The sequence below is a fragment of the Leyella stercorea genome (assembly GCF_019052365.1).
Classification (GTDB): Bacteria; Bacteroidota; Bacteroidia; order Bacteroidales; family Bacteroidaceae; genus Prevotella.
The window spans coordinates 57,672-115,342 of record NZ_JAHQUY010000001.1; the positions used below are offsets into that span (position 1 = coordinate 57,672).

The window sequence follows — 57,671 nt, forward strand, 5'->3', positions numbered from 1 at the left end:
ACAACAACCCTGCGTGCAGGCGAGAGCATTCTCGTTCCGGCTACAACAGAGACACTGAAGGTAGAGGGCAACGTCAAGTTCCTCGAAACATACGTGTAGTTGTTGGTAACAAGTATTATAAATCTTGATGTAAATCAGCATTTTTGGCTCATTCACTTGGGGGATATAAATTAAATGCGTAACTTTGCATCGTAATATGTTAGAAGAAACCGATTTTCAACTAACTTATAACTGCTTATTTAGTTACAACTACTACTACAAACAAACACAGACGTGCCCCGATGAGATGTCGGGGCACGTTTTATAAAAACATCAACACATAGCAGTTGTAATTGACAACAGCAGCTGAACCCCCAATCGAAACTTGAAAATTTAATCAACTAAATAAATATCGCTATGAGATTAATCATTGAAAAGGACTACGACCAGCTCTCAAAGTGGGCAGCTGAGCACGTTATCGAGCGTATCAACAAGTTCAACCCGACACCCGACCACAAGTTTGTTCTCGGTTTGCCTACAGGTTCTTCACCAATCGGTATGTACCACGCATTGGCTGAGGCTTGCAAGGAGGGTCGTGTTTCATTCAAGAACGTCCTCACTTTCAATATGGACGAGTATGTAGGTCTGCCTGAGTCACACCCGGAGAGCTACCACTCATTCATGGCAAAGAACTTCTTCGACCACGTTGACTGCCCGAAGGAGAACATCCACATCCTCAACGGCAACGCAGAGGATCTCGAGGCAGAGTGCGCTCACTACGAGAAGATGATTGAGGAAGCAGGTGGCATCGATCTCTTCATCGGTGGTATCGGTCCTGACGGTCACATCGCATTCAACGAGCCGGGTTCTTCACTCACATCACGCACACGCCAGAAGACTCTGACAACTGACACTATCGTTGCTAACTCTCGTTTCTTCGACAACGACGTTAACAAGGTTCCGACAACAGCCCTCACAGTAGGCGTTGGCACAGTAATGTCAGCTCGCGAGGTGATGATTCTCGTAAACGGTCACAACAAGACACGCGCTCTCCAGGCAGCTGTTGAGGGTCCGGTTACACAGATGTGGACAATCTCTGTTCTCCAGCTCCACCAGCACGGCATCATCGTAGCTGACGAGGCTGCTACAGACGATCTCAAGGTTAGCACATACCGTTACTTCAAGGATATCGAGAAGAACAACCTTTAAAAAGTAAAAAAGTAAAAGAGTAAAAAAGTAAAAGGTTTTCAAGCTATGAATGTAGCTATGTTTTCTTTTTACTTTTTTACTCTTTTTCTTTTACCTATACTTTCAAATACTTTTATGTTTTGAAACTAAAGAAAGTTCTTTTTACTTTTTTACTTTTTACTTTTTTACTTTTAAAATTATGGCAAATACATTAGAAATAAAGAAGATTTCGACCGCTTCAGTTAGTGCAGCAGATATATGCCGCGTGCTCGACGAGGCGAACATCGGCTTCGTGGCAGTAGACAACCACTGCTGGGCTGAGGCTTTCCCTTACCGCCCCACGATGGAGGTGCGCATGGCGCACAACGGCAAGCAGTTGCTCATCAACTACCGCGTCACTGAGGAGTGCGTGCGTGCAGTGGCTCCGCACGACGACGGCAACGTTTGGGAAGATTCGTGCTGCGAACTCTTCCTCTCGCCCGTAGCCGACGGCACCTACTACAACCTCGAGTGCAACGCAGCAGGCACGTTGCTCATCGGTTTCGGCGCAAAGCGCGAAGGTCGCGAGCGTGCTCCGCAGAGCGTGCTCGACAAGATCGACCGCTGGTCTTCGATGGGCCGCACACCGTTCAGCAACATCGCCGGCGAGCGCACATGGCAGCTCTGTCTTGCTGTGCCCGTTGAGGCTTACTACCGCCACTCGCTCCCGTCGTTCGACGGCCTTAAGGTGAAGGGCAACGTCTACAAGTGCGGCGACATGCTGCCTCATCCTCACTTCCTCTCGTTCTTCCCCATCGACCTTCCGAAGCCCGACTTCCATCGTCCCGACTTCTTCGGTAGTGTGGAGTTTGAGTAGAATACAATCATCTCAGTATAGTATCCGATAAAAATAGGTAAAGCTCTATTTTTATCGGATTTTTTATTCTCTTAGAGCTTCATTTTGTATTTATATAGATTGTTTTTATAAATATTATTTTGAGGATAAGAAAATGCTATGTATCTTTGCAATATACCTAATATGTTTAAATTGAATATATATGTCAAGGGAAGACCATAATACAGTTGGGTACACCATAGCTCTTGTCAGTGAGTTTGCTGCCAAGTTTGGTATTATGCCCAAGCAAGCATACAACTATCTGAAACGTTTCAAAGGATTGGATTACTTCTACAATCATTATGGCGTATTGCATACCTTCTCGTTCGAGGATTCAGTAGATGCTGTGTCTGAAGTTTGTAGACTAAACGGAGGAAAATTGCAATGAAGTTGTATCATGGTTCGAATATGAGGGTTGAAAAGCCCGACCTGCAGCGTTCAAAACCTTTTAAGGATTTTGGACAGGGATTCTATTTGTCTGACAATTACAAGCAGGCTGAAGATTTGGCTATTGTCAAAGTAGAACAGATGCGGCGTGGTGAGGCTATTGTTAATGAGTTCGATTTCGATGAGTCGGTGCTTTCCTCTGGTGAATTGTCTGTAAAGATATTTGATGATTATAGTGAGGAATGGGCAAATTTTGTCTTGACTAATCGAAATAACAAGATAAGTCAACCTTCTCACACTTATGATATAGTATATGGTCCGATTGCAGATGATGGCGTCAACTATCAGTTGCGCCGTTATCTTGGAGGTATCATTTCGCTTCAGCGACTTGTTGAAGAATTAAAATATGCAAAGGGTATAACATTCCAGTATTTTTTCGGAACAGAAAAAGCCCTTCAAAAACTCAAAGCTTTATGACACGATTAAATCCTGAACAGATCAAGATAATGAAGGACGAACTGACTGTGGAATTGGCTGATTGGCTGATGTCCACTTATGGTTATTCTCCGTCTGAAGCTCTTGACGTGCTTTATACCTCCGAGACCTTTGAACGATTGCAGGACACAGACACTGGTTTTTATTTTCAGAGTGTTGGCTATGTGTCTTCTTTTTTGAAGAATGAAGTAGAAAATGCAACCTTTTCTTAAGCTGACATTCACCCCCGACCCATACCAGCGCGAGGTTATCGACGCGCAGGGCGGGTTCCATCTCGTGCTTGCTTCGCCCGGCTGCGGCAAGACGCAGATACTTACAGAGCGCATACGCCGTGCCCATGACGTTGAGGGCGTGGAGTATGCCGACATGCTGTGCCTCACGTTCACCAACCGAGCCGCGCGCGGAATGCTCGAGCGCATTAATGCCAACATCGCCGACAGCGGTGTGGGCGACGTGTTCGTGGGCAACGTTCACCGCTTCTGCTCCAAGTTTCTGTTTGCCAACGGACTCGTAGCGGCTGAGTCGAGCGTCATCGACGAGGAGGACGCCGTGTCTATCCTTGCGCGATATACTGGCGAGGACGAATACTTCGTGCTTGGCGATTTCCGCCGTCGCCGCGAATACTCGCTCATATTTCATCTCGAAAGCATGATGCATCAAATAGCGATGGGGCATCCGAAGACGCTGCGTTCGCACACCGACTGCATCAACGGCGACGACGTGAAGGCGATGCAGCGCATCTGCAGCGTGTGTGGAAGGGCGTTCGACGCGGCGGCGATGGTCGACATATATAATAATGTGGAGACCTACCGCGATATGACCGCTGCCGACACAGCCGACTACGGCGACCGCATTATCATACAGCGACTGCTGCAGAAGATGCAGCTTGCGCAGCAGTATCATCAGTACAAGCAGCAGAACCATCTGCTCGACTTCCACGACTTACTTCTGTTCACCTACGACGCGCTGAACGCCGACCCCGAACAGACCCTCTACAAGCGCTACACATGGGTGCAGGTAGACGAGGTGCAAGACCTCAACCAGTTGCAGCTGGCTATAATCAAGCTGCTCACCGCGCGATCCTACCGCACGGTGATGTTCCTCGGCGACGAGCAGCAAGCCATATTCTCGTTCATGGGCGCAAAGATAGACACGCTCACGGCGCTCAAGCAGCAGGCGTCATGCCATCTGCACCATCTCTCGGTGAACCACCGCTCGCCGAAGTATCTGCTCGACATCTTCAACACCTTCGCCGCAGAAGAACTGCAGATAGACCCTGCGTTGCTGCCCGATGTGGGGCTGAAGACGCAGGAGAAGCCGCTCGGCAACGAGCTCGGACTGCTCTACAGCGAGACCTACGAACAGGAGGTGCGCGACTGTGTGCAGTTTGCCAGCCGACTGAGCACGATGTTCCCCGAGTCGACTACGGCGCTCGTCGTGAACGCTAACCGCGACGCCGAGGATATCAGCGGCGAACTCACGCGTCTCGGCATCGGACACTTCAAGGTGTCGGGTTCCGACCTCTTCTCGTCGCCCGAACTGAAGCTGCTGCTTGCCCACCTCAGCGTGCTCAACAACGAGTTCTGCTTCCTGGCGTGGGCGCGACTGGTGAAGGGTGTGGGCGTGTACGAGACCAATGCTGCGGCGCGCAACTTCGTGCGCTCGCTGTTCGACCACGCCATTCTGCCTACCGACCTGCTACGCAGCGACGAGCAGCGCGAGCGCCTCGGCGAGACCTACCTGCAGCGCTTCGTGCGCAGTTACGAGGCGGAGACCATCGTGGTGTTCGACACCGAGACGACGGGGCTGAACGTCTTCGAGGACGACATTCTGCAGATTGCTGCCGTGAAGATGCGCGGCGGCAAGGTGCTGCCCGACTCCGAATTTACGGTCTACGTGGAGACCGACCGCGAGATACCTGCCATGCTCGGCGACATAGTGAACCCGATAATCGAGGAGCGCAAGCTGCACACGCTACTCTCGCACCGCGAGGCGCTCACGCAGTTCATGCAGTACGCCGAAGGATGCCGTCTGCTCGGACACAACGCCGACTACGACTGGCATATTCTCGACCATAACCTGCGCCGTTATGCGCCCGAATACCGTCTCGAGCAGTCGCATCCCGACTATCTCGACTCGCTGCGCCTTGTGCGTCTGCTGCATCCCGAATTGCGCGAGCACAAACTGAAATATCTTCTCACGGTGCTCGGCTTGGAAGGCACCAACTCGCACCTTGCCGACGACGACGTGAACGCCACGCGTAGCGTCGTCGCGCATTGCTACGGCTTGGCGAAGGCGAGGGTGGAGCAACAACTCGCGTTCCTCGGTGACGCCCGTGTGCGCCAGCGTGCCGAACTGTTGCGCCGCAATTACGGCGAGTTGTATCGCGTGGCGATGGGCCGTATGTACGTAAGAGATGTGGTTACTTCTTGCTTTGATGGTGCGCTTGAGACAAGTGCACCCCCTAAGGCGGCGGATGCCGAGGATAAGAATGCGGCGGATGTGGAGGCTATGGAGAATAGGGTGGCGTTGGTGGCTGAGCTGAAGCGATTCTACAGCGCGCTTCTCGCCGACAACCGTATACAGCCCGTCGGCGGACTGCATTACGTGACGGTGTATCTTGCTTCCGACATGATTGATCCCACATCCGAGCCGTCGCTCTACGAGCAGCTCGCCAACCACACAATGGAGATAAGTACGCTGAAGGAGGCTGACCTCTGCGGCAGCAGCAGCGTGCGCGAGCGCATCTTCGTCACGACAATCCATAAGGCGAAGGGCTTGGAGTTCGACAACGTGATAGTGTTCGACGCCGTAGACGGACGCATGCCCAACTTCTACAGTCGCACCAACCCGCAGATGCTCGCCGAGGACGCGCGCAAGTTCTACGTAGCCCTTTCGCGAGCGCGCCGCCGTCTGTACGTGTCGCAGTGCATACGTAGGTATGATAACAGAAATATGCCGCACGACGTGTTCACGACACCATTCATGCGGCATATTGCAAAGTTCTTTAAAGAGGATATCTCGTTGAGTTAGCACCGTTCGCGTTCGCCGCCCGATCGGATTGCGTCCGCCGCCCGATCAGATTGCGTCCGCCGTCCGATCGGATTGCGTTCGCCGTCCAATCGAATTGCGTTCGCTGTCCGATGAGTTTTGCTTGCGCTTAATCCAATACAAGTTCGACAGGACAATGGTCGCTGCCGAACACCTCGTTATGAATTGCGGCGGCAGTGATGCGGTCGCGCAGGCGTTCAGACGTGATGAAATAGTCGATGCGCCAGCCTGCGTTCTTCTCGCGCGCCTTGAAGCGGTACGACCACCACGAATAGGTAGGGTCATCCGGGTGCAACGTGCGGAACGTGTCGATGAAGCCCTCGCCGAGGAAGGCGGTCATCTTAGCGCGCTCCTCGTCCGTGAAGCCCGCATTTTTGCGGTTAGACTTCGGGTTCTTCAGGTCGATCTCCTCGTGCGCCACGTTCAGGTCGCCGCACACTATCACAGGCTTCTTTGCGTCCAGACTCTTGATATAGGCAAGGAAGTCGTCCTCCCACTTCATTCGGTATTCAAGACGGCGCAGTCCGTCCTGCGAGTTAGGCGTGTAGCACGTCACGAGATAGAAGTCCTCCATCTCAAGCGTGATTACTCTGCCCTCGTGGTCGTGCTCGTCTACGCCGATGCCGTACGCTACGCTCAGCGGCGTGTGGCGCGTGTAGATAGCCGTGCCCGAGTAGCCCTTCTTCTCGGCGTAGTTCCAGTAAGAGGTGTAGCCCTCAAACTGCAAGTCGAGCTGCCCAGCCTGCATCTTCGTCTCCTGCAGGCAGAAAAAATCCGCGTCAAGCGTGCGGAAAGACTCTTCAAAGTCTTTCTGCACGCAAGCGCGGAGTCCGTTAACGTTCCATGAAATGAACTTCATATCTTACGTTTTATTTTGTTGTACTGGTGATGAGCACCTGACGGAAATACTGTGTAGGGATGAGGCCTTCGGCGCTGTATTTGTCGACGCAGATGCCAGAGAGTACCATGTTATACTCGAACACTCTGTCGGTGAAGTTGCTTGAGAGGAACTTGCCGCCGTATGTGCCCGACACGTCGAACATAAAGTAGACGTCGTGGCTCTTGCCGTTGTAGAAGAACGATTGCTTGATAGTCATCGGGAATACCGGGAAGCTGTAGCCGTATTCTACGAAGTACTTGTCGTTCGGAACGAAATATTTTGCAGTGAGCTTAGCCGTAGCGTTCGACTCGTGGATGGCTGTGCGCAGCGCTGCAAACTCTACTGCAGAGTCGCTGTGGTTGTCTTTGCTGATGATGATGGCAGAGTCGAGCTTGCACACCGGGAAGTTGCGCATGGTGATGGTAGAGTCGGCTGTCACATCCCAAGAGTAGTGCTTCAGCGAGTCGTACTTCACTACGTTGTTGAACGACGGGTAGAAGAAGCGCAGCGTTGAGCCGTATGTGCCAGCCATTGTTCTCTGATATCCTGCCTGCTCCTCTACGGTAGGCTTCTTTGTTTCGTTGTCGTCGCTGAGACATGATGAAAGTGCGAATGTTGCAACGAACAGTGTCGCAACAAACAACATCATTTTCTTTGTGGTCTTCATTTCTTCAAATTTTAATTGTTTTATCGAATGTTCTTGTTTGTTATTGGTCTTCTTTTGCTTCTAAGCCTTACTAAGCCTCTTTAGGCCTTCTTGAGCCTTCGCTTTCAACTAAGCCTTTCTAAGCCTTCTTAAGCCTCTTTAGGTATTCTAAGCCTTCCTAAGCCTCTTTAGGTCTTCTTGAGCTTTCTAAGCCCTCCCCGACGGGGAGGGTTGGGTGGGGCTTTAGAATTTGTGCGAGTTGGAGTTGATGAGGTTCATGAACTCCTGGCGGGTCTTCGCCTGCTCGAATGCGCCCGAGAAGTCGCTTGTCATTGTTATAGAGCTTTGCTTCTCTACGCCGCGCATCTGCATGCACATGTGCTTCGCCTCAATCACCACCATCACGCCGAGCGGATGCAGCGTTTCTTCGATGCACTCGCGAATCTGCTGCGTGAGGCGTTCCTGCACCTGCAGACGGTGAGAGAAGATGTCCACCACGCGCGCTATTTTGCTCAGTCCGGTGATATATCCGTTCGGTATGTACGCCACGTGCGCCTTGCCGTAGAACGGCAGCATGTGATGTTCGCAGAGTGAGAACACGTCGATGTCCTTCACCACCACCATCTGTTTGTAGTCTTCTTTGAACAATGCGTCGGTGAGCACCTTGTGTGGGTCTTGCGAGTAGCCGCGTGTGAGCACCTGCATAGCCTTCGCCACGCGCATCGGTGTCTTCTGCAAGCCTTCGCGCTCAACGTCTTCGCCAAGTAGGGTTATCACACTTTTATAATGTGAGGCAAGGTCTTCCAAGCCCTCTCTGAATTCTGGATTGTCCATTTATGAGTTTTGAGTTTTGAGTTTTGAGTTTTGAATTGTGCGCTTTGCGCATTTTGAGTTTTGAGTTTTGAATTTTGAGTTTTGAATTGTGCGCTTCGCGCATTTTGAATTATGAATTTTGAGTTTTGAATTATGAATTCTTAATTCAAAATTGAATAATTCCTAATCGGCGTAGCCGACAATTCAAAATTCAAAATTCAAAACTCCCGCAGGGTTAGTACGCAACGGAAATCTTTCCTTTTACGATACACGCCTGCTTATATCCTAATTTCTTCACCTGCTGCAGGATGGCGTTCGCCTCGTCGTATGTGCGGTAGTTGCCCATGCGGCATATCCAACGCGGTGAGTAGAAGTGTACGTATATCGGTTGGCTCGGGAATGCTGCCTTCACGGCGTTGCCAGCCTGCTGCGCCTTAATCTTGTCGTTGCGCGAGTTGCCGCCGGCGAAAACCTGCACTCTGTAGCCGTTAGTCTTGTACGAGCGGCGCATCACCTTCTTGCTCATGTCTACGACGGGAGCCTCCGCTTCTGCGGTCTCCGTGGCGGTGTTGTGATGCTGTGTCGATTCGTGTCGCTGCGTGCTCTCGTGTCGCTGCGTGCTCTCGTGTCGCTGCGTGCTCTCGTGATGCTGCGTGCTCTCGTGATGCTGGGTAGCTTCGTGTCGCGGCTCGGTTCCATGATGCGCAGCGTTGTTGTGAGTTGGGTTGCTATGAGCTACGTTCTCGTGGTTCTGGCTCTTGCTTGCCGCCGTCGGCGTGGTCTTTACAGCCGTAGAAGTCGGTTTCTCGACTGTAGCTGGCTTATGTGCAGGCTCCTGCTGTCTGGGGTTGACGTTAGCGGTGTTCACCAACTTGTCTATTTCCTCGCTCTGTGTCACAACCACGCTTCCCTTTCCGGCAGCCTTCTGCTGCAGGTGCTGGGTGTAGGTCTGTGCGTGTGCAATGGCAGTGATGCAGACGATGAGACATGAGAGAATAAAAAGACGTTTCATAGCTTTTAATGATTCGATTTAGATTTGAATAACTAAAAATGAAAAATTATGATAAGCGCCATGAGCCGCAGATGCTGCAGATGGAGAAATCATAATTTTTCATTTTCAGTCTTTAGATGCTATTCCGTAGAATTACTTCTGTTTAAGAATGCGTTCTGTAGAATTTACTTCTTCCAAGCGTCGATGATACCCTTGAAGTCAGCGCACTTCAGAGAAGCGCCACCGATCAAGCCACCGTCGATGTTCGGCTTAGAGAAGAGCTCAGGAGCGTTGCTTGCCTTGCAGCTGCCACCGTAGAGGATAGATGTGTCCTCAGCAGCCTCCTGACCGTACTTCTCAGCAACGATAGAGCGGATGTAAGCGAGCATTTCCTCAGCCTGGTCAGAAGTAGCTGTCATGCCAGTACCGATAGCCCAGATCGGCTCGTAAGCGATAACGATGTTCTTCCAAGCCTCTGCGTCGAGGTGGAATACAGAACCCTCAAGCTCTGCCTTTACTACCTCGTTCTGCTTCTCTGCCTTACGCTCCTCGAGAGTCTCGCCGCAGCAGAAGAGAATCTTCAGGCCGTTAGCAAGTGCCAAGTCTACCTTCTCCTTCAGAATCTCAGCTGTCTCGTGGTAGTACTGACGACGCTCTGAGTGGCCGAGGATAACGTACTGAGCACCTGTGCTCTTTACCATCTCTGCAGAAACCTCACCAGTGTAAGCACCCTTAACCTTGTCAGCGCAGTTCTCAGCTCCGAGAGCTACTACGTTCTGGTCGAGCACCTGAGCTACAGAAGCGAGGTGGATGAACGGAGTGCAGATGATAACTTCACAGTTAGGCTTTTCAGCTACAAGTGCCTCGTTGATTTCCTTAGCGAGAGCAACACCATCCTGCAGGTTGAGGTTCATTTTCCAGTTACCTGCTACAATTTTCTTTCTCATTTTCTTTCTTTTTTTAAAGAGATTAAATATTCTGTTATTATCTTGTTTGTTTCTAATCCATTTTGTCCATGCCCAGAGCCGGTCGGCTATTGTGAGAGCCATGAGCGGCACGAAGAATGTGAGCAGCACTATGAGCAGACGCTCGGGCATGCTGTCGTTCTGCGCTTTTCCGATGGGCAACTGTTCGAGCGGAGCGGTCAGGTCGTCGGTTTGTGGCAGTGCGTTGTGGCTCCACTTGCCTATTATCGTGCCGTCCTTCAGCAGAATCAGTCCGGGATTGCTGCGTATCATCGTCTTCAGCGTGGTCTCGTCGGCGTTGCAGAACGTATATTCGGCTCCCGTCAGCTCGCGCCAACGCTCTATGTCCTCATTTGTCGACGCCGTGAGGCAGAAGAAGTCGACACCGTTCTCCTCAGCGTATTCGTATATCTGGTCGATGTCGCCGAAGTTGCTGTCGTCAGCCACGGCAAGTCGGGGCGAAACGAGCAGGAAGGTGTAACCCTTCTTCGTGAGCACCTGCTCGGTGATGTCTTCGCCAGTGTCGTTCGTCGTAATGGCGAAGTCGTGTATAGGCGGTTCGTAGCCCTTCTTGGTCTGCACCGTCTTGGTGTCTACGTACTCCCATGTAGAGTCGGGGTAGTTGTCGAGCGTGAACTCGCGCGTTACGCCGTTCTTGCGCAGTATGAACGTGCTTTCGAACTCCGGCTGCTCGGCTCCTTCGGGTATCTCCATGCCCTGCTTTATGTTCATTCCGACGCGGTACGGGCGGAAGTCGAAGATTGGCAGCGTGTAGAGGCAGTAGACGCTTGTCACTACGATGTACGTAATGGTGTAATACCTCACAATCCATTGGTTGGTGCGCGATATGAAGCGCGCCATATCCACCGGTCGCCATGCCACAAGCGTCGCACATGCTATTAGCACGATGTTCTTCAGCAGCGTCTCGCCGTTGGTCAGCTTGAGCGCATCGCCGAAACATCCGCAGTCTTTCACGGGGTCGGCTATGTATATCCACACCGTCAGCGCGGTCATCACGCTCATAAGGGCGAGCGTAAGTTTAGACACCATGTGTCTGCGCACCGCGAAAAGCATGAATACGCCCAGCGAGTACTCAAGAGCTCCAAGCGCAATCGCCACAATCACAAGCGCCCAGTCAGGCAGAATGTCGTTCAGCGCCATCGCAGCCGCATAGTCCTTCAGCTTGTAGAGCGTGCCCAGTGGGTCGATAGCCTTCACGTATCCCGAGAAGATGAACGTGACAGCCAGTATGAAGCGGCAGATGTTCACAGCCGCGATTCTTATATTTCGCATTATTCAGCCATCTTTATAGCTCCGAAGCACGCATAGTTGATTATGTCCATGTAGTTGGAGTCGATACCTTCAGACACGAGCGTCTTTCCGTCCAGACCTTCTATCTCCTTTATGCGCTGTATCTTGGTGAGGATGAAGTCGGTGTAGCTACTTATGCGCATATCGCGCCATGCTTCGTTGTAGTCGTGGTTCTTGCGCAGCATCAGTTCGAGACACTCCTTGGCATGAGCGTCGTATAGCGCAAGCGCCTCTTCGGGCTTAGTGTCCACGGTGTCTACGTAGCCCTTCTCGAGCTGTATAAGTCCGATGATGCCATAGTTGATGAGTGCAATGAACTCAGGGCGAATACCCTCGCCAACAAGCGAAGTGCCCGTTATTTCGAGCGAGCGAATGCGCTTCGCCTTTATGAAAAGCTGGTCGGTGAGCGACGACGGGCGCAATATGCGCCACGAAGCTCCATAATCATGAAGCTTCTTCGCAAAGAGCGTGCGACACTCGTCCATCACTCTCTTAAACTGTTCCTCTGTCTTTGTAGTATCCATAAATCGGCACAAAAATACAAAAAACTTATGAATTGAGCAAACGTAGGCTCATTTTACTGCTTTTGCTCCTGCTTCTGACGCATTCGTATCATCTTCACCACGCCGCACATGGCATCGTAGCGTGCCTGCAGCGAGTCGCGTTTCACGCCGAGCATGTTTCGTTCGTAGCGGTCGGTTGTGCTTGCTATCTTCGCTATGGTCTGCTGCAGGAGGATGTCTGTTTGAGCCACGTCTGCCTGCGCCATCTTCAACGATGCGTTCTGCCATACCACAAGGGCCGCCTTGCGCGCTTCAATGGCGGCAGGGTAGCGGTCGCGAAGTACGGTGATGGAGTCGAGAGCAGCACGGTAGTTGCCGCTCTCGTATAGCGAGTTGATGCGTGTGAGCATCTTCTGAGCCATGTCGTCGTCGGTCTTGGCACACGAAGCGAGAGCCAAAGCGACAAGTGTTATAAGCGTAAATTTCTTCATTTCTCGGCAAAAGTACAACAATTCCGTGTATTGGCGACATTTACGCCACCTTATTTAATTAATATTTAGACATGCGAACATTATTAAAGACACACTTTTCTGTTGATTATAGCTTGAGGGCGTTGCACTTTTCTGTCGAAAGAGCACAAAAAAAGAGTGCGTGGCAGTCGCCACACACTCCTATAGAATGTCATGTATAGTCGTCAACCACGTATGTGAGCGGCGACTTATACTGAGTTTTTATGCTACTTTAGATGAAGATATACTTCATGATGAACAGCACGGCGAGAACGTAGAGCGTCGGGTTGAGCTTCTTCCAGTTCAGGCAGAGCATGTTGATAAGCACGTATGAGATGACACCGCAGAGGATGCCGTCAGAGATGCTGTATGTGAGCGGCATCATCACGATGGTGATGAACGCAGGGATAGACTCGGCATAGTTGTCGAGGTCGATGTCCTTCACCGGTGTGAGCATGAACAGACCCACGATGACGAGCACCGGAGTAGTGGCTGCTGCCGGGATAGAGAGGAACAGCGGTGCGAAGAACATAGCCACCACGAAGCACATTGCGGTAGAGAACGCCGTGAGGCCAGTGCGTCCGCCCTGAGCTACGCCCGCAGCACTCTCAACGTAAGTGGTAGTAGTACTTGCGCCGAGGCAAGCGCCTGTCATTGTAGCGATAGCGTCAGCCATGAACGCCTTGTTAAGTCCCGGAATGCGTCCGTCCTTCTGCATCATGCCCGCCTTTGTGCATACGCCAACGAGCGTGCCCATTGTGTCGAACATGTCGATGAAGAGGAAGGTGAACACTATCACCACCATGTCGATGGTGAAGATGTTGTGGAACTCGAACTGGCAGAACAGCGGAGCCACCGACGGCGGAGTGTCTACAACGCCCGAGAAGTTGGTGACGCCCATCGGAATGCCGATAAGCGCTGTAGCGAGGATGCCGATGAGCAGCGAGCCTGGTACGTTCTTTATGACGAGCACCGATGTGATAATGATGCCAATCACGCCGAGCAGCGCTGTGCCTTGGGTCATGTTGCCGATGGTTACGAATGTGGAAGTGTTCTCAACGATGATGCCCGCATTCTTCAGTCCGATGAAGGCGATGAAGAGTCCGATGCCGGCGCCGATAGCGCGCTTGATAGACGCCGGAATAGCGTCGACGATGAGCGTGCGGATGCTTGTGAGCGTGAGCACCACGAAGATGAAGCCCTCGATGAGGATAGCGGTGAGCGCAAACTGCCATGAGTAGCCCATGCCGAGGCAGACGGTGAACACGAAGAACGCGTTCAGGCCCATGCCCGGCGCCAGTCCGAACGGCTTCTTGGCGTAGATAGCCATAGCGAGTGTGCCGATGATGGCAGCGAGCGCCGTTGCTGTGAATACAGCGTTGGTGTCCATGCCCTTGTCGGCGAGGTTGCTGAAGATGCTCGGGTTGACGGCGAGGATGTACGCCATGGTGAGGAAGGTCGTGATGCCCGCCATCACCTCTGTCTTAATGTTGTGCTTCGAAGGGTCGAAGCCGAAAAGTTTTGAAAGCATGTTTTGATTGAGTTTAGGCCTTTCTAAGCCTCTTTAGGCCTTTCTAAGCCTTGGGTATTTTTTAGTTTGAGAGCCCTCCCCGACGGGGAGGGTTGGGAGGGGCTTTTTACTTTTAGAAGTCCCACTTCACGCCGAGGCACGGGCGACACTTGAAACCGCCGGTAGATCCGAAGTTATTAGAAAGCTCGATCTCTGTACCGAGGCTGAGGTTGTCGCAACCGAAGTGCTGACCCACGTTATACCAGAGCTGCGGCTCGGTGATGAACACGGTGCTCTTCGTGTCGCAAGAGCCGTCTGCGCGGAAGTCGACAGCATGGTCCTCCCACCAGAAGTCGGCGAAGCCGTCGAACTTCAAGCCCTTCACGCCGAAGAGGTCGTTCATAGCCCAAACCACGGTGAACTGCATAGGCACATCAGAGTCCTTCTTCTGGATGTTCTTGTAGAGCGCCTTGAGGTTAAGCGTGTTCTTGAAGTCCTTCGAGTGGATGAAGTAGTCGAGACCCACGAGCCAAGCGTTGTTGATAGGGTAGGATGCTGTGATACCGCCGTTGTACTCTACGTGGAGCGAGAGGTTCTTGATGGCAGAGTTCTGCCAGAAGTTGAGGCAGCGAGCAATCTCGAAGTAAGTTCCGCCAGGAGCGAGGTTCGGACCCTTAACGTGCTGGTCGTAGTTGAAGTCGTGGTCGATGAAGAAGTAGGTGTTACCCCACTTGTCCTGCTTGAACATTTCGAGCGTCAGCGTAACGAACTTGCGGTCGCTGCCGAAATCGTAGAACAACTGTGCGTTAACCTGCGCCTTTGCCTTTGTTGCGCCGAGGCAGAGCATAGCGATAAGGAACAGTGTAGATGCTGTCTGTTTGATTTTCATTGTCTTTTTGTTTTATTTGTTAATTATTTGTGTGAACTCTTCTTTCCGTTCGACGTACTTAGGTATAAAAAATAGTCTGCTATATCGGGTGCTATTTATTAATGTGAGCGCAAAGGTACAAATTTTCCGTCAATACACATTAAATTCTGTAAAAATATGTAACTTTGCACTCGATTTGCATGTAATAATCAGGATTTTATACGAATGAAGCTATACACAGATGCCGAATTGGCACAAATTCTCGACAAAAAGATATTCCATAAGATAGGCGAAGTGGCCGACGAGATGGGCGTAGAATGCTATCTCGTGGGCGGCTATGTGCGCGACATATTCCTCGAGCGCCCCACGAACGACATCGACGTCGTCGTCGTGGGCAGCGGCATAGAGGTGGCGCAGGCGCTGCAGAAGGCGCTGGGCAAGAACGAGAAGACCGGACGCTGGCGCGCTCATCTCGCCGTATACCGCAACTTCGGCACAGCGCAGGTTAAGTTCTACGACACGGAGGTGGAGTTCGTGGGCGCCCGCCGCGAGAGCTACGACCGCGGTTCGCGCAAGCCCGTGGTTGAGGACGGCACACTCGAGGACGACCAGAACCGCCGCGACTTCACTATCAACGCCATGGCGGTATGCCTTAACAAGGCGCGCTTCGGCGAACTCGTAGACCCGTTCGACGGCATCTACGACCTTGAGGACGGCATTATACGCACACCGCTCGACCCCGACATCACTTTCTCCGACGACCCGCTGCGCATGATGCGCTGCGTGCGCTTCTCGGCTCAGCTCAAGTTCTTCATCGACGAGGAGACGTTCGACGCCCTCGGACGCAACGCCGAGCGCATCAAGATAGTGAGCGGCGAGCGCATCGCCGACGAGCTGAACAAGATAATGAAGACCGACCAGCCCTCGCGCGGCTTCGTCGAGCTGCACCGCTGCGGACTGCTGCAGCTCATCATACCCGAGCTGGCTGCGCTCGACATCGTGGAGACGCGCAACGGCAAGGCGCACAAGAACAACTTCTACCACACGCTCGAGGTGGTGGACAACGTGGCGAAGCGCAGCGACAACCTCTGGCTGCGTTGGGCGGCCCTGTTCCACGACGTGGGCAAGACGCGCTCAAAGCGTTGGGAGCCTGCTATCGGATGGACGTTCCACAACCACAACTACGTGGGCGCCAAGATGATTCCCGCCATCTTCAGACGCATGAAGCTGCCGATGGACGCCAAGATGAAGTACGTGGAGAAGATGGTAGACCTGCACATGCGACCCATCGTGATTGCCGACGAGGAGGTGACCGACTCAGCCGTTCGTCGACTGCTCAACGACGCGGGCGACGACATCGACGACCTCATGATGCTCTGCGAGGCTGACATCACGAGCAAGAACGAGGTGCGCAAGAAGCGTTTCCTCGAAAACTTCCGCATGGTGCGCGAGAAACTCACCGACCTTAAGGAGCGCGACTACAAGCGCCTGCTGCAGCCCGTCATCGACGGCAACGAGATAATGCAGATATTCAATCTGCAGCCGAGTAGAGAGGTGGGCGTGCTGAAACAGTATCTGAAGGACGCCGTGCTCGACAACCGTGTGGCTAACGAACGCGAGCCTCTTATGGAATTACTGATGAAGAAAGCCGCAGAAATGGGGCTCACTCAGTAGTTTTCTCACCGTTCGCGTTCGCAGTCCGCATCGTTCGCGTTCGCGGTCCGTACCGTTCGCGTTCGCAATCCGCACCGTTCGCGTTCGCAATCCGCACCGTTCGCGTCCGCAATCGGTGACTGATACGCAACCTACACATTGATAAAGTGGCACTTCGCATTGACAAAGTGCCACTTTTGTGTTGATAAAATGTCACTACAATTTAGGTAAATGCAACTTCTGCATTGGTCAAAATCGATACTAATATATTGAATAACGCGTAATGAGAAATAAAAGTTGTTAAATGTATGTATGTAATGGTTACAACTTATTTACATATTTAGTAACTTTGCATGCAGAAAACTTAAACAAGCGGTTTAGTTTTCTGTATACGCAGCATCAGGTTGCTGCACTCCTACAGTCACTAAGCAAATAGTAAAGTATATATTATAAATAAGGTAGAAATATAAAAAGGTAAAAAATATTTATTAAAAATAGGCATGAAGAAAACAAAGATTTTATTGGTTGCAGCCTTGGCTGCAGTGCTCGCCTCATGTGGCGGCGGAAAGAGTGGCGGAAAGCCTAACTTCGGCGACAACGAATACGCTGTACGCACAGTTCAGGGTCAGGACGCAAACTTGCAGACCACCTATCCGGCATCTATCAAGGGTGTTCAGGACGTGGAGATTCGCCCGAAAGTGTCTGGCTTCATCACAAAGCTTTGCGTGAAGGAAGGTCAGTCGGTTAAGGCAGGTCAGTTGCTGTTTGTCATCGACAACGTTACATACGCCGCTGCCGTTCGTCAGGCAAAGGCATCTGTGAACGCTGCAAAGGCACAGCTCAACACTGCAACTCTTACATACAACAACTCGCAGAAACTCTTCAAGAACAACGTAATCGGTTCTTACGAGCTGCAGTCGACAAAGAACGCAATGGAGAGCGCTGCCGCCCAGCTCGCTCAGGCAAAGGCAGCATACGTATCGGCTAAGCAGAACCTCAACTTCTGCTTCGTTACATCTCCGTCTAACGGCGTTGTAGGCGACCTGCCTTACCGCGTAGGTGCTCTCGTAAGCGCTTCGTCGCAGCAGCCCCTCACAACCGTGTCTAACAACTCTACAATGCAGGTTTACTTCTCTATGACCGAGAAAGACCTTCTGGAGATGAGCAAGACACAGGGCGGCGTACACGCTGCCGTAGAGAGCTATCCGGCTGTGAAGCTGCAGCTCGCCGACGGCTCTATCTACGAGCATCCGGGCAAGGTGGCTGCCGTGAGCGGCGTCATCGACCCGACCACCGGTACGGTGTCTATGCGTGCCGACTTCCCCAACCCCGAGCACGTGCTCAAGAGCGGTGCTTCAGGTTCTATCGTTGTGCCTCACGTAGCTTCTTCGGCTGTTATCATCCCGCAGGACGCTGTGGTTCAGGTGCAGGACAAGTACTTTGTGTATGTTGTAGGCAAGGACAACAAGGTGAAGTACACACCGGTTACTGTCAACCCACAGAACGACGGCAAGAACTACATCATCACTTCTGGTCTTAGCGTAGGCGACCGCTTCGTTGTGAACGGCGTTTCTTTGCTCCAGGACGGCATGGACATCAAGCCGCTCACAGAGGCTCAGTACGCTGAGAAGCTGAAGAAGACAGAGCAGCTCGGCGAGGCTCAGGGCGACCTTGGCAAGCTGAAGAAGGCATTCGGAAAATAATTTTTTTGTAGATAAGAAAGTAATATGAAATTAGATAGATTTATCCTGCGCCCGGTACTCTCCACCGTGATTTCTATCCTGGTGGTCATCCTGGGTGTGTTAGGTTTGGTGTCGCTGCCTATCGAGCAGTACCCGAACATGGCGCCGCCTACCATCATGGTGCGTGCAGCCTATACCGGTGCCAACTCACAGACCGTGCTCAACTCGGTGCTCGCACCGCTTGAGGAGTCGATCAACGGTGTGGAAGGCATGACATACATGACATCTTCTGCCACCAACGACGGTTCGGCTTCAATCACCGTATTCTTCAAGCAGGGCATGGACCCTGACATGTGTCAGGTGAACGTGCAGAACCGTGTGTCGCAGGCTTCTGCCTTGCTGCCGGCTGAGGTGACAAAGGCTGGTGTGACGGTCATGAAACGCCAGTCGTCTACCGTTATCCTCTTCGGTCTTACAGCAGACGACGACCGCTACGACGACGAGTTCCTCACAAACTATGCAAACATCAACGTCGTTCCTGCCATCAAGCGTGTGAACGGTGTGGGCGAGTGCCAGTGCTTCTCGCAGAAAGACTACACCATGCGCCTCTGGATCGACCCGGTGAAGATGAAGAGCTACGGCTTGATTCCGACCGACCTCACCGGCGTACTCGCACAGCAGAACATAGAGGCTGCGCCGGGTTCGGTAGGCGAGCAGTCGAACAACCAGTACCAGTACACCTTCCGCTACAGAGGACGTCTGCAGACACCGGAGGAGTTCGGCGAAATGATCATCAAGTCGACACAGGACGGACAGACCATCCGCGTAAAGGACGTAGCCCGCGTGGAGATGGGCGCGCTGTCTTATACCGTAGAGTCGAAGAACAACGGCAAGCCGTCAGTAACAATGATGGTTACGCAGACCGCAGGCTCTAACGCTACAGAGATTGCCACAAACATCAAGAAGCTCCTCAAGGATCAGGAGGCGTCAATGCCGCCGGGCATCCACTTCGACATCATGCAGGACGTTACGGAGTTCCTCTTCGCCTCAATCGAGGACCTTATCAAGACCCTCTGCGAGGCGTTCATCCTCGTGTTCATCGTGGTGTACATCTTCCTTCAGGACACACGCTCTACGCTCATCCCGTTGATTGCGGTGCCCGTGTCGCTCATCGGTACATTCTTCTTCCTCTATGCGTTCGGCTTCTCGCTCAACCTGCTTACGCTTGCCGCACTCGTGCTTGCCATCGCCATCGTGGTCGACGACGCCATCGTGGTCGTCGAGGCTGTGCATGCCAAGCTCGACCTCGGCTACAAGTCGGCTAAGCTCGCGTCTATCGACGCCATGAACGAAATCTCGGGCGCCATCATCTCAATCACCCTCGTTATGGCGTCGGTGTTCATCCCCGTATCGTTCATGGGTGGTACGTCAGGTGCGTTCTACCGCGAGTTCGGTATCACTATGGCTATCTCTATCATCATCTCGGCACTTAACGCCTTGACCCTCTCACCGGCTCTCTGCGCCATCTTGCTGAAGCCGAAGGACGAAGAAGGCAAGGAGCGCAAGATGTCGATGGTAGACCGCTTCCACGCATCGTTCAACGCCGCATACGGCAAGGTGCAGGAGAAGTATACAAAGGGTGTGCGCCGCCTCGTTGAGCGCCCGTTTATCGCAATCGGTACAGTCGTAGTGGCTATCGCTGCAATGGCTGTGCTCATGGGCACAACAAAGACAGGCCTCGTTCCTGACGAGGATACCGGCACAGTATTCTGTACAGTGTCAACACCTCCGGGAACCTCTATGAAGAAGACCAACGAGGTGATGGACCAGGTAGACCGCATGCTCGCTACCAACCCGGCTATCGCCAGCCGTATGCGTATCACGGGCTACAACTTCATCGCTGGTCAGGGCTCTAACCAGGGTACATTCATTATCAAGCTGAAGAGCTTCGAGGAGCGTCAGAAGGCAGAAGGTCCGCTGAAGTACATCGGCGTGCACAACCTCGGTTCTACTATGGTGCTCGGTATGATATACAAGCAGACCGCAGCCATCAAGGGCGCGCAGATTCTTGCCTTCCAGCCGCCTATGGTGCAGGGCTTCTCTGCAACCAACGGTATGACGTTCTCAATGCAGGACCGCACGGGTGGCGACGTCAACAAGTTCTTTGACATCACACAGAAGTTCATCGCAGAGCTTAACAAGCGTCCGGAGATTTCGAACGCCATGACATCGTACAACACCAAGTATCCGCAGTACAAGATTGATGTTGACGTGGCTAAGTGTAAGCAGAGCGGCATCGACCCGTCTACAGTGCTCACCACAATGCAGGGCTACTACGGCGGTATGTATGCGTCTAACTTCAACGCTTACGGTAAGCTCTACCGTGTATACATCCAGTCGGCACCGCAGGATCGTGCAGACCTGAAGAGTCTGGACAACATCTACGTGCGCACTTCTGCTGGCGAGATGGCTCCTATCAAGGAGTACGTGAACCTGAGCCGTGTATACGGTCCGCAGGAGATCGACCGCTTCAACCTCTTCACCTCTATCAACGTGAACGCTTCGGCTGCTGAGGGCTACTCTACGGGCGACGCTATCAACGCTATGGCAGAGGTAGCGAAGACTACGCTGCCGGCAGGCTACACATACGAGTTCTCGGGCTTGACACGTACCGAGCAGGAGTCGTCAAACTCTACTGCTATCGTTTTCGTGCTCTGCTTGACCTTCGTATACCTCATCCTCTCGGCACAGTACGAGTCGTACATTCTGCCGCTGTCCGTAATCCTTTCCATCCCGTTCGGTCTGGCAGGAGCCTTCCTCTTCACCAACATGTTTGGCAAGAACAACGACATCTACATGCAGATTGCGCTCATCATGCTTATGGGTCTTCTCGCTAAGAACGCCATCCTTATCGTGCAGTTCGCCCTCGAACGCCGTCAGACCGGTATGGCTATATCTTGGTCGGCAGTGCTCGGCGCTGCAGCCCGTCTGCGTCCTATCCTTATGACCTCTCTGGCTATGATTATCGGTTTGCTCCCGCTGCTCATGCCTTGGGGTGTAGGTTACAACGGCAACATGACACTCGGCGCTGCAGCCGTAGGCGGTATGCTTATCGGTATGCTCTGCCAGATTATGGTAGTGCCGGCGTTGTTCTACATCTTCCAGACATTGCAGGAGAAGATCAAGCCTATCGAGTTCGAGAACGACAGAGCTGATGTAGACACCGAGATTCGCCAGTACACCAACCCGTACGTGGCAGGTGCGCTGCAGGATCAGATTGAAAAGACTTCAAAATAAGACAGATGAACATGAAAAAAATAATGCTTCTCGCCGCTGGCGCATTGCTGATGACCAGCTGCGGAATATACAATAAGTACGAGCGTCCCGAGGTGAACACCACGGGACTCGTACGCGACGTGCAGAGCAGCACCGACACACTCGCTGTCACCGACACCACAAGCTTCGGCAACCTCGCCTGGCGCACGGTGTTCACTGACCCGCAGTTGCAGTCGCTCATCGAGCAGGGCTTGAAGAGCAACACCAACCTGCTCAACGCCGCTCTCAACGTGAAGATGGTTGAGGACCAGCTCATGGTGGCTAAGCTCGCTTTCGTGCCGGGCTTCACCTTCTCGCCGCAAGGTACAATCGCTTCTTGGGACGGCAACCCCGCTACGAAGACCTACACGCTGCCTATTACCGCATCGTGGAGCGTAGACCTCTTCGGCAACCTTCTCAACCAGAAGCGTTCGGCACAGATGGCGCTGCTCGCTACGAAAGACTATCAGCTCGTAGTGCAGACAAAGGTTATCTCTAACATCGCCAACTTGTACTACACGCTGCTCATGCTCGACAAGCAGCTGCAGGTGGTAGACAATATGTCGAAGCTAACTGAGGAGACATGGAACATCATGAAGATTCAGAAGGAGCTTGGCCGCGTGAAGGAGACAAGCGTGCAGAGTGCTGAGGCTAACATGTATTCGGTTAAGGCTCAGGCAACGGAACTGAAGCGTCAGATTCGCGAGACGGAGAACTCGCTCTCGCTGCTGCTCGGTCAGCAGGCGCAGACCATCGCACGCGGCACGTTCGAAGGACAGCAGTTGCCGTCGGAGTTCTCTACAGGCATCGGCTTGCAGTTGCTTGCCAACCGTCCAGACGTTCACTATGCAGAGATGTCGCTCGCACAGTGCTTCTACGACGTGAACACAGCACGCTCTAAGTTCTATCCGAACATCACCATCTCGGGCACTGGCGCCTTCACCAACTCTGGCGGTATGGGCATCACCAACCCGGGCAAGTGGTTGCTCTCGGCTGTCGGCTCGCTCGTTCAGCCTATCTTCGCTCACGGTCAGCTCGTGGCTGGCTTGAAGGTGGCTAAGTCAAAGCAGGAGCAGGCTTTCAACACATGGCAGAACGCTGTGCTTTCAGCAGGCTCGGAGGTGAGCAACGCTCTCGTGCTCTACAACTCTTCGGCAGAGAAGAGCGCGCTGGAGGCTAAGCAGGTGGAGAGTCTGAAGAAGAACGTAGAGTACAACAAGATGCTCTTCAACGACGGATCGGCTACATATCTTGAGATAATCACCGCACAGCAGAGTCTGCTCAACGCAGAGCTCTCGAAGGTGCAGGACGACTTCTACAAGATGCAGGCTGTGGTTAACCTCTACTATGCACTCGGCGGAGGAAGATATTAAAACTCAAAACTCAAAATTATGATTAGTGAAAAAGCATATATAGCTCCGGGTGCGAAGATTGGCAAGAACGTTACGATCTATCCGTTCGCATACATCGAGGACGACGTGGTTATCGGCGACGACTGCGTAATCTATCCTTACGTGAGCATCATGCGCGGCACAATAATGGGCCGTGGCAACAAGGTTTATCAGAACACGGTGCTCGGCGCTGAGCCGCAGGACTTCAACCATAAGGGTGAGGCTACACGCCTCGTCATCGGCGACGAGAACATCTTCCGTGAGAATGTGGTTGTTAACCGCGCTACATTTACCAACGGCGAGACACGCATCGGCAACCGCAACTTCTTCATGGAGGGCGTGCATATCTCGCACGACACGAAGGTTGACGACTACATAACATTCGGTTATGGTACGAAGGTGGCAGGCGACTGTGAGGTTCACAGCGCAGCAATCTTCTCTTCTGGCGTCATCGTCAACTCGAACGTGCGCATCGGTGGTGCGTCGATGGTGACTGGCGGTGTGCGTATCTCGAAGGATGTGCCTCCGTTCATCGTGGCTACGGACAACCCCGTGCGCTACGCTGGCGTTAACGAGACGCTGCTGAAGTCGTCGGGCACAACCGAGAAGGTGATTGGTCATATCGCAAACGCTTATCGCCTCGTGTTCCACGGACAGACAAGCGTGTTCGACGCAATCAATCAGATTAAGGAGCAGGTGCCGGCAGGCAAGGAGATTACGGCTATCGTGAAGTTCCTTGAGAGCACTAAGCTCGGCATCATCAGCAAGCTGTAAGCCCCATGCGGCTTCGGCTGGTTCTGAACAACTGAAACATCAAAACACATATATTTCATACCTTTTATATATTAGTGTTGTTATTTCAATGAAAGCGGCAAGGTCGACGTGACGTCAACCTTGCCGCTATTTTTTGTGGTGAGGTGTTGAGATGTTGAGGTGTTGAGATTTGATGTTGTGATGTTGAGGTGTTGAGATGTTGAGGTGTTCAGTAACCGACGGTGCAAGCGAAGCCCGCGGCAATCACTCTGTCGCGAATTGCATCAAGCTCTGCGTGCGTAGCCTTGCGAAGAGTGGGGCAAGGCGTCTCGCGGTCGATAGTGTATATCATCACGCTGCTGGGCTTGATGCGTCGAACGGCGGCGAGCCAAGGCTCCACGAACGCCTCCGAAACGTTGTCAACACTTGCGCCGGCGTCGTCCGTGCCGTGCATGAACATGGTCTGCACGATGCAGTGTCCGTCGAACGATTCCATCTCCTTTATGATGTTCTCGACGTCGTACGACGGTTGCACGGGGCGGTCCACCTTATTAATATATTCAGCGCAGACCGTGTCGAGCTTCATTATGTTGTTGTCGACGAGTATCAGCGCGCGATGCACGTCGGGGCGGTGCGCCAACGTAGAATTGGTGAGCACCGACACGCGCGCCTCGGGATAGTAGGCGTCGCGCAGACGTATCGTGTCCTCGATGATAGGCAGGAAGTCGGGATGCGCTGTCGGTTCGCCGTTGCCCGAGAAGGTGATGACGTCGAGCTTCGAGCCCGCCGCGCGCATCTCCTTCAGCTTTTGCTCAAGCCGCTCTGCGATAAGTTCGCGCGAAGGTTGCGGTAGAGTAGGGCGGCGCAAGCGGTTGTAGCCCACCTCGCAGTAGATGCAGTCGAACGTGCATATCTTTCCGTCGCTCGGGTTGACGTTCACGCCGAGCGAAATGCCGAGTCGCCGACTGTGTATCGGTCCGACTATCGGCGAAGGATAGAGAATTGTTGCCATTATGTGTGCTTTTATAGTTATCCAAAGGTAGATAGTTTGTTTTATTAAAGGCATACGTATGGTGTTAATTGACGTTAATCCCTCTTTTTAACCGATATTTTTTTGTTATTTTGCAGGAAATTTGGTATAATATAGCCTTTTCGGAATGAGAAAGAAAAACAAGAAGACCCGCAGTCGTCACGGATTGCAGGCTGTAACGTTGTGCATTAGCACCGCAATGGTGCTTATCCTGTTAGGTTTGGTGGTGTTCTCAGTGTGCACCGCCCGCAATCTTTCTGCCTATGTGAAGCAGAACATCGTGGTGACGATGATGCTGCAGGACGATATGACGACAGGCGAGGCTCATCAGTTCTGCAACAAGCTGCAGGCGCGCCCGTACATCTGTTCGCTGCAGTACATCAGTAAGGAGCAGGCGCTGCGCGAAGGCATCAAGGCGCTGGGCACCGACCCTCGCGAGTTCGCCGAAGTGAACCCGTTCCTCTCGTCTATCGAGATAACGCTGAAGTCTGACTACGCCAATAGCGACTCGCTGCAGTTCATCTCTAAGGAGCTGAAAGCCTACCCTAAGGTGAGTGAGGTGAAGTATCAGAAGGACCTCATCGACAGCGTGAACGAGAACATCGCCAAGATAAGTCTTGTGCTGCTGGCGCTCGCCGTGCTGCTCACCATCGTGTCGTTCTCGCTCATCAACAACACCGTGCGTCTGAGCATCTATGCCCGCCGCTTCTCCATCCACACCATGAAACTCGTGGGTGCGTCGTGGGGCTTCATCCGTGCGCCGTTCGTGCGCCACTACGTGTTGCTCGGTCTGCTCGCTGCGCTCATAGCGTGCTGCGTGCTTGGCGGTGCTGTCTACGCTCTGTTCATGTACGAGCCAGACGTTCTCGACCTCATCACGTGGCAGGTGCTCGCCATAACAGCCGGTACGGTGGTTGTATTCGGTATCTTCATCACGGCTATCTGCTCGATAATATCGGTTAACAAGTTCCTGCGCATGAAGGCAGGCGACTTGTATAAGATATAATGTTGATGTGTTGAGGTGGTGAGATGTTGACATTACTTATATATACATATTATATATAGACACTACTTATACATATAGTCATTATTTGATAGAATATATTCATTCAATTTAAAATATAAACAAAGTGGATAAAAGAAATTACGCATTCGGTAAGATCAACTTCATTCTGATGGCTGTCGGAATGTTGGTTGTAATCCTTGGTTTTATACTTATGAGCGGTGGTGGAAGCGACGAGACCGTTTTCGACAACGATATCTTCAGCGTGCGCCGCGTGAAGGTGGCACCCGTAGTGTGCTTCCTCGGCTTCATCTCGATTATATATGCCATAATCAAAAAGCCGAAGGACGAATAAGTCTTAAGTGGGTGCTCTCAGGGGGTGCAGTTGTCTCAACTGCACCAACTAATTTGAAGGTACAAAAGAATGTACCCGCCGCTAGGTTGGTGCAGTTGTCTCAACTGCACCAACATTTTGAAGACACCAACGACTTGGTTGGTGCAGTTGAGACAACTGCACCCCCTGAGAGACAACTGCACCCCCTGATATCACCCCTGGCACCCTCGAATTAATAATTAATAATTAAAAATTAATAATTTAACAAATGGATTGGTTACAAGCATTGGTCCTTGGCATTATCCAGGGACTCACAGAATACTTGCCCGTTAGTAGCAGCGGCCACCTCGCAATCGGCTCGGCACTCTTCGGTGTGCAGGGCGAGGACAACCTTGCGTTCACCGTAATGGTGCACGTAGCAACAGTGCTCAGCACCCTCGTCATACTGTGGAAAGAAATCGACTGGATTCTGAAAGGACTCTTCAAGTTCGAGATGAACGCCGAGACAAAATACTTCCTCAATATCGTCGTTTCGATGATTCCGGTAGGCATCGTAGGTGTGTTCTTCAAGGACTATGTCGAGGAAATCTTCGGTTCGGGTCTGCTCATCGTGGGCTGCTGTCTGCTTCTCACAGCCTTGCTGCTCACATTCTCCTATTTCGCCAAGCCGCGTCAGCGCGAGCATATCTCTATGAAGGACGCCTTCATCATCGGTCTTGCCCAAGCTGCAGCCGTGCTGCCCGGACTCTCGCGCTCAGGTTCTACCATTGCTACCGGCTTGCTGCTTGGCAACAAGAAGGAGAATCTCGCCCAGTTCTCGTTCCTTATGGTCATTCCGCCCATACTCGGCGAGGCGTTGCTCGACGTTTTGAAGGCAGCTAAGGGCGAAGACGCGTTCGCTGGCATCGACACACTGCCCCTCGTTGTTGGCTTCGTGGCTGCATTCGTCAGCGGATGCATCGCCTGCAAGTGGATGATCAACATCGTGAAGCGCGGCAAACTCGTTTGGTTCGGCGTATATTGCGCCATTGCAGGTGCCGTGACCATCGTTTGCTCTTTACTATAAAAATCAACAACAAATAATGAATTTCACCAAAGGCGAAGTCATCGCCATAAACAAACCCCTTGGCATGACCAGCTTCTGTGCCTTGGCAATAGTGCGAAAGCGCATCTGCGTACGCCTCGGGGTGAAGAAGATAAAGATAGGCCATGCCGGAACCCTTGACCCGCTTGCTTCGGGCGTGCTCGTGCTCTGCACCGGCAAGTTCACGAAGCGCATTGAGGAGTTTCAGATGCACGGCAAGGAGTACACAGCCACCATCCAGCTCGGCGCAACAACGCCCAGCTACGACATGGAGCATCCCGTGAACGCCACATATCCCACAGACGGTATCACACGCGAACGCATAGAAGAAGTTCTGAAGCAGTTCGTGGGCGACATCGAGCAGATTCCGCCGACATTCTCGGCGTGCAAGGTGGGCGGACAGCGCTCCTACGACCTGCGCCGAAAGGGTCAGGACGTGGAGCTGAAGCCGAAGCAGATACACATCGACGAGATAGAGCTCACGGCGTTCGACCCCGAAACGATGCAGATGTCGATACGTGTGGCGTGTGGAAAGGGCACATACATCCGCGCCTTGGCACGCGACATCGGTCGTGCGCTCAACTCCGGCGGCTATCTCATGGCTCTCTGCCGCACACGCTCTGGCGATCAGCGCGTGGAGAACTGCATCGAGCTCGACAAGTTCGAGGAGTGGCTCGCCAATCAGACAATAGAAACCAGTGAAGATGAATAAATAAAAACTACTATGAAGTTATCACAGTTCAAGTTTAAGTTACCAGAAGAGCTCATCGCTCTTTATCCGCATAGCATTTACCGCGAGTTCGAAAACGACAAAGGCGAGAAGGAGACCTTCCGCATCACACGTCGTGACGAGTGTCGCCTGATGGTGCTGCACAAGAAGTCGCAGACCATCGAAATGTACAAGAAAGACGCCGACGGCAACCCCATCGAGGGCGAGTATCTCGACTTCCGCAACGTGCTCGACTACTTCGACGAGCACGACACGTTCATCTTCAACGACACAAAGGTGTTCCCCGCGCGCCTCTACGGCACAAAGGAGAAGACCGACGCGAAGATTGAGGTGTTCCTGCTGCGCGAACTCAATGAGGAGATGCGCCTATGGGACGTGCTCGTAGAGCCAGCACGCAAGATACGTATCGGCAACAAGCTGTTCTTCGACGACTCGGGCACTATGGTGGCTGAGGTTATCGACAATACAACCAGCCGCGGACGCACGCTCCGCTTCCTCTACGACTGTCCGCACGACGAGTTCAAGCGCGAGCTTTACGCTCTCGGCGAGGCTCCGCTGCCACGCTACATCCTCGACCGCCGCCCCGACAAGCGCAGCACAGAGGACGACTTCGACGACTTCCAGTGCATCTTCGCCAAGCACGAGGGCGCCGTTACGGCTCCGGCTACCGGCTTGCACTTCTCGCGCGAGCTGATGAAGCGCATGGAGATTCGCGGCATCAACTTCGCCTATATCACGCTCCACTGCGGTTTGGGCAACTTCCACGACATCGAAGTGGAAGACCTTACAAAGCATAAGATGGACTCGGAGCAGATGCGTGTAGACGCCGACTGCTGCAAGCTCGTCAACGACACGAAGCGTGCTGGTCACCGCGTGTGCGCCGTTGGCACAAGCGTCGTTAAGGCTACAGAGACCGCTGTCGGCACCGACGGTATGTTGAAGGAATACGACGGCTGGACTAACAAGTTCATCTTCCCGCCGTACGACTTCGGACTCGCCGACTCGATGATCTCTAACTTCTACCATCCGTACTCAACACTCCTCATGGAGACATGCGCTTTCGGCGGTTACGACCTCGTAATGGAGGCTTACAACCTCGCCGTTAAGCACGGCTTCAAGTTCGGTTCGTACGGCGACGCCCTGCTCATCGTTAACGACTAAGCCGCACTTATGCACAAGGTGTATCTTTCGCTCGGCTCCAATCTCGGCGACCGCGAGGCTACGATGCGCAGCGCCATTGAGATGCTCAACGAACGCGCTGGAACGGTAGACCGCCAGTCGTCGTTCATCGAGACTGAGCCGTGGGGATTTGAGTCGGCAAACCGATTCATGAACATGTGCGTGCGCCTGCTCACCGCCTTGCAGCCCGCAGAACTGCTCGAAGCAACAAAGCAGATTGAGCGCGAGCTGGGCAGAACGCAGAAGTCGGTAGACGGACAATATCACGACCGCCCCATCGACATCGACATCCTTATGTACGACGACCTGCAACTCTCTACGCCCGACCTTACGCTGCCGCATCCGCACATGCAGGAGCGCGACTTCGTTATGGTGCCGCTGAGAGAAATCTTATAATATAGTGAGAGAAATCTCATAATATCGAGGGCGTCAAAACTACAGTATTGCGATAAAAAGCTAACTGTAGTTTTGACACGCCCTCTTTTTTTTGCTCCGTTTGTTGCGTTTTGTCATCGTATACCGAACGCCGTCCGATCAGATTGCGTCCGCCGCCCGATCGGATTGCGTCCGCCGTCCGATCAGATTGCGTTCGCCGCCCGATCAGATTGCGTTCGCCGCCCGATCAGATTGCGTTCGCTGCCCGATCAGATTGCGTTCGCCATCCAATCAGATTGCGTTCGCCAGTAGGAGGGTGGAGCTTTGAAACTCTCTGTTTTTTTTATCCTAACAATGTGTTCATATATAAACTGCTAACTATCAATCGATAAATATTTTTTTCAAAAAAGATAACTTTTGTTTGGCGAAAAACATGATTATAAGTATATTTGCAGAATAATTGTAGCAATCAATTAATAATCATACAAACATAATTATGAAGAAATCTTTACTTTTGACTGCGGCTCTTGTTATGGCAACAACAGCTGCCAACGCACAGCCGTTTGTTGAAGGCGTTCCGTTCAGCGCACGCCAGTTCGGCAAGCACCTCGTGCCAGCACTTAACGCACAGGCTCAGCCTTCAAAGCTGCGCGCTGAGAAGAAAAGCAACTATTACTTGCGTCCTGAAGGTGCATTGTTCCAGACTTCTGATAAGACAGGTCAGCTTTGGGGTACAGTGTATATGTATGTTCCGGGTGCTTACGACGTAAAGTTCAAGAAGCAGGGCTCGGATGCTTATGTTTGGCATCAGAACACCTTCGACTATTACGGCGATGTAACTGTTAACGATTGCTCAAGCAAAACAGATTATTATTATAAGATTGACGCAAACGGCGACTTCAACTTGAAGAGTCTGTTTGATGGAAGCGACGCTGTTCCAACACTTGTTTGCAATACCGACTCGTTCCTCCTTGCTTCTGAGAATCCTTACTTCGGCAACCCCGGCGACCCAGGCAAACACGAATCATTGGCTTTGATGTACTATTATCCGCGCGTATATTCTGGTATCGACCAAGCTAACCGCCGCGTGACTCCGCTTTCATACACTATGGACCAGGTTAGCGAATTGTTCTTCGGTGGCATGGACAACGAGTACGTATATGGCTCGGGTACGTTCACACAGGACGGAGCTAAATACACCGCCACCGGCGTTTATCAGTATTTCGACAAACCGATGGCTCCGCTGGTCGTAGAAGATATCTTCATTCCGGTTATCTCTAAGGGCTATTATCCTATCGCGAAGGGCAAGTCGCTGCGTATGCAGATCCACAACGTGATAGAGCAGGACGGCCAGCGCATTCCTGGCGAAAAGATTCTCTACGAACTCACAGCTACAGAGTCTGAGACTATCGACGTAGGCAGCGTTCCGTACGACGATAACACAAGCTACAACGCCTTCACACTCGTGTTCACAAAGAAGAACGCTGAGGGCAAGGCAGAGCGCTTCACAATCGACGAGCCGTTCTACGTAGTTATCGACGGACTCGACAAGGAAGGCATCGACTGCGGCTTTGAGGTCAGCGAGTTGCCTTACTATTACGACAACTTCGACTCGGCTGTAGGCATGTGGAGCAAGGACGGCAGTCCGGCTTTCTTCAGCCTCTACAAGGACGTTGCGCTGAAGGTGTCGTTCTCGGCTAAGTACGACTACTGCAACCCGATGTACTACGTCCTCAACGGACGTGAGGAGAACTACGGCGTTGTGAAGATGGACAACGACGGCACAAGCGGCAAGACTCTCATTCCTGGCGATTTGGTCTTCGACGGTCCGGCTATCAAGACTAACGACAGCTGGTTCGACGCCAACAACGAGCCTAACTACACCGTAACTTGCGACGCCGACTGGGTTAAGTCAATCACTGCCGACACAAAGACATGGGCTGAATACGACATCACCGTGCTCAAGGTGGTATGCGACCCGCTGCCTGAGGGCGTTAGCGGACGCAAGTGCGAGCTCCACGTTCAGGGCAAGACCTGCAAGTCGACATATCCTATCGAGGTTCTGCAGGGCAATGCAGAGGCAGGCGTCAACGGCGTGACAGTTAACGTGGCACGCGACGGCAAGACATACAACATCGGCGGACAGCGCGTGGCTGACGACACAAAGGGCCTCGTAATCCGCAACGGCAAGAAATATCTGAACAAGTAAGAATCCTAACTTCTATTTCGTAATTAGAAACAAAAAGGGGTGCGCAAGTTGCTCTGCAACCGCACCCCTATATATAAAAAGGTGCGAAGATTGCGCTGCAACCGCACTCGTATATATAATATAATGTATAATAATTAGAGAGAGTTAATTAATAAGATAAATAACTTAAACAATATGATTATGAGAAAAACACTTAGAGTACTTCTCTCTGCGGTGCTGGCAGCCACAACGTTGGTTCCGTCGGCAACAAACGCGCAGACTCCGTCTACGGGCGGACCGTACGACATCCCGTATTCATGTCTTTGGAACGACCCGACTGTGCTGTCTACCAAGGAGTGGACCGTTGAAGACAAGAACAACGACGGCATCACTTGGGGATTCAGCAACGACGTGCCCGGCAGTTTCATTAGTTATGTAGGCACTACGCAAAAGCAGGATGCCGACGACTGGCTCGTTAGTCCGTACTTGGCATTCGAGGCAGGCAAGACTTATAAGATTGAGACTGGCGGTTTCAAGGCTGCAGGCGGTGCACAGCAGTTGTCTGTGGCTGTCGGCACAGGCGACGACCCCACAACATACAAGGTTGTAGGCGACTACACCATCTCTGCTACATACGGCGTCGGTAGCGCTACACCAGTTGAAGGCGAGTTCATTGCTCCTACAACCGGTAAGTATCGCGTAGCGTTCCATTGCACCAGCAACCAGCGCGCTTATCTCCTTCTCCTTCCGGTGAAGGTGTTTGCCGAGGCAGCTTTGGCTGTGCGCCCGGCAGCAGTAAACGACCTCAACGTAGAGGTTGGCGCCAAGGGTAAAGTGTCGGCTAAGGTGTCGTTCACAACACCGTCTACCGACTATGCAGGCAATAAGCTCTCTGGTCTTACACGCGTTCAGCTCTATCGCGACTATGTGCAGGTGAAGAACTACGACGCTCCTGCTGTAGGCACAAAGATAGAGTGGCAGGACGACGAGGTAGTTACCGGCGAACATTCATACAGCGTAGTAGCTACAGCCAACGACTTGCGTAGCGACGAAGTTGTAAAGAAGGTGTATGTTGGTTACGACCGTCCGCTTCCTCCGCAGAACATCAAGATCTACGACCACCTCAACGGCAAGGCTACCATCACATGGGACCCCGTTTCAGAAGTTGGTATGCATGGTGGATATGTAGATCCGAAGACAGCAGAATACTGCGTGAATACACTTTATTATGGTTATCTTCAGCCGGTGGAGCAAGGTCTTACAACTACAAAGTGTGTTGTAAACGATGTTAACTACGACGGTGCTCAGGGTGCTGTGCAGTATGCACTTCAGACCTTCGTAGACAGCCCGACATCCGACACAGCCGTAGTCAGCGACTATGGACGTGAAGCATTCGTCATTGGTCTGGCACACCCGATTCCTTACTACGAGTCGTTCGCTAACAAGAGCCTTCAGAAGGGTCCGTGGATTATCGACGCCAACTGTTCAGGCAAGTTCGGTCTTTCAGAAGACAGCCAGGACGACGACGCAGGCGCACTCGTGTTCAACCCGTCAACAGGCAGCACTTTGGCTTGCATCCAGGGTCCGAAGGTAGACATCTCTAAGGCAGGCAACCCGCAGCTCGTATTCTGGTACTACGCATATCCTGGCACCGACGGCAAGATAACCGTAAAGGTTAACCGCAACGGTCAGGAGATGAAGGAAGTAGGAACCGTCGATTACAGCAAGCTCAGCGGTTCAATTGGCTGGCGTTCTGTATCGTTCGACCTCGCTGGCGTTAGCAACGCAGGCGTAGAGAACGGCTACATCCGTCCTTACTTCTACGCAGAAGGACTTTCTACAAGCCTCTTAATCGACAATATCAAGATTTACGACGCTGTCGACAACAACCTCTCTGCTGAGCTCGATGCTCCTGCACACGTGCAGAACGGCAAGGTGACTGTAGTGAACGTAAAGGTTACTAACCTCGGCACAGCAAAGGCAAGCGGCTACAAGGTACACCTCTATGTAGACGGCAAGAAGTATGAGACAGAAGAGGGTGAAGACCTCGAGCCGAACGCACAAGCTACATACGAGTTCGCATTCACACCGAAACTCGGCGCAAAGAGCTTCAAGGTGAGCGGCGAAGTAGAGTGGGCTGCAGACGCATTCCAGGACAACAACAAGACTGATGAGGCAACAGTAGGCATCGTTAAGTCGCCGCTTCCGGCAGTCAGCGACCTCGCTGCTTCAGCCAAGGGCGTGCTCACATGGTCGTCGATGAATGTTGACGGCGCTGTGGTTAAGGACGACTTCGAGACATACACACCGTGGTCTATCAACAACGTAGGCGACTGGACACTCTACGACGGCGACAAGGGCACTGTATATACCTTCGGTGGTATCCAGCACCCGAACTCAGGCGTAGCACAGGCTTACATCGTCTTTAACCCGTGGCAGGTGAGCGGCATCACAGGCAGCAACTGGCAGATGTTTGCAGACATCTTCGCGCCTCACTCTGGCGAGCAGTCGATGATGTCAACCGGCACCACAATCGACACCGGCACACCTACCAACAACTGGCTCATCACTCCGGAGCTTTCGGGCGAGGAGCAGACCGTTTCGTTCTGGGTTAACGCTCCTGGCGACGAGGTAAGCCGCGGCGAGCAGTATCCGAACTCAGGTCCTGAGACATTCGACCTCTACTACTCTGAGGACGACACCAACCCCAACTCGTTCATCAAGATCAACAAGGACTCTTACGAGGCTGTTTACGACTGGAAGCAGTACAACATCGACCTTCCTGAGGGTGCTAAGTACTTCGCTATCGTACACACAAGCACTGGTTCGTTGACATCTTACAACTACGAGCCCGACCGTGTATGTGTTGACGATGTTACATACCGTGCAGGCGGCTTGCGTGTAATGGGCTACAACGTATATCGCGACGGCGTTCTCGTTAAGAAGCTCGACAGCAAGACCACAACCTGGACCGACGACAACTACGCTAACGACAACGGCTACGGCGCAGGCAACCACAAGTACAACGTAATCGTGGTTTACGCTAACGGCGAGTCTGACGTGTCTAACACAGCTTACGTAGGCGACCCTGCTGCAGGCATCGGTCTCGTAACAGTTGAAGGCGCAAAGGCAGACAACCGCGTATATACCGTAGACGGACAGTACGTAGGCAAGAGCCTCCAGAACCTCAACAAGGGTCTCTACATCCAGAACGGCAAGAAGGTTGTAGTGAAGTAATTTGCAAAAAATAGTTAAGATATAAATTAAATGCGGGTGCAAATGGTCTGACTTTCAATAAAAAGTCGTACCTTTGCACCCGCATTTTGCACAAATAACAATTTAATTTTTAAAGTTCTATGTATTTAGATCAGGCAAAAAAACAAGAGATCTTTGGACAGTACGGAAAGTCTAACACTGATACTGGTTCAGCTGAGAGCCAGATAGCATTGTTCTCATACCGTATTTCCCATTTGACGGAACATCTTAAGAAGAACCGTAAAGATTATACTACCGCACGTTCTTTGACACAGCTGGTAGGAAAGCGCCGCGCATTGCTTAACTATCTGTACGACCGCGACATCAATCGCTACCGTGCAATCATCAAGGCCCTCGGCCTCCGTAAGTAATCCGCACAAAGGAAACAAGGTCCCGCGTACTCAAAGAGAACGCGGGATTTTTTTTGTATTTATACTACTTGTCTGAAAAAAAAGTAGTAACTTTGCAGAAGTTTTTTAAGGTATATAAAATGCAAGATATTAGAAACATTGCGATTATCGCCCATGTCGACCATGGAAAGACCACGCTTGTCGACAAGATGATGTTGGCGGGCAAGCTGTTCCGTGACGGCCAGGATAACAGTGGCCAGGTATTGGACTCCAACGACCTGGAACGAGAACGAGGAATAACTATCCTTTCCAAGAACGTTTCAATCAACTGGAAAGGCACAAAAATCAATATTATTGACACCCCGGGTCACTCCGATTTCGGTGGTGAGGTAGAGCGCGTGCTCAACATGGCAGACGGTTGTATTCTGCTTGTTGACGCATTCGAAGGACCGATGCCGCAGACACGCTTCGTGCTGCAGAAGGCGCTTCAGATCGGTCTGAAGCCGATCGTTGTTGTGAACAAGGTTGACAAGCCCAACTGCCGCCCAGAGGAAGTGTACGAAATGGTGTTCGACCTCATGTTCTCACTCAACGCTACCGAAGACCAGCTCGACTTCCCCGTTGTTTACGGTTCGGCAAAGAACGGCTGGATGGCTGAGGACTATAACGCCCCGACAGACAATATCGACTATCTGCTCGACAAGATTGTAGAAGTGATACCCGCACCGAAAGTGCTTGATGGTACGCCGCAGATGCTCATCACATCGCTCGACTACTCAAGCTACACCGGTCGTATCGCCGTAGGTCGCGTTCACCGCGGCACGCTCAAGGAAGGCATGAACATAACCATCTCTCACCGCGACGGCACTCAGGAGAAGACACGCATCAAGGAAATACACGTGTTCGAGGGAATGGGACAGAAGAAGGTAGACGAGGTTCACTCTGGCGACATCTGCGCCATCGTAGGTCTGGAGCGCTTCGAAATCGGCGACACCATCTGCGACTTCGAGAACCCCGAGCCGCTGCCTCCTATTGCTATCGACGAGCCTACCATGAGTATGCTCTTCACCATCAACGACTCGCCGTTCTTCGGTAAGGAAGGCAAGTTCGTTACATCACGCCACATCAACGACCGCTTGCAGAAGGAGCTTGAGAAGAACCTTGCGCTGCGCGTGCGTCCGTTCGAGGACACCACGGATAAGTGGATCGTAAGCGGACGCGGTGTGCTCCACCTCTCTGTGCTCATCGAGACAATGCGTCGCGAGGGCTACGAGCTTCAGGTAGGTCAGCCGCAGGTAATCTACAAGGAGATTGACGGTGTGAAGTGCGAGCCTATCGAGGAACTTACTATCAACGTGCCCGAGGAGTTCTCGAGCAAGATGATTGATATGGTGACACGCCGCAAGGGCGAGATGACATCTATGCAGACCCTCGGCGACCGCGTAGACATCGAGTTCGATATACCGTCGCGCGGCATTATCGGTCTGCGCACCAACGTGCTCACAGCGAGCCAGGGCGAGGCTATCATGGCCCACCGCTTCAAGGAGTACCAGCCGTACAAGGGCGAGATTACACGCCGTATGAACGGTTCGATGATTGCGCTCGAGACCGGCACAGCCTATGCTTACTCTATCGACAAGCTGCAGGATCGCGGCAAGTTCTTCATCGATCCGGGTGAGGAAGTGTACGCAGGTCAGGTGGTAGGCGAGCACGTTCACGACAACGACCTCGTCATCAACGTTACGAAGGCAAAGCAGCTCACCAACGTTCGTGCCAGCGGTTCTGACGAGAAGGCGCGCGTGATACCGAAGGTGGTGATGAGTCTTGAGGAGTGCCTCGAGTACATCAAGGGCGACGAGCTCGTGGAGGTTACTCCGAAGAGCATGCGTATGCGCAAGGTCATTCTCGACCATCTCAGCCGCAAGCGCAGCAACAAAGACTAATTTCTTGTATCGAAATATATACAACAACGGGTGTTCCAAGACTGTGAAGTCATGGGACACCTTTTTTCGTATCAAATGCTTGCTTTTATGGAATTAATTTGTTACATTTGCGGCATGGGAATAGAAAAGATACGAAAAGTCATATGTAGTTTATGATAAACGTTAGTGATGAGAAATGGAAGAGTCTGCCGAAAGTAAATGACAGACTCAATGAGAGATACGGCGCACCCGGCACCCCTTCGCGCGATGCTTTCGAGGCACGCGCCAAGGCGTGGTATTACGCCGAGTTGCTGAAAGAAGAGCGCAAGCGCCAGAAGCTTACGCAGCAGCAGCTTGCCGACAAGATTGGCAAGAAGCGCGAGTATATATCTACTATAGAGCGTGGCAACAGCGACATGCAGATGTCTACGTTCCTGCAGATAGCCTCTGCGTTAGGACTGCGTTTCTCGCTCGTGGTGGGCTGACGGCAAATTAATGTGCGGGTGGGCTGACAACAAGTTGGTTAAACCACGCGCCCGAACACAATAATAACGGCTGTTCGGCGTTTATTATTCAGAAAGTGAAAACGTAAACGAACATGAAAGAAATGAAGAAAAGAACAATATTGTTGGGCCTTGCCGCAGGCGTGCTGCCGGCAATGGCACAACCAAAGGTCGGCACCGTATCCGTGCTGCCACGTGTGGGTGTGGTTCTCGCCAATCTGCCCGGCGACAATATTTATATAGCCGGTGGAGTCGGCGACAACATGACTTACTCGGCACGCTACAAGGCAGGCCTGATGGCAGGTGTCGACATCGACTGGCAGTTCATGCCCAGCCTCTCTGCCACCATCGGTGCGCAGTACGTGCAGCAAGGCGCCAAGTACGGCAACGACGGCTACAAGGTGCAGGTGTCGGAAGGCGTGTACAAAGGCACGGGCTACAGCGACTGGAGCACGCAGCTCCATTACATCAACGTGCCTTTGATGCTCAACGCCTACCTCGGTACGGGCTTTGCCGTTAAAGCCGGTGTGCAGATAGGCTTCTCGCTCTCGGGCAAGATGAAGTACACCGAGCAGCAGTACACGATGACGAAAGATGACGTGAAGTATGAGAAACCCGAACACGTGAAATATGACCTGAACTCAACGCTTACAAAAGTGACATTCGCTATTCCCGTCGGTGTGAGCTACGAGTTCTCTAACGTCATCCTCGACGCGCGCTATAACATCGGACTCACACAGTTCCAGAACATTGACGGCTTCGAGTCGTCGAAGAACCGTGTGTTCACGTTCAGCGTAGCCTATCGTTTGGAACTATAAAAACCTGCGACGTCGCCAAAACCAGAACATCAACCGAACAACAATGGAAAAGAAGATAGTAGTCTGCTGCGCCATCATCGTAGCAGGAACATACATACTCTCGCGCTCGTGGTCGATGACCATCGGCGTGGCTCTGCTGCTCTACGCCCTCGACGCCTACCTCACGGCTTGGGTGAAGAAGAAGGACGAGCAGTATTACGGAAAAAAGAAAAAGGAAGAAGATGGAGAAACTCATTAAACTATATACAGAATGGAGTGGGGCGGAACCCGTCAGCACCGAGCAGCTCGCCGGAGCCGGCAGCAACCGCCAGTATTACCGCTTCACCTCTGAGGACGGCACCACCGTCATCGGCGTCGTAGGCACCAGTCGCGACGAGAATCACGCCTTTGTTTATCTCGCCGAGCACTTCGAGCAGCGCCAGTTGCCCGTGCCGCACATACTCGCACAGAGCGCCGACGGACTGCGCTATCTGCAGACCGACCTCGGCTCAACCTCGCTCTTCGACGCCATACGCGGCGGACGCGAGGCAGGCGGCAGATACAACCAGCACGAGAAGCAGCTGCTGAAAGCCACCATACGTCAGTTGCCGAACATACAGATACGCGGAGCGCGCGGACTCGACTGGCAGAACTGCTATCCGCAGCCCGAGTTCGACGAGGACAGCGTGCTCTTCGACCTCAACTACTTCAAGTATTGCTTCCTGAAGCCTTCGGGTCTCGACTTCCACGAACTGAAGCTCGAGGCTAACTTCCGCCTCTTCGCCAAGGACCTCACCGCCGAGAACATCGACTCGTTCCTCTACCGCGACTTCCAGGCGCGCAACGTGATGCTCGACGCCGAGGGCAATCCGCATTTCATCGACTTCCAGGGCGGCAGACGCGGTCCGTTCTACTACGACCTCGCCTCGTTCCTCTGGCAGGCGTCGGCACGCTACAGCGACAAGCTGCGCCGCGAACTCGTAGCCGAATACTACGACGCGCTGAAGCAGTACACCGAGGTGCCGTCGCTGCGCCACTTCGTCCACCGACTGAGCCTCTTCGTGCTCTTCCGCACACTGCAGGTGCTCGGCGCATACGGTTTCCGCGGCTACTTCGAGCGCAAGAAGCACTTCCTCGACTCCATTCCGCCGGCTATGGACAACCTGCGTGCGCTGCTTAAGCTGGGCGAGCAGGTGTTCCCCTATCCGTACATGATGGACATGCTGCGCCGACTCACCGAGATGCCGCGCTACGCTCATATCGAGGAGCCGGCTGTGTCGCGCGCCGACGGCTACAAGACCACCGACAAGAACGTCTACGCGGCTCATCCGCAGGACGGACCAGCTACGTTCTCCAAGTACGACGGCAAGGGACCGCTGCGCGTGCGCGTCTTCAGCTTCTCCTATCGCAAGGGCATACCAGCCGACGAGTCGGGCAACGGCGGAGGATACGTGTTCGACTGCCGCTCTACGCACAACCCCGGACGCTATGAGCCCTACAAGAAACTCACCGGACTCGACGAGCCCGTGATACGATTCCTCGAGGATGACGGCGAGATACTCACCTTCCTCGACAGCGTATACAAGCTCGCCGACGCACACGTGCAGCGATACATCGACCGCGGCTTCACCGACCTGATGTTCTCCTTCGGTTGCACCGGTGGACAGCATCGCAGCGTCTACTCGGCGCAGCATCTCGCTGAGCATCTGCACGAGAAGTTCGGAATAGAAGTGCACGTCTGCCACAGAGAGCAAGGCATAGAGCAGACACTTCTGTAGAATTTATAGCGCATTCGTTTTGCTGTTTGGCGGATTTTGAGTAATTTTGTAGGCAACATATTTATAACGACATCTATGATGCAAGCAATGATTTTCGCGGCAGGAATGGGCACTCGCCTTAAACCGCTCACCGACACTATGCCAAAGGCGTTGGTGAGGGTAGGTGGTGAGCCGCTCATAAAGCACGTAATACAAAATCTCTCTGAGGCTGGCGTTGACCGCATTGTTGTCAACGTGCACCACTTTGCGCAACAGATAATCGACTATCTTACAGAAAACGACAACTTCGGGCTCGATATACGCATCTCCGACGAGTCAGCCGGACTGCTCGAGACGGGCGGTGGCATAAAGCATGCCGCACAGCTCTTCGCCCCCGACGCCCCGATACTCATACATAACGTGGACATCCTGAGCAACGTAGACCTGCGACGCTTCTATCAGCGCGCCGGCGGACTGCTCAAGGCTGACGCTTCAACTCCGACTTCAGCTGACGCTCCCGACGCGTTGCTCCTCGTGAGTGAGCGCAAGACGCAGCGCTATCTGCTCTTCGACGACACGATGCGCCTCGTCGGTTGGACCAATATCGCCACGGGCGAAGTGAAGAGTCCGTACCCCGACCTCGACCCTAAGGCTTGCCGCATGTACGCTTTCGCCGGCATACACGCCCTCTCGCCCCGTATGCTGCCTTTGATGCAGCAGTTCCCCGACCGCTTCAGCATCATCGACTTCTACCTGCAGACCTGCGCCACCCATCGCATCGAAGGCTTCGCCAAAGACAACCTCCTGCTGATGGATATCGGCAAACTCGACACGCTGGCACAAGCAGAGGAGTTCCTGTTAAAAGTAAAAAGCCCCTCCCAACCCTCCCCGTCGGGGAGGGCTTGAGAATCACAAGGCTTAGTTCGGCCTATCCCCCAAGGGCTTAGGAAGGCTTGAGAAGGCTTAGTTCGGCTTAAACGCCGCCTACCCTCGGCTTAAACGCTGCCTACCTTCGGCTTAACCGCCGCCTTCCCTCGGCTTAATCGCCGCCTAAAGAAGAAAAAAGAAACATCGAATACAAACAATAAAACCAACCAAAGTAATGCAACAGAAGATAATAATTCTTGATTTCGGTTCGCAGACCACGCAGCTCATTGGCCGCCGTGTGCGCGAGCTTGATACCTTCTGCGAGATTATGCCCTACAACAAGTTCCCGAAGGACGACCCCTCTGTCATCGGCGTCATCCTCAGCGGAAGCCCCTTCTCGGTTCACGACAAGGAGGCGTTCAAGGTAGACCTTAGCCAGTTCGTAGGACGCATCCCGGTGCTTGGCATCTGCTACGGCGCACAGTACATCTCTTACGCCGGCGGCGGAAAGGTGGAGGCAGCCGACTCTCGCGAGTACGGACGTGCCAACCTCGAGCACTTCGACGCCGAGAACCCCTTGTTCAAAGGCTTCGTGCAGAACTCGCAGGTATGGATGAGCCACGGCGACACCATCACCGCCATCCCAGAAGACTTTAAGTGCATCGCTTCTACAGCCAACGTGAAGTATGCAGCTTACGCTTCTACAAAGCAGCCGGTATGGGCAGTGCAGTTCCACCCCGAGGTGTTCCACTCGCTGCAGGGCACACAGCTCCTGAAGAACTTCGTGGTAGACATCTGCGGAAGCCGTCAGGACTGGAGCGCCGACTCGTTCGTAGAGACAACCGTAGCTGAGCTCAAGGCGCAGCTCGGCGACGACAAGGTGATCCTCGGACTCTCGGGCGGTGTCGACTCAAGCGTAGCAGCCGTACTCCTCAACAAGGCTATCGGCAGCAACCTCACATGTATCTTCGTCGATCACGGCATGCTCCGCAAGAACGAGTTCCGCGACGTAATGGAAGACTACAAGTGTCTCGGTCTTAACGTTATCGGCGTAGACGCAAGCGAGAAGTTCTTCTCAGACCTCGCAGGCGTTACCGACCCCGAACAGAAGCGCAAGATCATCGGTCGCGACTTCGTTGAGGTGTTCAACGCTGAGGCTAAGAAGCAGACCGGCGCAAAGTGGCTTGCTCAGGGCACAATCTACCCCGACCGCATCGAGTCGCTCAACATCACAGGCAAGGTAATCAAGAGCCACCACAACGTAGGTGGTCTGCCTAAGGAGATGAACCTCAAGCTCTGCGAGCCGCTCAAGTGGCTCTTTAAGGACGAGGTTCGCCGCGTAGGTCGCTCAATGGGCATGCCCGAGCACCTCATCACACGCCATCCGTTCCCAGGACCGGGCTTGGCTGTGCGCATCCTTGGCGACATCACTCCCGAGAAGGTACGCATCCTCCAGGATGCCGACGACATCTATATCCGCGGTCTGCGCGAGTATAAGACAAAGCTCTCTGGCGATGACGCACGTCGCGTACTTGCTGCCGGCGTCCCTGCCGACATGCACGACGGCGAGATTGAGGTTTCGCTCTACGACCAGATTTGGCAGGCAGGCACAGTGCTCCTCTCTACCGTACGCTCAGTAGGCGTAATGGGCGACGAGCGCACATACGAGCACCCCGTTGCTCTCCGTGCCGTTACCTCTACCGACGCTATGACAGCCGACTGGGCTCACCTGCCTTACGACTTCATGGCTAAGGTGTCTAACGAGATCATCAACAAGGTGCGCGGCGTCAACCGCGTATGCTACGACATCTCGTCTAAGCCGCCATCAACAATCGAGTGGGAGTAAAATTATAACTGGAAGATAGGCTGGAAGATTTCGCTTTTTAAAGCAAATCTTCCAGCCTTTATTGTGCTCTAAATGTGAGAGTTGCAGCGCTGCTGGAAGATATGGCAGTTTTTTTTCACTAACAAAAAAACAAGGGCAATCTTTATAGACTGCCCTTGTCAAATATTATCTATGTTGATGACATATTTATTTAATTTAAGATGAATACTATTTGCTTAAATTCACATCTATTTTACCACCGTTGCTATTATCATCATTTTGCTCGGTTGGTTCTGTACTTAAACAGCCTCTTGATGCTAATTCAATAATTATGGTCAGCTCTGGACAGTCCTTCTCCATCCGGAACCCGGACTTTGTGCAGGTCGGATTTCGGTCGGTTATGAAGATACTGTCATTACCTTCATGAATCACCCATGTCTCATTCTTAAAGGTACTTGGATATCGTGCCAATAGACTATCAATAGCCATCAAAAGAAGGGAAATGGAGAATGTTCACAATTTGTATCGTCTCACCACGTTGCGAGGTAATTATGAGTGACTTTTGTCAACCAGTACTCCGGTTCTGAGTAGCGGTTTTCGGCATTATATGGCTATCATGCACCAAGAATTGGTAAGTGTGTATACAATTTGCTGTATGAACGGCCCTATTTTGCATAAAATGAAAATAACGCAAATAAATTAGTAATATTTATTGATATTTGTGGCGAGTTTTCTAGATTTATATGTATATTTGCATCTGTGAAATTATTAAATTAATGTAAACATTTGAATTGAATCAAGGTCATGTTGGCTTAACGTAATCAAACAAACAGATGGTAGGCTGAAAAAGAGGGTAAAGATTCTGCCACTGTGTCAAAGTGGGTGACCAATGCCTCTCAACCATTTCTCGAAATGATCTTCAAGATTGCAGAAGTCTTAGAGTGCAAAATTATGGATTTGATTCGTGAACAAGAATGACAGATTTAAACTATTGGATACATGGCCAAACAATTTTTTACAAACAAAGATGGCAACACTCTCATGAAAGAGTTTGAGGGTTTGCTCAAACACAACCCAAGTATTGAGTGTCTTGACTCTGTTGTCGGATTCCTTCGTGCTTCTGGTTACTTTACATTGCGCCCTTTTCTTAATAGCATCAATAAGGTTCGCATCCTTATTGGCATAGATGTGGACAAGTATATTGCTAGCGCACATAACAAGGGTCAACTGTTCTTTGGTGCAGAAGAGGAAGTTAAACAAGACTATCTCGCACAGTTGTGTAAAGATATTGAGTCATCGACCTATTCAAGCCATGTAGAAGGGGGAATATTCCAAATGATAGACGACCTGATAACAGGGAAACTTGAACTTCGTGCTCATCCAAGCAAGAAGATACATGCCAAAATATATTTGCTCTATCCAGAAGAATACAACCAATACACTTTTGGCGCAGTTATTACTGGTTCCAGCAATTTGAGCGGTAATGGTTTGGGTATCAGCCAAGAGAAGCAATATGAGTTCAACGTGCGCTTGACCGATTACGAAGATGTTCAGTTCGCCAAGGATGAATTTGAAGAACTTTGGAAGGAGGCAGAAGGTTGTCCTATCACTGCAGAAGACATCAAGACTGGTCCTATACAGCAAACTTATTTGAATGGAGACGTTACTCCGTATGAGCTTTATATCAAGATGCTTATGGAGTACTTCTCTGATCGGGTCCTTGCAACTGATGCGAATGATGCATTCAGAATGCCTGAAGGTTATACAAAATATGAGTATCAGAGTGATGCAGTTATTGAAGGTTACAAAAAACTTATCAAGTATGATGGTTTTTTCCTGGCTGATGTTGTCGGTTTGGGTAAGACAGTTATCGCCACTATGATTGCAAAGCAATTCTGCATTGACAATGGTTATGAGAATACTAAGATACTTGTGGTACACCCACCTTCTGTAGAGCAGAACTGGAAGCAGACTTTCACGAACTTCCGTATTAACATGAACGCACGCTTCATTAGCAATGGCAGTCTGAGCAAGGTGCTTGACGAGAACAACTACGACTACTGGAATGCCGATGAGTATGACTTGGTATTGGTGGATGAAGCACATAAGTTTCGTACCCATACGAATACTGCGTTTACCGAATTACAGGAAATATGTAAGATGCCACGTGTTGAGACAGGAGGCATCCCAGGATTTAAGAAGAAGGTGATGCTTATTTCTGCTACACCTATGAACAACACTCCTGCAGACCTCTACAATGAGATTCTTCTTTTCCAGGATCCTCGTTGCTGTACTATTGATGGTGTGTCTAATCTGACTTCATTCTTCTCTCCTTTAATTGTTGAGTTCAAGAAGTTGAAGAAGGATCCAAACTATGACCTTGCAAAGTTCAAAGAATTGGCAGAGAAGGTTCGTGACCGTGTCATCAAGCCTATAACAGTCCGTCGTACTCGTACTGATATTGAGGCTATCCCTCGTTATAACAAAGATATTCAGGGTTTCCCGAAGGTTGCAGCACCAGACATGAAGACATACGAAATGAATGACCGTATTGCCAATATGTTTGAGAGCTCAATGGAAACCCTTGTTAAGAAGTTGACGTATGCTCGTTATCAAGCAATTGCTTATCTTCTCCCTGAGAAGTCAGATGGTCTTTATGATAATGCGGAATTGATTTCTCGCAGTTTGGCAAGCATCCGTAAAAACGGACTTGTAAAGCGTCTGGAAAGTTCGTTCTATGCCTTTAAGACAAGTATCGGTCGCTTCCGTGATGCCAATCAGTATATGATTAACATGTTCGAGAATGATCGTGTATTCATTGCTCCTGACCTCGACATCAATAACCTTTATGCACAAGGCTATGATGACGATGAGATTGAAGAGAAGTTGCAGCAGAAAGCAGAAGAGAATCCAAAGAATGCAGTATTCAAGGCTGAGGATTTTGCTCCTGAGTTCATTGAAATGCTGCGTACAGATCAAGCCGTTCTTGAAGCAATGTGTGCCGACTGGGACACTGTTGACGTAGAAGGTGCTGATGACTCTAAGTTTGCCAAATTCAATGATATCCTGAAGCATGAACTCTTTAAGAAAGACCGTAACCCTGGGCAAAAACTTGTCATCTTCTCCGAGTCAAAGGATACGGTAGAATACCTCCATAAGCGTCTGAACCGCAAGGATGTATTGGTTATTGACTCCGGCAATCGCAACAAGCTCTTCAAGACTATTCAAGAGAACTTTGATGCTAACTATAAGCGTTCTCTCCGCAAGGATGACTACAACATCATCATCACCACAGATGTACTTGCCGAAGGCGTGAACCTCCATCGTTCAAACATCATCATCAACTATGATACCCCTTGGAACTCAACCAAGTTGATGCAGCGTATTGGTCGTGTAAATCGTATTGGATCTGAGGGAAAGAATATATATAACTATGTGTTCTATCCTTCACGTCAGGGTAACAAGATTATCAAACTCAATCAGATAGCCCTTTCAAAGATTCAGACCTTCCATTCAACCTTTGGTGAGGACAATCAGATTTACTCTCAGGAGGAAATTATTGACCGCAACCTTGAAAAGCTCTTCACAGAAGGTTTGCAGGCTGAAAAGGGCGAGTTCAACGAGGAAATTCCATTCTATGAGGAACTTCGCTCGCTCTATCTGAACAATCGTCGTGAGTACAACCGCATAGCCAAGATATCGCTCCGTAGCCGTACTGGACGTGAATCTCGTGAGATTGACGGTGTTACACTCTCACAAGACACATTGGTGTTCCTGAAGACGAATATGCGTAAGTCTTTCTTCCGAGCAAGTGATGAGTCGGTTGAAGAACTCTCTGTAGTTGATGCACTTAAATACTTTAAGGCAGATACTACCGAAGAGAAAACAGACCGCATCGAGCATCACCATGACCATGTGCTTAAAGCCATTGATAAGTTCAAACAGCTTCGTGGTCAGGAACAGGTAGAACAGGAGGCTCAAACACAACAAGCTGGTTCTGTGATGGGTGCTCAGGTTGGTATGGCAGCAAACTTGCTTAACCTTTTCCTCCCTGAGATTCAGGATCAGACCATCTATCAGCAAGTTGTTCAACTCCGCATCCTTGCAGAGCGTGGTGTTATCACTGTGATTGCAAAACGTCTTCAGCGCATGACTAAGGAAATGCAGCGTGGTAAGTTGAGTCATGACGATGCTCTGTCACAGATCATTGATATGGCAAAGAAGTACAACGCTTATTATCTGAGTGCCGAAGAATTAAAGCATGAGACAGAAACCGAGGCAGAAATCATTCTTAGTGAATCCTTCAAATAAAAGAAAATATGGACTATCGTTCAATTATAGAATCCAGATATAACCGTCAAAACTGGCAAGGTCTCTTGTACGACATCTTCCGTCAGCGTGTCCAGTTCTGGCAGCAGCCACAGGCAGTTGTGGTAGATGAAAGCATGGCTAAACATGCTCTCTACACAGGAAAGATTAACCTTCCTGATGGTCATGTTATTGCCATCTATGAGGTTGAACTTAGTGATAGTGTTGTTATTGAACGCAATCGTGCTGGCATTCGCAACCTTCTCTGCACAAACTGGCGCGGAATGGGTTGTGCAGGTGCGTTTATGTTCTGTTTCCGTCAAAATGAAGCTGTACTTCGTTTCTCATACGTTAGTGAAGCCTTTACGTTTGCTGAAGATGGCTCTCTTGCGAAGGAAAGTACCGACACAAAGCGATTTACATATCTTCTTGGCGAAGGTCATCGTTCTCGTACTGCCATTAAGCAGTTTGAGGATTTGAAGAAGAGTGCTCTGGACTTGAAAGCAATCACAAAAGCATTCTCAGTCGAAGCTCTTAGCGACCTCTTCTTCAAGGAGTACAAAAGCAGTATGAAGACATCATTGAGTTTATCACTGGCAAACGCATGGTCAAAGTGGCAAACAAGTGGGAAGAACAGGTTACTGGTCAACCTTGCCACGAAATTATGCAAGAGTTTGCACAGTTCGAGGATGCAGAAAAGGCAGTCCGTGACTATGTGAAGAAACTCATGGGTCGCTTGGTATTCATTCAGTTCCTTCAGAAAAAGGGCTGGATGGGGTGCTCTGCTGGCGAGGCATGGAATGATGGTGATAAAGAGTTTGTTCAGAACCTCTTCGCCAATACGCTATACAAGAATACCTTTGTGGATGATGTTCTTGAACCCCTTTTCAATGACATCAACTCTAAGCGAAAAGGTGATATTGTTAGCGATGCAAAAGTTGGCACAAATATAAAGGTGCCATATCTCAATGGTGGCTTGTTTGAGAAGGATGAATATGACAAGACAAAGTTCCCATTACCAGCTAAATACATGAAATGCCTTCTGGATTTCTTTGCGTCATACAACTTTACCATTGACGAGAACGATCCTGATGATGCAGAAATCGGAGTTGACCCAGAAATGCTTGGTCGCATCTTCGAGAACTTGCTTGAAGACAACAAGGATAAAGGCGCATTCTATACTCCGAAGGAGATTGTTCAATACATGTGCCGTGAGTCGCTTATTGCATACTTGCAGACAGACGTAGCAGAGGATGTCAAGTCACAAATCCGTGAGTTTGTAACTACAAACAATGCGTCAGATCTCTCTTCGGAACTATCCGTAAGCATTGACAAGAAGTTGAAGGCTGTCAAAATTTGTGACCCTGCTATTGGTTCTGGTGCATTCCCTATGGGTTTGCTCCGTGAACTCTATGCTTGCAGAAAGGCTATCGAAGGAATTGACGATGAAACAGCGGTCAGAATCAAGACAGAAATCATCCAAAACAATATCTATGGTGTTGATATTGAGAAGGGTGCTGTAGATATTGCACGCCTCCGCTTCTGGCTTGCTCTTATCGTAGACGAGAAGAGTCCTCATGCCTTACCTAATATGGATTTTAAGATTATGCAAGGCAATTCTCTTCTTGAACAGTATGAAGGAATTGATTTGAGTGGCATGTCACTCAACGAACAGCGTGCTCAGAAGGCTCGTGCAAAAAAACAAGTAGCTTGGCATCAGACATTTGCCTTTGATGAAAAAGATGCTCTTGATAACATTCAACATGCGATAAAGGAGTATTATCTTACTGATGAGCACTCTGCAAAAATACATCTTCGCGGTATAATCAATGAAAATGTTCGCAGTTATATCCTTAATCTTAAAGGATGGACTCCGGATATTCAGCGAAAACTTCAGGACCTTCCTATCCCTAATGATCAATTCTTCCTGTGGCATATTTACTTTAAAGATGTGTTTGACAATGGGGGGTTCGATATTGTTATTGGCAATCCTCCATACTTTGTTTATCAAGCCCAACATGTAGGAGAAATCGAGACCTTGCGAAAGGACTCGGATTATTCTATTGCGTTTGGAGGCAAATTAAATGCATACAAATTGTTTCTTGCAAATGCGCTAAAGAAACTGATTAAGGAAAATGGCATCAATTGTTTCATTTTCCAGAATTCATTTCTGGGAGATAAGCAAGCTACAAATCTTCGAAAGTATATTTTGGAGAATGCACAAATAATAAATATAGAATCGTTCCCCGAAAGAGATAGTAAGAAGAAACGCGTTTTTGAAAGCGTTAAAATGGGTGTATGTATACTCATCATTCGTAATGCTTCTTCAAATGAAGAGTTTGTTGTCAATATATGGGATGATAAGTATAAATCAAGTGGCTTGACTACAAGCTTTTCTAAAGATGACATTAAAGCTATTGATAGTGTGGATTTTGTAATTCCTCGAGTAAAGAAGGAGTATAAGAGCACCGTCATTCAAATGATTTCAAAGCGTTCATTGAAGCTAAAGTGTTATGAAGGAGAACTGAATGTAACATTCCATAAGAAAATGTTTACACAGAATCCCTCTTATCCAACAATTCTAAAGGGGGCTGCAATTCAGCGTTTCTTCTACACACTGCAAATGAGTCAAGGTCAAATAGAGTATCTAGATGAAAACTCTTATTTATCAAAGTTCGGTAATTCGAATAAGGCACAGCATCATAATGTTGAACGAATCGCAATGCAAGGAATGACAGGAGCAAATGACAAACTCAGTATAGTTATGTGTATTGTTCCTGCAGGTTATTACCTTGGAAATTCTTGTAATTACATTCTTCCACATAAAGATATAGATATAAAAGCCTTACTCGCTATTTTGAATTCGAAAGCAATCAATTGGTTCTTTAGATGCTTTAGTACCAATAGTAACGTTAATGGCTACGAAGTTGATAATTTTCCAATTCCATTTGTGGATTTGGATAGGCAGAAACAACTTTCAGCCCTCGTAGATAGCATAGAAAAGAAAAAAGCTTTGAGCGTAATGTCTGACATTTCTGAGGAGGAGAATAAGATAAACGATGTTGTTTATTCATTATTTGAGCTCTCAGACAAACAGATTAAAATAATAGAAGAGTAAGATTGATGATACAATAAGTTAAGGAAACATCCTGTCAGAAGAACGAGGGCACTAAAAAAGTCCCTTGATATCAATACCAATTTTTATTAATGGATGGTGAAGTGAAAGTCGCAATCAATTATGAGCGTGTTGCCGACGATTCTCGTTGGGATGGTTTAAAGGATGTCTTACAAATACTGATACACCAATACAAGACGTTTATGCTGAATATTACAATCTTTGGCATGTGGAATGGGCTTTTCATATAGTGAAATCAAAGTTAGAGATACGGCCTATGTTTCATTTTACGCGCTGCTCATATATGTATCTGCTTTGTAGCTTTGAAAGTCTACAAGGAATTGGAGGGTATGCAGAAAGTCTCTGAGATTAAGATGAGTGTAGACAAGGTGCTTGTATTGGCAAAGACCATTACGACAATACAAATTAAAGTACCTCTGAACAAGAATGTTTACACCCAAACCATGTTGATGGCAAGGCTTAAGAAAATAGTAAAACTCTTTGACGAAGATTTTTGGGTGACACGATGATGAAGTCTGTAAAAAGTAGCAATATGTTTATTGGCTTTATTTCTGATAAAGAATAGATGATAGAACAGCTTTGAGTTTCCTGCACTGGTAGATGTAGGGAAAGGCTGGAAGATATCGCTTCAAGACGAGGATCTTCCAGCCTTTATTGTACTGGTTATGTGTGATTTATAGCGAAGCTGGAAGATAGGGTGCTTTTTGAAGCACCATATTTATGTTTATATCCCCAGTTTCTCAATCTTGTTGTATATTGTTTTGCGGTCTACGCCGAGCAGACGGGCGGCTTTGGCTTTGTTGCCGTTGGTCTGTTGTAGAGCGGTGATGATGCGTTGGCGCTCCGTGTCCTCGTCGTGCAGTTGCAGGACGTTGTCGGTGCGTATCTGTCCCATCGCCAGCGTCAGTTCGGCGGTGGTGATCTGCGAGCCGCGTGTGAGCAGCACCGCACGCTTCACCACGTTGTTCAGTTCGCGGAGGTTGCCGGGCCATGAGTGTGAGGCGAGCATCTCCGCAGCGCCAGAGTCGAAGCCCTCAACGTTGCGGTTCAGTTCCTCGTTGGCGTGACGGATGAAGAGATCGGCGAAGAGGAAAAGGTCGCTGCCACGCTCCGAGAGCTTGGGCATGTAGATGGTGAACTCGTTGATGCGATGGTAGAGATCCTCGCGGAAACGGCCCTCGCTGACAGCCTCCTCAAGGTTTTCGTTCGTAGCGCAGACGAGTCGGATGTCGATGTCTATCTCCTTCGTTCCGCCGACGGGTCGGATGCGACGCTCCTGCAGCGCACGCAGCAGTTGCACCTGCACTTCGTAGCTCAGGTTGCCCACCTCGTCGAGGAACAGCGTGCCACCGTTGGCTATCTCGAACGCGCCGCGCTTGTCGGCGTCGGCGCCCGTGAACGCTCCCTTCTTATGACCGAAGAATTCGGATGCTGCAACGTCGCGCGGAATCGCTCCGCAGTCGAGTGCGAAGAACGGACGGTCATGGCGCTGACTGAGGTCGTGAATGCGGTGAGCCACGTACTCCTTGCCGGTGCCCGACGCTCCGAGTATGAGAACGGACATCGGCGTCGGAGCCACCAGCTCTACGTAGCTGTATAGCTGTCGAGAGGCTTCGCTCTTGCCCTCGATGTAGCGGGGAGCGGCTTCCGAGTTTTGAGTTTTGAGTTTTGAATTGTGCGCCGTTGGCGCATTTTGAGTTGTAGAGTTTTGAATTGTTGCATTGTTTTGTTGCGTGTTCTGCTCCATCGCATCGTTAATCTTCTGCAGCAGAATGTCGGGCTGCACAGGCTTTGCTATATAGTCGGCAGCGCCCGACTTCATGGCGAGCACCGCGTTCTGCACCTCCGCATAGTTGGTCATCACGATGAACGGCGCATTAATGCTGTGCTCGTGCATCCAAGCCAGCAGTCGGAGGCCGTCGTGATCGGGCAGTCGGAGGTCGGAGAGCACGAGGTCTACGCTCTTCATGTCCACGAGCAGCTTCACGGCAGCACCCATCGATGTCGCCTTGTCCACCTCAAATCCCTTTCGGCGCAGCCATGTCTGTAGCATTGTGCCGAAAGCGATGTCGTCTTCTACAATCAGTATATGTCGCATAGTATTTTCTTAAGTTTCTCTATCAGTTGTTTTGTTAATCTTTCGCGTTCTTGTTCGTTAGGGGGTGTAGTTGTTTCCTCAGGGGGTGCACTTGTCTCAAGTGCACCAACCAAGATGTTTTTTTCTTCGCTTTGTGGGTGTTGTTGCTTTGTTGGTGCACTTCTTGCTCTGGCAAGCGGCGAAAGCCGAGCCGAGACAAGTGCACCCCCTGGGGTTTGCAGTGGTGCGACCCATTGGTTTTTGCCAGGCTCAATCATCTCAAGCAGCGGCATCGCCTTGTGCGCCGCCTTCGCAACGCGCTCAGGGTCAGAACCGTCGCCAATCATCTCTAAGTATTCCTCTATCGACTTGCGTATGTCGCCTATTATCTGCGCTTCCGCTTCGGGGTCGCCGTCGGTGAAGGGTAGGAGAGCGATTTTGAGTTTTGCGCTCGGCTCGTAGAGACGCTTGCCAGAGCAAGAATTTTGAGTTTTGAGTTTTGAATTATCCTCGGCTTCGCCTGCGATTGTGAGTTTTGAGTTTTGCTCTTTCTCAGAAACCCTTACTACAGCGCCCGTCAGTTGACAGATGGTGGCGGCGAGTGTATGCACCGAGAACGGCTTGAACAAACAGGCGTCGAAGCCGTCGCTGCGCAGTTGCGGCATGATGCTCTGCTCGTGTGCCGTCATAGCCACGAACTTCGTGCGGAGTACGGACTTGTCGGTTGCAGACGTAGCTGACGATGCGTTGCGTATGCGGCGCATTATCTCGCTGCCGTTCATCTCCGGCATCTCGATGTCGGTGAACACGATGTGCGGATTCTTCTCCACAGCAATCTTAATGGCTTCGTCGGCGTGTATGGTCGTCGTGATGTCGAACTGCACGCCGTCGATGCGCCGGAGCATCTCGTTGAGGAGCTGACCTTGCAGGCGGTCGTCGTCTACTATCACCACGGAGATTATGGGTTGAGATGTTGAGGTGTTGAGGTGTTGAGACTTGCCTTTAGGGGGTGCACTTGTCTCAAGTGCACCAACCATGCTGTTATGTTTGCTTTGTTGGTGCAGTTCTTTGCTTTGTTGGTGCAGTTCTCTGCTTTGTTGGTGCACTTGAGACAAGTGCACCCCCTGAGTATGTTTGCTTTGTGAGTGCACCCCCTGATTAGTGACCACCTTTACCGGCAGACACACTCTGAACGTTGTGCCCTTGCCCTTTGTCGACGCAACATTTATTCTGCCGCCGAGCAGCGTCACAATCTCGCGAGTGATAGTGAGTCCGAGGCCCACGCCCTCCTTGCCTTGAGCGCCGGGCAGACGCGTGAAGGCGTTGAACACACTCTGCAGTTCTTCGGGTGTCATGCCGCAGCCAGTGTCGCTCACGCTCAGCGTCATCCAACCATTCATAACGGTTATGCCGACACGCACCTCGCCCTCGTCTGTGTATTTGATAGCGTTGCTCACGAGGTTGTTCACGATCTGCTTGATGCGGAACGCGTCCGAACGGCAGAACATATCCTCCGCAACGTTTATATCTGTAGCCAAGCGCAGCTGTTTAGCCATAGCCAGCGGCTGCATCTGCGCTACACACTCGCTGACGAGCGCAGTCGGCTGGAAGCTCACCTCGTGTCGCTCCGCCTTTCCGCTCTCCAGCTTATGATAGTCGAGCAGCGCCGACACCAGTTGCAGCAGATGATTAGCCGAGCCCGATATGCTCTGCAGGTAGCCCACCGCCTTCGGACGGTCTACATACTCGCTGAGCAGGTCGATGAAACCGGCAATCGACGCCGCCGGCGCCTTTATGTCGTGCGTGATGGTGAGCAGCAGTCGCTCTCGCTGCTGCATGATGCGCTCCGTCTCCGTCTTCGCTTCAAGAATGCGCTGACGGTCGCGGCGCTCGCGCTTTATGTCTCTGAGGATGTACACCACGAGAATTGCCGCCGAGAGAATCGCCAACAGTCCCAGCACCGCAATTCTCACAATCATGGCACGTCGCGAACTGATAGCCTTGCCCACAACACGCTGCAGGGCGTTGTGCTCGTCGCTCTGTATGTCCTCCAGCAGCTGCCATGTGCGCTTCGTCAGCTGAATGCTCACCAGCTGCAGGCGGTCGTTTCGCGTACTGATGATGTCCTGCTGGCGGTCGTTGGCGCGTTGCTGCTCGCTATGAATCTCGGCAAGCGCATTAGCCACCGAGTCGGCGATGTTCAGTCGGTGATGGATGGTGTCGGTAGACGGCTGATGCGTCAGTCGGGTAGTGCTTATGGTGTCGGTGCGCTGTTTGCGGAAGGCGTCGCCCAGTCGTCTGAAGAAGCCGCGTTTCGTCTTCACCACCTCGTACACCGTCTCGTGCTGTTCGTGGCGCTCCTTCGTCTGCGGACTAATCACTATCGAGTCGCGTCCGCTGTGCAACGCCTCCACCTTATTGTTGTAATAGATGTCGCGGCTGTTGTTTTTCAGTACGTTCATCACGAGCAGCGTGTTCTCGCGTTTCGCTATTAGCAGTGCCATTAGCGTATCCAATCGCTGCTGTTTCAGCGTGTCGTTCAGTAGCAGGCGTAACTTACGTGCCTGCCTTTTCGAACCGCTGAGTGCGCGGTCGAAGCGTTCCCATTTGCTTGCGTCGCCGAGCAGCACGCTGCGTTCGGCATTGGCGGTCTCGAGCATCGAAAACACGAGCGAGTCGACAATGTCGCGGCGTGCCATAAAGCGCTCCGAGGCGTGGTTTACGGCTGACAACGAACGCGTGTTGTCGTATACCATCCATGTGGCAGACAGCAACACTATGGCGAGCAAAGCGTAGCCTACAAGTATTTTTATTCTGGTGCTGAACATATATGCTTCAAAATTCTTATCCCTATATTCTGTATAACGCAGAATCTTGGCTTTTATTTTATAAAACATTCGTTGGTGGTAGAAAACAAAAAGTCTGCACCATTCTTGTTCGTACAAGAACGATGCAGACTGAAAGGAATTAGTGTGTTGTTATTTATGTCTGAAACCCTTACCTTCTCTTAAACCACAGCCGGAGCCTCTGTGCCGGTTGTATCTGTAGATGTAGAGTCCATGAGCATTACGCTCGAGAAGAGGTGTGCTGTAGAGTCAACCGAGTCGGTTGAGTCGCTGAGCATTGCCACTTCCTCAGGAGTTGCCTGCTGTTCTGCCGGCTCACCCTCTGCCGGAGCGCCTACTGTGTCGGCTGTGTCAACAACGGTTGAGTCGACCGGCATGTTCAAACCAAGCTCTGCCTTAGAGCTACCTGCAAATACGTTGCTTACTGATACCATAACGAAAGCTGCGAAAGCTGCAAATACTAACTTCTTCATATTCTTAAATTTTTAATTGTTAATTATAATGTTTATCTGTAGAACTCCGTCTTGAACTGATGTTTGTTCGTTGCGTCGTTCACTTAATAGAATGCAATCTGCGTGCCAGAATATGAAGTGTTTTGCGTAAGTGTCTGATAGTCAGCGCGAATAAAAATTTTTAGTGCTTTGGCATAGACTAAAAAGTTGTGGAGAAGTGTGGAACAAGTGTAGAATAGTTCCACACTTTTGTGTGGACAGAAGTTATTGTTAGTGTGTAGAAAAGTCATCGTCACCCGAACGGAATCTGATTGGACGGCGAACGGAATCCGATCGGACGGCGAACGGAATCCGATTGGACGGCGAACGGAATCCGATCGGACGGCGTTCGGGTGACGATGAAAGAGTATGGGATTATTGCCAAACAAACTTGAAGGTCTTTGTAGCTGTCGGCGTCTTTACGCTGAGTAGATACACGCCCTTTGGCAGTTGCGGCACGGCAACAGACAGCGTTTCGCCTGCCGAGCGTTTGCCGAGCTGCTTGCTGAACAGCGTGCTGCCCGTCATGCTTGTGATGCAGAGCGTAGCCTGCGTGTCGCGAGCGAAGCCCAATAAGATGTTTCCGTCTGCGATGCGCACCGTTCCGTCGAACGGCATGGCAACGCTCACGCAGCCCGTTTCCTGCTTCTCGATGCACTGGCGCAGTCCGTCGAGCGCGTTAATCTTGCCGTAGCCCCAGTTGCTGTCGGGCGCCGTAGCCGTGAAGCTGTCCTTGCGTGCCGTGTTCTGCACAATCTCGTGCAGCTGTTCGGGCGTGAGTTGCGGATAAGCCTGCAGCCATGTAGCCACAATGCCTGCCACGAACGGCGACGCCATCGACGTGCCCTGCATATAGCCGTACTGGTTGTAGCGACCGAAGTTCTCGTTGTATTCGGCGTACATCAAATTGCCCGATGCGTCGTTGTTAGACACGGCAGAGATGATGAAGCAGCCCGGCGCCGTGATGTTCGGCTTCATGCGTCCGTCTACTGTGGGGCCGTAGCTCGAGAACGAACTCAGGTCGCCCACGGTCTCCTGCAGCGTAGCCTGCTGTCCGCCGTTTGTCGTGTACTCGTTGCGTGTGGTGTACGAACCCACGGTGAGTATGCGTTTGCCCGTTCCGCCAATCTCGCAGAGCGTGGACGACGCTGCGTCGGGCGCCGAGAAGCCCTCTATGTCGCGCGACTCCAACGCCAGATACGTATTGTCCGACCAAATGTTCACTCTGCCCGCCGTCTTCGGCGTCACGGTGAGCGCTATGGCGTAGTTGTTGCGTATCGAGGTGAGCGCAGATGTCAGCACCACGTGCAGCTTGCCGTTGAGCGGACTCACCTCCGAAGCCACCTTCCACGTGCCCGTAGCGTACTTGCCGAAGTCAACATCCGTGACGCCCTCCGCCGGATAAACGGTCGTAGACCGCGCATCCTTCTTGTTGAACGTGCTGTAGGCGGCGATGTCTACGGTGAAGTCGACGCCCTTCTCGCCCCAAATCTCTATCGTGCCGCCCGAAACCGAGTTAGACGGCGCCACCTTGTACTTCACGAACGTGCGCAGCGGCGCAGCATCGGCTGTAGCGAAGGTATGGTCGATGTGGAAGGCGTCGGTGCGGTGGTTGCCGGCAGCGCCCACGATGAGGCGGCCCGGTCCCTGCATGGCGTCGGTCATGGTGTCGAACGTAGAAGTGCCGTCGTGCGGTCCGTCCTGGTTGCCCAGACTGAGGTTGACGACGCACGGCTTGCCCACCTCGTCGGCATAGTCGAAGATATACTGCACGGCGTTGCTGATGTCGGCGTTGGTGCTCGCGTTCAGGTCGAGCGCCACGAGCACTATGTCGGCGTCGGGCGCATTGC

45 protein-coding genes, 1 pseudogene and 1 riboswitch (2 of these 47 cut by a window edge) are annotated in these 57,671 nt (G+C 51.3%); of the genes and pseudogenes, 32 read left to right on the plus strand and 14 right to left on the minus strand.

What is annotated here, in order from left to right; genetic code table 11:
* The 7 genes from KTQ90_RS00215 to KTQ90_RS00245 form a co-directional block, all read left to right on the plus strand.
* Positions 1-99, plus strand: partial view of a type I phosphomannose isomerase catalytic subunit gene (locus KTQ90_RS00215; RefSeq protein ID WP_022159245.1) — the end only. 864 nt of this gene lie to the left of the window's left edge; only the last 99 of its 963 coding nucleotides appear in the window; the start codon falls outside the window, past its left edge; its stop codon occupies positions 97-99.
* A 297-nt stretch (positions 100-396) separates the two neighbouring features.
* Positions 397-1,188, plus strand: coding sequence for a glucosamine-6-phosphate deaminase (gene nagB, locus KTQ90_RS00220; protein WP_217316752.1), 792 nt, complete (start codon positions 397-399; stop codon positions 1,186-1,188).
* Positions 1,189-1,366: 178 nt separating this feature from the next.
* The gene (locus KTQ90_RS00225) at positions 1,367-2,023 is read left to right on the plus strand and encodes a carbohydrate-binding family 9-like protein (RefSeq protein WP_217316753.1); all 657 of its coding nucleotides are present in this window, start codon (positions 1,367-1,369) and stop codon (positions 2,021-2,023) included.
* Between the two features lie 256 nt (positions 2,024-2,279).
* Entirely contained in the window at positions 2,280-2,429 is a 150-nt protein-coding gene (locus KTQ90_RS00230) for a DUF3791 domain-containing protein (RefSeq protein ID WP_369680847.1), read from the plus strand.
* 20 nt (positions 2,430-2,449) lie between these two features.
* Positions 2,450-2,905 carry a DUF3990 domain-containing protein gene (locus KTQ90_RS00235; RefSeq protein ID WP_254359226.1) on the plus strand — a complete coding sequence of 152 codons (456 nt, stop codon included), beginning with the start codon at positions 2,450-2,452 and terminating at the stop codon, positions 2,903-2,905.
* On the plus strand, positions 2,902-3,135 hold the full coding sequence (locus tag KTQ90_RS00240; protein ID WP_217316756.1) for a hypothetical protein: 234 nt from the start codon (positions 2,902-2,904) through the stop codon (positions 3,133-3,135). The genes KTQ90_RS00235 and KTQ90_RS00240 overlap by 4 nt, the downstream gene beginning before the upstream one ends.
* Positions 3,119-5,956 (plus strand): 3'-5' exonuclease, encoded by a 2,838-nt coding sequence (locus KTQ90_RS00245; RefSeq protein WP_217316757.1) that lies wholly within the window; start codon positions 3,119-3,121, stop codon positions 5,954-5,956. Before KTQ90_RS00240 ends, KTQ90_RS00245 begins: the two co-directional genes overlap by 17 nt.
* 127 nt (positions 5,957-6,083) lie before the next feature.
* Here the strand turns inward: KTQ90_RS00245 and KTQ90_RS00250 are convergent, their stop codons facing one another.
* The 9 genes from KTQ90_RS00250 to KTQ90_RS00290 all read right to left on the minus strand — a co-directional run bounded on the left by KTQ90_RS00250 (position 6,084) and on the right by KTQ90_RS00290 (position 14,991).
* Positions 6,084-6,833: an exodeoxyribonuclease III gene (locus tag KTQ90_RS00250; protein ID WP_217316758.1), complete on the minus strand. Its 750-nt coding sequence runs from the start codon at positions 6,831-6,833 to the stop codon at positions 6,084-6,086.
* 10 nt (positions 6,834-6,843) lie between these two features.
* Entirely contained in the window at positions 6,844-7,521 is a 678-nt protein-coding gene (locus tag KTQ90_RS00255; RefSeq protein ID WP_217316759.1) for a DUF4840 domain-containing protein, read from the minus strand.
* 222 nt (positions 7,522-7,743) lie between these two features.
* The gene (folE, locus tag KTQ90_RS00260; RefSeq protein ID WP_217316760.1) at positions 7,744-8,334 is read right to left on the minus strand and encodes a GTP cyclohydrolase I FolE; all 591 of its coding nucleotides are present in this window, start codon (positions 8,332-8,334) and stop codon (positions 7,744-7,746) included.
* A 214-nt stretch (positions 8,335-8,548) separates the two neighbouring features.
* Positions 8,549-9,325: an SPOR domain-containing protein gene (locus KTQ90_RS00265; protein ID WP_217316761.1), complete on the minus strand. Its 777-nt coding sequence runs from the start codon at positions 9,323-9,325 to the stop codon at positions 8,549-8,551.
* A gap of 164 nt (positions 9,326-9,489) precedes the next feature.
* Positions 9,490-11,562 carry a BT_3928 family protein gene (locus KTQ90_RS00270; protein ID WP_217316762.1) on the minus strand — a complete coding sequence of 691 codons (2,073 nt, stop codon included), beginning with the start codon at positions 11,560-11,562 and terminating at the stop codon, positions 9,490-9,492.
* Positions 11,562-12,104 carry a DUF1599 domain-containing protein gene (locus KTQ90_RS00275; protein ID WP_022159254.1) on the minus strand — a complete coding sequence of 181 codons (543 nt, stop codon included), beginning with the start codon at positions 12,102-12,104 and terminating at the stop codon, positions 11,562-11,564. The genes KTQ90_RS00270 and KTQ90_RS00275 overlap by 1 nt, the downstream gene beginning before the upstream one ends.
* 53 nt (positions 12,105-12,157) lie before the next feature.
* Positions 12,158-12,574 (minus strand): outer membrane protein assembly factor BamD, encoded by a 417-nt coding sequence (locus KTQ90_RS00280; RefSeq protein ID WP_217316763.1) that lies wholly within the window; start codon positions 12,572-12,574, stop codon positions 12,158-12,160.
* 250 nt (positions 12,575-12,824) lie between these two features.
* Positions 12,825-14,123: an NCS2 family permease gene (locus tag KTQ90_RS00285; RefSeq protein ID WP_217316764.1), complete on the minus strand. Its 1,299-nt coding sequence runs from the start codon at positions 14,121-14,123 to the stop codon at positions 12,825-12,827.
* Positions 14,124-14,235: 112 nt separating this feature from the next.
* Positions 14,236-14,991, minus strand: coding sequence for a DUF5020 family protein (locus KTQ90_RS00290; RefSeq protein WP_217316765.1), 756 nt, complete (start codon positions 14,989-14,991; stop codon positions 14,236-14,238).
* A 204-nt stretch (positions 14,992-15,195) separates the two neighbouring features.
* Here KTQ90_RS00290 and KTQ90_RS00295 point away from each other — a divergent pair, with 204 nt between their 5' ends.
* The 5 genes from KTQ90_RS00295 (at position 15,196) to lpxA (ending at position 23,785) form a co-directional block, all read left to right on the plus strand.
* Positions 15,196-16,644, plus strand: a complete 1,449-nt coding sequence (locus tag KTQ90_RS00295; protein ID WP_217316766.1) for a CCA tRNA nucleotidyltransferase — start codon at positions 15,196-15,198, stop codon at positions 16,642-16,644.
* A 479-nt stretch (positions 16,645-17,123) separates the two neighbouring features.
* Positions 17,124-18,326: an efflux RND transporter periplasmic adaptor subunit gene (locus KTQ90_RS00300; RefSeq protein WP_217316767.1), complete on the plus strand. Its 1,203-nt coding sequence runs from the start codon at positions 17,124-17,126 to the stop codon at positions 18,324-18,326.
* Positions 18,327-18,350: 24 nt separating this feature from the next.
* The gene (locus KTQ90_RS00305; RefSeq protein WP_217316768.1) at positions 18,351-21,602 is read left to right on the plus strand and encodes an efflux RND transporter permease subunit; all 3,252 of its coding nucleotides are present in this window, start codon (positions 18,351-18,353) and stop codon (positions 21,600-21,602) included.
* Positions 21,603-21,607: 5 nt separating this feature from the next.
* Positions 21,608-22,993: an efflux transporter outer membrane subunit gene (locus tag KTQ90_RS00310; protein ID WP_217316769.1), complete on the plus strand. Its 1,386-nt coding sequence runs from the start codon at positions 21,608-21,610 to the stop codon at positions 22,991-22,993.
* Positions 22,994-23,011: 18 nt separating this feature from the next.
* On the plus strand, positions 23,012-23,785 hold the full coding sequence (gene lpxA, locus KTQ90_RS00315) for an acyl-ACP--UDP-N-acetylglucosamine O-acyltransferase (protein ID WP_217316770.1): 774 nt from the start codon (positions 23,012-23,014) through the stop codon (positions 23,783-23,785).
* Positions 23,786-23,993: 208 nt separating this feature from the next.
* Here lpxA and KTQ90_RS00320 read toward each other — a convergent pair whose 3' ends face one another.
* A complete protein-coding gene (locus tag KTQ90_RS00320) occupies positions 23,994-24,776 on the minus strand; it encodes a radical SAM protein (RefSeq protein WP_217316771.1) in 783 nt (260 codons plus the stop codon).
* 145 nt (positions 24,777-24,921) lie between these two features.
* Here KTQ90_RS00320 and KTQ90_RS00325 point away from each other — a divergent pair, with 145 nt between their 5' ends.
* The 20 genes and pseudogenes from KTQ90_RS00325 to KTQ90_RS14030 all read left to right on the plus strand — a co-directional run.
* Complete coding sequence (locus tag KTQ90_RS00325) at positions 24,922-25,800, plus strand: cell division protein FtsX (RefSeq protein ID WP_217316772.1); 879 nt, start codon at positions 24,922-24,924, stop codon at positions 25,798-25,800.
* Between the two features lie 124 nt (positions 25,801-25,924).
* Positions 25,925-26,152 carry a DUF3098 domain-containing protein gene (locus tag KTQ90_RS00330; RefSeq protein WP_217316773.1) on the plus strand — a complete coding sequence of 76 codons (228 nt, stop codon included), beginning with the start codon at positions 25,925-25,927 and terminating at the stop codon, positions 26,150-26,152.
* Positions 26,153-26,399: 247 nt separating this feature from the next.
* Positions 26,400-27,197: an undecaprenyl-diphosphate phosphatase gene (locus KTQ90_RS00335; protein ID WP_217316774.1), complete on the plus strand. Its 798-nt coding sequence runs from the start codon at positions 26,400-26,402 to the stop codon at positions 27,195-27,197.
* A 16-nt stretch (positions 27,198-27,213) separates the two neighbouring features.
* Positions 27,214-27,927: a tRNA pseudouridine(55) synthase TruB gene (gene truB / locus KTQ90_RS00340; protein WP_217316775.1), complete on the plus strand. Its 714-nt coding sequence runs from the start codon at positions 27,214-27,216 to the stop codon at positions 27,925-27,927.
* A 12-nt stretch (positions 27,928-27,939) separates the two neighbouring features.
* Positions 27,940-29,106, plus strand: a complete 1,167-nt coding sequence (queA, locus tag KTQ90_RS00345) for a tRNA preQ1(34) S-adenosylmethionine ribosyltransferase-isomerase QueA (protein WP_022158375.1) — start codon at positions 27,940-27,942, stop codon at positions 29,104-29,106.
* Between the two features lie 9 nt (positions 29,107-29,115).
* Positions 29,116-29,520 carry a 2-amino-4-hydroxy-6-hydroxymethyldihydropteridine diphosphokinase gene (folK, locus tag KTQ90_RS00350; RefSeq protein ID WP_217316776.1) on the plus strand — a complete coding sequence of 135 codons (405 nt, stop codon included), beginning with the start codon at positions 29,116-29,118 and terminating at the stop codon, positions 29,518-29,520.
* A 475-nt stretch (positions 29,521-29,995) separates the two neighbouring features.
* Complete coding sequence (locus KTQ90_RS00355; RefSeq protein ID WP_217316777.1) at positions 29,996-31,708, plus strand: hypothetical protein; 1,713 nt, start codon at positions 29,996-29,998, stop codon at positions 31,706-31,708.
* Between the two features lie 180 nt (positions 31,709-31,888).
* Positions 31,889-34,924: a choice-of-anchor J domain-containing protein gene (locus KTQ90_RS00360; protein ID WP_217316778.1), complete on the plus strand. Its 3,036-nt coding sequence runs from the start codon at positions 31,889-31,891 to the stop codon at positions 34,922-34,924.
* 119 nt (positions 34,925-35,043) lie between these two features.
* Positions 35,044-35,313, plus strand: a complete 270-nt coding sequence (gene rpsO / locus KTQ90_RS00365) for a 30S ribosomal protein S15 (RefSeq protein WP_022158379.1) — start codon at positions 35,044-35,046, stop codon at positions 35,311-35,313.
* 119 nt (positions 35,314-35,432) lie between these two features.
* Positions 35,433-37,235, plus strand: a complete 1,803-nt coding sequence (gene typA / locus KTQ90_RS00370; RefSeq protein WP_217316779.1) for a translational GTPase TypA — start codon at positions 35,433-35,435, stop codon at positions 37,233-37,235.
* Between the two features lie 152 nt (positions 37,236-37,387).
* Positions 37,388-37,699, plus strand: a complete 312-nt coding sequence (locus KTQ90_RS00375) for a helix-turn-helix transcriptional regulator (protein WP_217316780.1) — start codon at positions 37,388-37,390, stop codon at positions 37,697-37,699.
* A 122-nt stretch (positions 37,700-37,821) separates the two neighbouring features.
* On the plus strand, positions 37,822-38,535 hold the full coding sequence (locus tag KTQ90_RS00380) for a porin family protein (protein ID WP_217316781.1): 714 nt from the start codon (positions 37,822-37,824) through the stop codon (positions 38,533-38,535).
* A gap of 43 nt (positions 38,536-38,578) precedes the next feature.
* Positions 38,579-38,773 (plus strand): hypothetical protein, encoded by a 195-nt coding sequence (locus KTQ90_RS00385; RefSeq protein WP_217316782.1) that lies wholly within the window; start codon positions 38,579-38,581, stop codon positions 38,771-38,773.
* On the plus strand, positions 38,757-40,292 hold the full coding sequence (locus tag KTQ90_RS00390) for a RapZ C-terminal domain-containing protein (protein ID WP_217316783.1): 1,536 nt from the start codon (positions 38,757-38,759) through the stop codon (positions 40,290-40,292). The genes KTQ90_RS00385 and KTQ90_RS00390 overlap by 17 nt, the downstream gene beginning before the upstream one ends.
* Before the next feature lie 75 nt (positions 40,293-40,367).
* Complete coding sequence (locus KTQ90_RS00395) at positions 40,368-41,177, plus strand: nucleotidyltransferase family protein (RefSeq protein WP_217316784.1); 810 nt, start codon at positions 40,368-40,370, stop codon at positions 41,175-41,177.
* Positions 41,178-41,373: 196 nt separating this feature from the next.
* Positions 41,374-42,984 carry a glutamine-hydrolyzing GMP synthase gene (guaA, locus tag KTQ90_RS00400; protein WP_217316785.1) on the plus strand — a complete coding sequence of 537 codons (1,611 nt, stop codon included), beginning with the start codon at positions 41,374-41,376 and terminating at the stop codon, positions 42,982-42,984.
* A gap of 201 nt (positions 42,985-43,185) precedes the next feature.
* A riboswitch (SAM-I-IV-variant riboswitch) is annotated at positions 43,186-43,286 on the minus strand.
* Between the two features lie 676 nt (positions 43,287-43,962).
* Positions 43,963-47,274, plus strand: coding sequence for a helicase-related protein (locus KTQ90_RS00405; RefSeq protein WP_254359228.1), 3,312 nt, complete (start codon positions 43,963-43,965; stop codon positions 47,272-47,274).
* 8 nt (positions 47,275-47,282) lie between these two features.
* Entirely contained in the window at positions 47,283-47,990 is a 708-nt protein-coding gene (locus tag KTQ90_RS00410) for a hypothetical protein (protein ID WP_217316786.1), read from the plus strand.
* Positions 47,885-50,389, plus strand: a complete 2,505-nt coding sequence (locus tag KTQ90_RS00415; protein ID WP_217316787.1) for an Eco57I restriction-modification methylase domain-containing protein — start codon at positions 47,885-47,887, stop codon at positions 50,387-50,389. Before KTQ90_RS00410 ends, KTQ90_RS00415 begins: the two co-directional genes overlap by 106 nt.
* A gap of 77 nt (positions 50,390-50,466) precedes the next feature.
* Positions 50,467-50,916 (plus strand): annotated as a pseudogene (locus tag KTQ90_RS14030) (IS1634 family transposase); the annotation flags it as partial.
* 215 nt (positions 50,917-51,131) lie between these two features.
* Here the strand turns inward: KTQ90_RS14030 and KTQ90_RS00420 are convergent.
* The 4 genes from KTQ90_RS00420 to KTQ90_RS00435 all read right to left on the minus strand — a co-directional run.
* The gene (locus KTQ90_RS00420) at positions 51,132-52,505 is read right to left on the minus strand and encodes a sigma-54-dependent transcriptional regulator (protein ID WP_217316788.1); all 1,374 of its coding nucleotides are present in this window, start codon (positions 52,503-52,505) and stop codon (positions 51,132-51,134) included.
* Positions 52,490-55,312: a hybrid sensor histidine kinase/response regulator gene (locus tag KTQ90_RS00425; RefSeq protein ID WP_217316789.1), complete on the minus strand. Its 2,823-nt coding sequence runs from the start codon at positions 55,310-55,312 to the stop codon at positions 52,490-52,492. The genes KTQ90_RS00420 and KTQ90_RS00425 overlap by 16 nt, the downstream gene beginning before the upstream one ends.
* Positions 55,313-55,491: 179 nt before the next feature.
* Positions 55,492-55,803 carry a hypothetical protein gene (locus KTQ90_RS00430; protein WP_217316790.1) on the minus strand — a complete coding sequence of 104 codons (312 nt, stop codon included), beginning with the start codon at positions 55,801-55,803 and terminating at the stop codon, positions 55,492-55,494.
* A 393-nt stretch (positions 55,804-56,196) separates the two neighbouring features.
* On the minus strand, positions 56,197-57,671 hold the 3' portion of the coding sequence (locus tag KTQ90_RS00435) for a S8 family peptidase (RefSeq protein ID WP_217316791.1). It continues 700 nt past the right edge of the window; only the last 1,475 of its 2,175 coding nucleotides appear in the window; its start codon lies off the right edge, out of view — the gene reads right to left on this strand; its stop codon occupies positions 56,197-56,199.

Excerpts from the sequence above, each read along its gene's own strand:
- KTQ90_RS00280 (WP_217316763.1), bottom strand. The coding sequence starts at position 12,574 with ATGAAGAAATTTACGCTTATAACACTTGTCGCTTTGGCTCTCGCTTCG.
- KTQ90_RS00320 (WP_217316771.1), bottom strand. The coding sequence starts at position 24,776 with ATGGCAACAATTCTCTATCCTTCGCCGATAGTCGGACCGATACACAGT.
- KTQ90_RS00410 (WP_217316786.1), top strand. The coding sequence starts at position 47,283 with ATGGACTATCGTTCAATTATAGAATCCAGATATAACCGTCAAAACTGG.
- queA (WP_022158375.1), top strand. The coding sequence starts at position 27,940 with ATGAAGTTATCACAGTTCAAGTTTAAGTTACCAGAAGAGCTCATCGCT.
- KTQ90_RS00265 (WP_217316761.1), bottom strand. The coding sequence starts at position 9,325 with ATGAAACGTCTTTTTATTCTCTCATGTCTCATCGTCTGCATCACTGCC.
- KTQ90_RS00230 (WP_369680847.1), top strand. The coding sequence starts at position 2,280 with ATGCCCAAGCAAGCATACAACTATCTGAAACGTTTCAAAGGATTGGAT.
- KTQ90_RS00380 (WP_217316781.1), top strand. The coding sequence starts at position 37,822 with ATGAAGAAAAGAACAATATTGTTGGGCCTTGCCGCAGGCGTGCTGCCG.
- KTQ90_RS00240 (WP_217316756.1), top strand. The coding sequence starts at position 2,902 with ATGACACGATTAAATCCTGAACAGATCAAGATAATGAAGGACGAACTG.
- KTQ90_RS00225 (WP_217316753.1), top strand. The coding sequence starts at position 1,367 with ATGGCAAATACATTAGAAATAAAGAAGATTTCGACCGCTTCAGTTAGT.
- rpsO (WP_022158379.1), top strand. The coding sequence starts at position 35,044 with ATGTATTTAGATCAGGCAAAAAAACAAGAGATCTTTGGACAGTACGGA.
- guaA (WP_217316785.1), top strand. The coding sequence starts at position 41,374 with ATGCAACAGAAGATAATAATTCTTGATTTCGGTTCGCAGACCACGCAG.
- KTQ90_RS00310 (WP_217316769.1), top strand. The coding sequence starts at position 21,608 with ATGAACATGAAAAAAATAATGCTTCTCGCCGCTGGCGCATTGCTGATG.
- folE (WP_217316760.1), bottom strand. The coding sequence starts at position 8,334 with ATGGACAATCCAGAATTCAGAGAGGGCTTGGAAGACCTTGCCTCACAT.
- KTQ90_RS00290 (WP_217316765.1), bottom strand. The coding sequence starts at position 14,991 with ATGAAAATCAAACAGACAGCATCTACACTGTTCCTTATCGCTATGCTC.
- KTQ90_RS00335 (WP_217316774.1), top strand. The coding sequence starts at position 26,400 with ATGGATTGGTTACAAGCATTGGTCCTTGGCATTATCCAGGGACTCACA.
- KTQ90_RS00425 (WP_217316789.1), bottom strand. The coding sequence starts at position 55,312 with ATGTTCAGCACCAGAATAAAAATACTTGTAGGCTACGCTTTGCTCGCC.
- KTQ90_RS00355 (WP_217316777.1), top strand. The coding sequence starts at position 29,996 with ATGAAGAAATCTTTACTTTTGACTGCGGCTCTTGTTATGGCAACAACA.
- typA (WP_217316779.1), top strand. The coding sequence starts at position 35,433 with ATGCAAGATATTAGAAACATTGCGATTATCGCCCATGTCGACCATGGA.
- lpxA (WP_217316770.1), top strand. The coding sequence starts at position 23,012 with ATGATTAGTGAAAAAGCATATATAGCTCCGGGTGCGAAGATTGGCAAG.
- KTQ90_RS00390 (WP_217316783.1), top strand. The coding sequence starts at position 38,757 with ATGGAGAAACTCATTAAACTATATACAGAATGGAGTGGGGCGGAACCC.
- KTQ90_RS00305 (WP_217316768.1), top strand. The coding sequence starts at position 18,351 with ATGAAATTAGATAGATTTATCCTGCGCCCGGTACTCTCCACCGTGATT.
- KTQ90_RS00300 (WP_217316767.1), top strand. The coding sequence starts at position 17,124 with ATGAAGAAAACAAAGATTTTATTGGTTGCAGCCTTGGCTGCAGTGCTC.
- nagB (WP_217316752.1), top strand. The coding sequence starts at position 397 with ATGAGATTAATCATTGAAAAGGACTACGACCAGCTCTCAAAGTGGGCA.
- KTQ90_RS00250 (WP_217316758.1), bottom strand. The coding sequence starts at position 6,833 with ATGAAGTTCATTTCATGGAACGTTAACGGACTCCGCGCTTGCGTGCAG.
- KTQ90_RS00295 (WP_217316766.1), top strand. The coding sequence starts at position 15,196 with ATGAAGCTATACACAGATGCCGAATTGGCACAAATTCTCGACAAAAAG.
- KTQ90_RS00245 (WP_217316757.1), top strand. The coding sequence starts at position 3,119 with ATGCAACCTTTTCTTAAGCTGACATTCACCCCCGACCCATACCAGCGC.
- KTQ90_RS00275 (WP_022159254.1), bottom strand. The coding sequence starts at position 12,104 with ATGGATACTACAAAGACAGAGGAACAGTTTAAGAGAGTGATGGACGAG.
- KTQ90_RS00285 (WP_217316764.1), bottom strand. The coding sequence starts at position 14,123 with ATGCTTTCAAAACTTTTCGGCTTCGACCCTTCGAAGCACAACATTAAG.
- KTQ90_RS00360 (WP_217316778.1), top strand. The coding sequence starts at position 31,889 with ATGAGAAAAACACTTAGAGTACTTCTCTCTGCGGTGCTGGCAGCCACA.
- folK (WP_217316776.1), top strand. The coding sequence starts at position 29,116 with ATGCACAAGGTGTATCTTTCGCTCGGCTCCAATCTCGGCGACCGCGAG.
- KTQ90_RS00420 (WP_217316788.1), bottom strand. The coding sequence starts at position 52,505 with ATGCGACATATACTGATTGTAGAAGACGACATCGCTTTCGGCACAATG.
- KTQ90_RS00375 (WP_217316780.1), top strand. The coding sequence starts at position 37,388 with ATGATAAACGTTAGTGATGAGAAATGGAAGAGTCTGCCGAAAGTAAAT.
- KTQ90_RS00405 (WP_254359228.1), top strand. The coding sequence starts at position 43,963 with ATGGCCAAACAATTTTTTACAAACAAAGATGGCAACACTCTCATGAAA.
- KTQ90_RS00325 (WP_217316772.1), top strand. The coding sequence starts at position 24,922 with ATGAGAAAGAAAAACAAGAAGACCCGCAGTCGTCACGGATTGCAGGCT.
- KTQ90_RS00235 (WP_254359226.1), top strand. The coding sequence starts at position 2,450 with ATGAGGGTTGAAAAGCCCGACCTGCAGCGTTCAAAACCTTTTAAGGAT.
- KTQ90_RS00270 (WP_217316762.1), bottom strand. The coding sequence starts at position 11,562 with ATGCGAAATATAAGAATCGCGGCTGTGAACATCTGCCGCTTCATACTG.
- KTQ90_RS00395 (WP_217316784.1), top strand. The coding sequence starts at position 40,368 with ATGATGCAAGCAATGATTTTCGCGGCAGGAATGGGCACTCGCCTTAAA.
- truB (WP_217316775.1), top strand. The coding sequence starts at position 27,214 with ATGAATTTCACCAAAGGCGAAGTCATCGCCATAAACAAACCCCTTGGC.
- KTQ90_RS00430 (WP_217316790.1), bottom strand. The coding sequence starts at position 55,803 with ATGAAGAAGTTAGTATTTGCAGCTTTCGCAGCTTTCGTTATGGTATCA.
- KTQ90_RS00385 (WP_217316782.1), top strand. The coding sequence starts at position 38,579 with ATGGAAAAGAAGATAGTAGTCTGCTGCGCCATCATCGTAGCAGGAACA.
- KTQ90_RS00255 (WP_217316759.1), bottom strand. The coding sequence starts at position 7,521 with ATGAAGACCACAAAGAAAATGATGTTGTTTGTTGCGACACTGTTCGTT.